Origin of the sequence: Arthrobacter livingstonensis (assembly GCF_003219815.1) — a bacterium.
GTDB classification, from domain to species: domain Bacteria; phylum Actinomycetota; class Actinomycetes; order Actinomycetales; family Micrococcaceae; genus Specibacter; species Specibacter livingstonensis.
This window is the reverse complement of sequence record NZ_QJVD01000027.1, coordinates 1-47,200: the sequence shown is the minus strand read 5'-3', so window position 1 is coordinate 47,200 and position 47,200 is coordinate 1. Positions and strand designations below refer to the sequence as shown.

Genomic DNA, 47,200 nt, shown 5'->3' with positions numbered 1-47,200 from the left:
AATGGCTCAAAAAACACCTCACCCAACAACTCGACCACCGCAACAACACGACAGCAGGCCTGGGGACCGGCGCGGCGGCGGGAACGGCGCCAGGCGCCCGGGCGGCGGGCATGGCAGCATCCCGGTTCGACCGAAGCCACAGCCCGCTCGAAAACCTCATCGAATACAACATCAAGCCCCACACCAACGAAGACCACTGACAACGTTCGCAGCACACCAGGTCCCAACGGGTCTCGACAGCAGGTTGCCAAGGCAAGGCGCGCGGTAGGGGCAGACAGGGATCGACCACCGGTCCTGACAGGCGTTACCACCTTCAAAGAAGACCACCGTCAATGAATGCGGCGCACAACGCAGGGCCTGCCACTCCACGCCACCGGTTGCCGGGCCCGGATCAGTTCGGATTGGTTCGGGGACGAAGCTTGACCGTAGGAAGTGTCGGCGCCGGGAGAGGTGGATCAGCTTGGTGATCGGGCAGGCCGAACCGCTGCACGTTACTGTGGGGCCCTGCGGCAGCAATCTCCGCCTGCCAGGCGTCGCGAAATCCAACAATTTCCTCATGAGAGCGGCCCACAAAGTTCCACCACATGACAATGGACTCACCCAGGGGAGTCCCACCAATCAGGAGCAACCGCACGGGTTCCGGTCCGGCCACTAGCGTCACGCCGGGACGTCCCGGCCCCACGTATCCCAACTCGCCAAATCGGAGCGGCTGCCCGGCCACGGCAACAGAACCGGAATCCACCAGGAATCCGTGTTCAAATGCCGGATCCAGTTCAAGCGTGAGCGAAGCACCGGCGTCGAGCATCAATTCAGCACCCAAAAGCGGCGTATGGGTCACCACGGGTGACTCCTCCCCGGCCAGCGCGCCCAGGAAGACGCTCAGCGTGGCTCCGGGAAGGGTGACCGGCGCCGGCCGGTAGTGTTCAAACGTCGGCGCCATGAAGCGCGCGCCGTCCGGCAGCGCCACCCAGAGCTGGGCACCATGCAGCACGGTAGTGGTGGGCGTCGAGTACTCGGAGTGGCTGATGCCGCGCCCGGCAGTCATCAAATTCAGTTCCCCGGGGCGCACCATGGCGTGATATCCAGCACTGTCCGCATGCTCAATTTCGCCGGTAAACAGCCAACTGACCGTTTGCAGGCCGGTATGTGGATGCGGCGGTACCGACATGCCGCCGGTGCCGGCGACGTCGTCGGGACCGTAGTGGTCAACGAAGCACCAGGCACCGACGAGCGAGCGCTGGCGCTGCGGCAGGGTCCTCCGCACGGTCATGGCCCGCGGTCCGCCCAGCGGCACCAGCCGCGGTTCCAGCACCTCCACGGTGCCCGGACTGCTGGGGCAAACCAGTTCCTGCGGTTCGGATTCCAAGTTGCTCACAACACACCAACCATCCTTCAGCCCGGACCGAACGCCTCCACGCCCCCGATATGGGGGCGGGAGAAACGTCCAGTGCCATGAAGCCTAGCCCGGGCAGCCCGTCCATGGGCAGCCCGGGCAAGTGGACGCGCATGCGGGCAACGCTGCAATATCAATGGAGAGAATCATCGTAGGATCGTAAAGGTTGGGTCGCTCCATGGCCCACGTGTGCCAAGTGCCCGCAATGCCGCTAAGGGCCTAGTCCGACTAGACTCTTTGCAGTTTCGCTTTTGCCCCCAACAGAAATGGATCGCGGGTGGATCTCACCTTCATGGTCGTGCTTGTCATAGCACTGGCCCTTTTTTTTGATTTTACAAATGGATTTCATGACACGGCCAACGCAATGGCAACCCCCATTGCCACCGGTGCCATCAAGCCCAAAACGGCTGTGGCACTCGCCGCCATCTTGAACCTGGTGGGTGCCTTCCTCTCGACGGAAGTCGCCAAGACCATCTCCGGGGGCATCATCAACGAGGGTCCGGGCGGTGTTGCGATCACCCCGGAGATGATCTTTGCCGGACTCATGGGCGCAGTGTTGTGGAATCTGTTCACGTGGCTCCTGGGGCTGCCCTCCAGCTCATCGCACGCACTTTTTGGCGGCCTGATCGGTGCCGCCATCGTCGGCACCTGGTCCTTCGGCGCCGTGAACTTCCTGGTGGTCCTGTCCAAGGTGATTTTCCCGGCGCTGCTGGCCCCCGCCGTTGCCGGCGGTGTGGCGTACCTGTGCACCAAGATGGCCTACGGCATCACCCGCCGCTCAGACCCGGACTCCGGTGACAAGCTGACCCAAAAACGCGGCGGCTTCCGCCGCGGGCAGGTCTTCAGCTCCTCCCTCGTTGCCCTGGCGCACGGCACCAACGACGCCCAGAAGACCATGGGTGTCATCACCTTGGTGTTGATCGCCTCCCAGCTGCAGGCTCCAGGCACCGGGCCCCACATCTGGGTCATCACGGCCTGTGCCCTGGCCATTGCCGGCGGAACATACGCCGGCGGCTGGCGCATCATCCGCACCCTGGGATCCGGACTGACCGACGTCAAGCCCGCCCAGGGCTTCGCGGCAGAAACCAGCACCGCGGCCGCCATCCTGGCCTCAAGCCACCTCGGCTTCGCGCTATCCACCACCCACGTCGCGTCCGGCTCCGTGATCGGTTCCGGCCTGGGCCGCAAGGGTTCCACTGTCCGCTGGGGCGCTATTGGCAAGATCAGCCTCGGCTGGCTTTTCACCCTGCCGGCCGCGGCGGTCGTCGGCGGACTCGCCGCACTACTGATCCGCACCGGCACCGTGGGAATCGTCATTGTCGCCGTCCTGGGGCTGGGTGCCATCCTGGTCATGTTCTACTTGTCCCAGCGTGAGACTGTGGACCACAACAACGCCATCAGCGACGTCGACGCTGTGGGCGAGGCCCTCCACATCCCGAGTAAGAAGGAGCGCGAGCGCCTGGCTGCCCAGGTCCGCGCCGCGGAGAAGCTCGCGGCAAAGGCTGCCAAGCGCGCCGCCGAGACCGCCGATGTCCGTGCCAGAGCCCAGGCAGCCCTCGACCAGGCTGACACCGCGGTTCTTAAGGCCATGACCAAGGCTGCCGAAGCGCCCAAGGGCGGCAAAAAGCAAAGCAGTAAGAAGGTTAAATAATGCAGTTTGCAACCATTGCCAACCTCGCCGCCAAGACTGCCAACACGGCGGTGATCGACTGGAGGGGATTCATCGTGGTGGCCGTCGTCACGCTCGTCGGCGCGGGCTTCGTCGTCGTGATGTACTCACTGGGCGTCCGTCTCACCGCCGTCAGCGGCGACGACACCGCCAGGATCAATACGGCCGCAAAGTGGGGCTCCTGGGTGTGCTTCGGTTTCTGCGGCCTGGCCGTCGCCAGCGGCATCATCTTAATTGTTCCGCTCTTCTACAAGACCGCCATGGGCTGGTTCGGCGTCAGCGTCTAAGCCGTTTAAGCACGACGCCGGGCACCTGCCTTCCGTTCACAGCGGGAGGCAGGTGCCCGGCGTCGTTGGCTGGCGGGTTGGGCCCACGCGCCCGAGGGACCCGCTGCGAGCTTGCGAGCAGTGGGAGGGCGTGGGGAGGGCGTGGGGAGGCGTGGGGATCAGGCGTCCAGGATCATGTTGGTGATCCGGGCGGTGGAGAGCAGGCGTCCTTCGGCGTCGGTCATGACCACCTCGTGCGTGGCCAGGGTGCGGCCCAGGTGGAGTGCCGTGGCGGTGCCGGTGACCAGCCCCGCCTTGATGCCGCGGTGGTGCGTGGCGCCTATCTCAATGCCCACCGGGCGCCGGGTGGGTCCGGCGTGCAGCGCGGAGGCAAAGGACCCCAGTGTGTCGGCCAGAACCAGGTGCGCCCCGCCGTGCAACAGGCCCACGAGCTGTGTGTTTCCTTCCACCGGCATGGTGGCCGTCATCCGCTCCGGGGCCATCTCCCCAAACACGATTCCCATCTTCACCACCAGGGCGCCGACGCCCAGGTGTCCCAGCCACTCGTGGAACTTCGCGGGCACCCCCGCTGCGGCAAGTTCGGCGGTAAAGGGCGGCGGCGTGAAATTAGCGTTCATGATGACTAGGCTGGCACCTGTGAGTGAATCTGCCAAGACGGCCCCCAAAACACCTGTTCCCGCTGCCGCCGTACCCGGCGAAACGCCCCGCCTGCTGGTGATCGACGGCCATTCCATGGCGTTCCGGGCCTTCTATGCGCTGCCGCCGGAAAACTTTTCCACGGAGGCCGGCCAGCACACCAATGCCGTCCACGGCTTCACCTCCATGCTGCTGACCATGATCCGCCAACAAAAGCCCACGCATGTGGTGGTCGCCTTTGACCTGGACACCCCCACCTTCCGCTCCCTGGAATACACCGAGTACAAGGGCGGGCGCAACAAGACGCCGGAGGAGTTTTACGGCCAGATCGACCTGATCATCAAGGTCATGGCCGCCATGAACATCCCCACCATTTCAGTGGACGGCTTCGAGGCCGACGACATCATTGCCACGCTGTCCGTCCAAGGCGAGAGCGCCGGCTGGGACGTCCTGGTGGTCTCCGGAGACCGCGACGCCTTCCAGCTCATTACCGACAAGGTGCTGGTGCTGTACCCGAAGAAGGGCATCTCCGACATCCCGCCCATGGACGCCGCCGCCGTGGAAGCCAAGTACCTGGTCCCGCCGAACCGCTATTCCGACCTGGCCGCCCTGGTGGGGGAGACCGCTGACAACCTTCCGGGCGTGCCCGGCGTCGGGCCCAAGACCGCGGCCAAGTGGATCAACCTCTACGGCGGCCTTGAAGGCGTCCTGGCGAACCTGGACGCCATCGGCGGCAAGGTCGGCGAATCGCTGCGCGCCCACGTGGACGACGTCAGGCGCAACCGCCGCCTGAACCACCTGCTGCGCGACATGGAGCTGCCCGTGGCGCTCGAGGACACGGTGCTGCGGTCCCCTGACCGCGAAGCCGTGGAGGAGCTCTTTGACGCCCTCCAGTTCAACACGCTGCGCAAGAGGCTCTTCGACCTCTTCGGCGAGGAGGAGTCGGCAGACGACGGCGAGGGCCACGAGGTGCCCGCGCACCGGATGGTCACGGACGCGGCAACGCTCAACGCATGGCTCGACGCCGGAACCAACGTTGCGGGGGCACCGGCACCGACCGCTGTGGACGTCCTTTCCGAACGGGTGGGCCTGCTGCCGGAGGCCACGGCGGTGGCCCTGGTGCGGGCGGACTCCGCCGCCGTCGTCGAACTTGGCACTGCCGACGAGGCACTGGACGGGGAACTGTCCCGCTGGCTGACCTCGGACGCACCCAAGGTGGTCCACGAATACAAGGAAGCACTCAAGGCCCTGGCCCCGCGCGGGCTGTCGCTGGCCGGCGTGGTGGACGACACGTCCATCTCCGGCTACCTGATTCAGCCGGACCGGCGCAGCTACGACCTTCCCGCCCTGAGCCAGGTCCACCTCAAGGTCACCTTCGCGGCCGCCGGGCAGGAGTCCGCCGGCCAGCTGGACCTGGGGCTTGAGGCGGGCGCCAAGTTTGCCGACGCCGTGCAGCACGGCTACGTGGCACTGCTGCTTAGCGAACACTTTGCCCCCATGCTCGCCGAACGCGGGGCCGCCACCCTGCTGGCCGAACTGGAGCTGCCGCTGGCCGCCGTCCTGGCCGGGATGGAACTGACGGGCATTGACATCTCCCGTGAGCGGCTGGAGACGCTGATGGCCGACTTGACGGCCACCATGGACGCCTCCCAGGCTGCGGCCTTTGCCGCCATTGGCCACGAAGTGAACCTGGGCTCGCCCAAGCAACTGCAGCAGGTGCTGTTTGAAGAGCTGGAACTGCCCAAGACCAAGAAGATCAAGACCGGCTACACCACGGACGCAGCCTCGCTGAAGGCACTCTTGGAGAAGACCGGCCACGAGTTCCTGGCCCAGCTCATGGCCCACCGGGAGGCGTCCAAGCTGCGGCAGATGGTGGAAACGCTGAAGAAGTCCGTGGCCGATGACGGACGCATCCACACGACCTATGCGCAGAACGTCGCGGCCACGGGCCGGCTTTCCTCCAACAACCCCAACCTGCAGAACATCCCCATCCGCAGCGAGGAAGGCCGGCGTGTCCGGGACATGTTTGTGGTCACCGAGGGCTATGAATGCCTGCTTGCCGCCGACTACTCGCAGATCGAGATGCGCATCATGGCGCACCTTTCCGGGGATGCCGGGCTCATCCAGGCGTATGCGGAGGGTGAGGACCTGCACCGCTATGTTGGCTCGCACGTCTTCGGCGTGCCGCCGGAGGAAGTCACCCCGGCCATGCGTTCCAAAGTCAAGGCGATGTCCTACGGGCTGGCCTATGGGCTCACCAGCTTTGGCCTGTCCAAGCAGCTGGAGATCTCCGTGGACGAGGCCCGCACGCTCGTCAAGGACTACTTTGACCGCTTTGGTGGGGTGCGCGACTACCTGCGCGGCGTCGTCGAACAGGCCCGCATCGACGGCTACACCTCCACCATCGAGGGACGCCGCCGGTACCTGCCGGACCTCTCCAGCACCGACCGCCAGCTCCGTGAGCTCGCCGAGCGCGTGGCCCTGAACTCGCCCATCCAAGGCTCGGCGGCGGACATCATCAAGCACGCCATGCTTGGTGTAGCGGCGGAACTTCAAAAGCAGGGCCTCAAGTCCCGCATGCTGCTTCAGGTCCACGATGAACTGGTCCTGGAAGTCTGGCCGGGGGAGCGGGACGCAGTGGAGGCGCTGGTGGTGGCCCAGATGGGCGCCGCCGCGGACTTGAAAGTTCCGCTGGAAGTCCAGGTGGGCGTCGGCTCCAGCTGGAACGACGCCGGACACTGACGGACACCCCCAGCCGGCCATTCCCCATCTCCCACAGCGAAGGAAGCACGATGAGCACGGAACGCGAAACGTCAACCCGCAACCCGCGGCCGTTCCCGTACGAGCTGCGCACCTTCCCGGTCCGCCTGGTACAGGGGAAGGTGCCCGACGAGGTGGCCAGGTGGTCCGAGGCCGTGGCGCTGGGCTTCTACGCGAATGCACCCACCGGGGCGGAACTGGCAAAGGTCGCCGCCCTGGAGCAGGTGGACGGGCGCATGGCAACGGGTGCCTACCTGATCGACGCAGCGACCCCAGCGGGGGCCTGGGGCCCGGAATATCCCGTGGCTACTTATGCCTACCATCGCAAGGACCTCAACGTGGGTGGCGGGACACTGCTGCCGGTACACCAAATCACGGCCGTGACGGTCCGTCCCAGCCACCGCCGGCGCGGAATCCTGCGCGCCATGATCAGCACTGACCTGGCCCAGGCGAAGGCCGCGGGCATCCCCATGGCTGCCCTGACGGCCTCGGAGGCCGTCATCTACGGCCGGTTCGGCTTTGGCGCGGCCACACATGTCTGCCAGGTCGAGGTCTCCAGCCGCGGCGGAATTGCGTTCCACAGCCCTTCCGCCGCTGCGCAGGGCACGGTTGAAGTGGCCGACGTCCAGGTGGTCCACGATCTCCACAACGAGATTTTTGCGCGGGTCCATGCCGCCACCTACGGCTCCATCGGCCGGCATGAGATGTACCGCCTGGTTGCTTCCGGCCAGGGAGACTACTCATCCATGGAACCGTCGAAAAACATCCGCGCGGCCCTGCACTACGACGCGGCGGGGGAGGTGGACGGATACGTCACCTACAAGCCGGACGAGGCCGCCACGCCTCCCACAGTCAAGATCGTTGACCTGCTGGCAGCTGGCGAGGGCGCCTACCTGGCGCTGTGGAACTACCTTGGCTCACTGGACCTGATTGGGCGGGTCACCTGGGACATGGCCCCCGAAGTGGACCCGCTGGAATGGGCCATGGCTGCCAAGCGGGACTACAAGCGGACTGAAACCGAAGACCACCTGTGGCTGCGCATTCTGGATGTCCCCGCTGCCCTGGCCGCCCGCCCCTACAGGGCGGACGGGCGGATCTCCATCCATGTTGCGGACCCGCTGGGGCACGCGTCCGGGATCTTCCGCATTGAGGTGGTCCGCGGCACGGCCACCGTCACGCGCTGCCCCGAGGACGGCTCGGTTGAGGCGGAGCTGGCCATGGGCGTCAGCGAGCTCTCCAGCATGTACCTCGGCGCCGTCACGGCACGGACGCTGCTGGCCGCAGGGCGGCTCCGCGAGGAGAAGCCTGGCACCGCGGACCGGTTCGACGCCCTGCTGGCCCTGCCCGTGTCGGCCCACAGCCTGACCAACTTCTAGCCGCCGTCCCTGCCACATCCGGCGGGCCGCGGGTAGGATTCACCCACAAGGGGGCATTGAAGTACCGTGGCAGCGCGGCCACACATGGATGAAAGGGTCAGCCAATGGAGAAATCATTCCAGGTCATCGTGGTCGGCGGGGGATTTGCCGGCGTGGCAGCCGTCAAGGCGCTGGGCCGCCAGGGCGTGAAAGTGCTCCTCGTGGACCAGAACAACTATCACCAGTTCCAGCCGCTGCTTTACCAGGTCGCGACGGCACAGATTGGCGTCTCCGACGTCACCCGGACGTTTCGCGGGATGTTCCAGCGCTACCGCAGCGCCAGCGTGGTCACCGCGAAAGTGGTGGCGGTGGATGTCCACGCCCATACCGTCACGACCGCCGACGGCGATACCTTCCACGCCCAAATCCTCGTCCTGGCGGCAGGGGCGGAGGCCAACTACTTCAACACTCCGGGCGCCGAGGAACACGCCTATCCCTTGTATTCCGTACCGGATGCGGTCCGCCTCGGCAATGACCTGGTCCGTGCCCTCGATGCAGCCCATCGCGGGGGCAGCGACGGCGGTGGCATCCACGTTGTCGTGGTCGGTGGCGGACCCACGGGGGTGGAGACCGCCGGCGCCATCGCGGAAAACTTCAAGTACGTCATCCCCAAATACTTTTCACAAGAGTTGGCGGCCCGCTCGAGCGTCCACCTGGTCGACATGGTGCCGAGCGTCCTGAACGCGTTTTCGGACAAGTCCAAGGCGTACGCAACCAGCCACCTGCAGGCGGCGGGCGTGCGGCTCAAGATGGGCCAGGGCGTGACGGAGGTGCGTCCGGACGGGGTTGCGTTTGCCGATGGCACCACGCTGCCGGCACAGCTGGTCATCTGGGCCGGGGGGCTGAAGGCGGGTGCCGTCGTTGCCCAGTCCGGCCTGCAACAGGGACGCGGAGGCCGGATTGATGTCAACCCGGACCTGACCGCGCCAAACACCACCGGCATCTATGTGCTCGGTGATGCGGCGAACATGACCGACGCGCGCGGTGCGAAACTGCCGCAGCTTGGCTCCTGCGCGCAGCAGGCGGGCAAATGGGCGGCGCGCAACATCCATGCCGACCTCACCGGCGGCACGCGGACACCATTTGCTTACGTGGACAAAGGCTACATGGCCATGATCGGCCGTGGCGCCGCGGTGGCCGAGATTGGACCCAAGCGCTTCCAGGTGCAGGGCCCCCTGGCCTTTCTGGCGTGGCTCGGCGTGCATGTGGTGCTGCTGTCGGGCAATCGGCAGCGCATCAGTGCAGTCATTTCCTGGGCCGACGACTACCTCAGCCACAGCCGGTCCCACGTGGTCTTGGGCAGCCCGACTAAGTAGCCCGCCTGAGTGGGGAGGCGCCAGCCCGCCGGCGGCAGTGTCAAGCGGGGCGGCGCGCCCACGCCCCCCGGCAGCTCAGCCACAGGGTGGTTGCGGCGGCCGTCGAGTTGACCAGCAGCAGCGAAATCAAGACCAGCAGCTGGATGAGCCCGGCATCCAGTGGTGCTGCGCCGCCAAGGATCATGCCCACAAAGGCGCCGGGCAGCGTCACCAGCCCGGCGGTGCGGGTCTGGTCCACGGACGGCAGCACCGCCTCCGCGGCCACGGGCCGCCCCACCATCATCCTGGCCGCATGCCAGAGGAAGCCGAGGGCCACGGCGGCCTCCACCTCGCCGTGCCGCAGGACCAGCTCGTCCTCGATGCGCCGGCCGGCCAGCGTCACGGTGGACATGGCCCCGCCAATCTGCTGCCCCAGCACGGCGATGATGGCCAGGGCGCTGAACGGGAGCACGCCTGCGGCAAACATCAGCACGGCCACGGGCACCACCCCGGCCGCCAGTGGGAGGGCGGCCAACCACCACCGGCCGCGGCGGGCCACCCTGCGCCCGCACGTCCACACCCCCACCACAAACATCAGTGCCACAAAGGCAAACGCCCACGCGCCCCTGTCGGCCAAATAGGCAATGACCAGCGCGACGGCGGCAAGCTGGATCAGTGCGCGGAGCCCCGCGACGAGCATCTGGGCCGGCGGCCTGCCCAGCGCCACGCGCCACATCGCCGCAGCCAGGACCAGCAGCACGGCCAGCAATACCCACGCGTTCGGGCCCAAAACGAGAAGGGTTGATTTGTCCACAAACGCAATTATCGCCGTCGTACTTGCATTTTGCGCTCCTTGGCGCAAGCAACTAGACTAAATGGGCATGTAATGCGTGGATTGGGCCCTCACTACCGGGCCACATCCGCTCGCTGCGTGCAGGAAGCAACCGCAGGAACCCCTGCAACCATAATAATTCCGGGCCCGGCCCGCACGCTCGCGAACAGTCGCGGCGTGACCCGGGACCGGCGAAACCACTATCCACATCGGAGCCCCTACTACATGACCATCACGACCCCCGAGAAGACTAGTACCACTCCTGTTGTTGCCATCAACGACATCGGTACTGCTGAAGAATTCCTCGCCGCAGTGGACGCAACCATCAAGTACTTCAATGACGGCGACCTCGTCGAAGGTGTAGTTGTCAAGGTTGACCGCGACGAAGTTCTGCTCGACATCGGTTACAAGACCGAAGGCGTCATCCCCTCCCGCGAGCTCTCCATCAAGCACGACGTTGACCCCGGTGACGTTGTCGCCGTTGGCGATCAGGTCGAAGCCCTGGTGCTCACGAAGGAAGACAAAGAAGGCCGTCTCATCCTCTCCAAGAAGCGCGCGCAGTACGAGCGCGCCTGGGGCGACATCGAGAAGGTCAAGGAAGAAGACGGCGTCGTCACCGGTACCGTCATCGAGGTGGTCAAGGGTGGTCTTATCCTCGACATCGGCCTGCGCGGCTTCCTGCCCGCATCGCTCGTCGAGATGCGCCGTGTGCGCGACCTGGCTCCGTACATCGGCCAGAAGATCGAAGCGAAGATCATCGAACTGGACAAGAACCGCAACAACGTGGTCCTTTCCCGCCGTGCCTGGCTCGAGCAGACCCAGTCCGAGGTGCGCTCGACGTTCCTCAACAAGCTGGAAAAGGGCCAGGTCCGTCCCGGCGTCGTCTCCTCCATCGTCAACTTCGGTGCCTTCGTGGACCTTGGCGGCGTAGACGGCCTCGTGCACGTTTCCGAGCTGTCCTGGAAGCACATCGACCACCCCTCCGAGGTTGTCGAAGTTGGCCAGGAAGTCACCGTCGAGGTCCTCGAAGTGGATCTGGACCGCGAGCGTGTTTCGCTCTCGCTCAAGGCCACGCAGGAAGATCCGTGGCAGACCTTCGCCCGCACCCACGCCCTGGGGCAGGTTGTGCCGGGTAAGGTCACCAAGCTGGTTCCGTTCGGTGCGTTCGTCCGCGTCGAAGACGGCATCGAAGGCCTTGTACACATCTCCGAGCTGGCCGTGCGCCACGTGGAGCTGGCCGAGCAGGTTGTCTCCGTGGGCGACGAACTGTTCGTCAAGGTCATCGACATCGACCTGGAACGCCGCCGCATCTCGCTGTCGCTCAAGCAGGCCAACGAGGGTGTCGACGTCGACTCCACCGAGTTCGATCCGGCACTCTACGGCATGGTTGCCGAGTACGACGAAGAGGGCAACTACAAGTACCCGGAGGGCTTCGATTCCGAGTCCAACGAGTGGCTTGAAGGCTACGAAGCCCAGCGCGCCGTTTGGGAGCAGCAGTACTCTGACGCCCAGACCCGCTGGGAAGCCCACAAGAAGCAGGTTGCCCAGCACGCTGCTGAGGATGCAGCTTCCGACGGCACCGAAGGCGGTGGCGAGTCCGCAGGGACTTCCTACTCCTCCGAGCCGGCCGTGGCTGATACCGGCGCCGGCACCCTGGCATCGGATGAGGCACTTGCCGCACTGCGCGAAAAGCTGACCGGAAACTAATTTCCGTAAGGCACTGCCTTCACGGCAGCGGAACGGGTCCTCCACCTTCGGGTGGGGGACCCGTTTCCGTTGGGATCCACCAGCCCCATGCAAATTGCACAGTGACATCCCCCGTTGTCCCTGGAAGGTTATGCCCCATGTCCCTTGACCCATGGCTGAAGGTCACCCGCCCGGACGACGGCGAAACCGTCGGCTACCTGGAGCCACTGTCCGCCGACTACTCCGAGGTCCAGCCACGGAACCTTCTGGGGCATCCCGTCGGGGCGCCGAGTGATTTCATGGACGGGGAGGACCGGCTCGTTGACCGGGGGATTGGCGAGTTGGCCGGCCGGTGGCACCTGCGGGACGCCGGGGCGGACCTTGCCAGCGGCGTCGTCATCCTCGAGGTGTCCCCGGACGGCATTGTGGTCTCGCATGCGGACCTGGCCAAGGCCGGGGCGTTTGGCAGGCGTGTCACGGTGCCCTGGCCGGACCTGGCAGGGACGCTGGGCGCGGCAGAGGGCGGTGGCGTCTAGCTGGCTGCGTCCACCCAGTCGACGCCCACCGGCACCAGGGTGCTGTGCCCGGCCGACAGGGATGCCAGCCGGTCCTGCACGGCGGCGATGACGGCGGCGTCGTCGGCGATGGCCAGGCCCACGTCCGTCCTCTCCGCCCCGTAGCTGTTGCCGGTCATGACGCAGCCGGCTGTGCGGAGCTCATTTTCGACCCGCCCGGCGTCGGCGTGGGGCACGGACACCGTGAACAGCTGCAGCCGGTTGCGCCGCACCAGCGGCGCGAGTTCCAACGCGGTGCCGACCGACTCGGAATAGGCCCGCACCAGGCCGCCGGCACCGAGGAGGATCCCGCCAAAATATCGTACGACGACGGCGCACACGTCGCTGAGATCTGCCGACGGCACGGTACCCGCACCGGACCCGTGCTTCAAAAGTGCGTCAAGCATTGGGGCGCCGGCGGTGCCGGACGGTTCGCCGTCGTCGTTGGAGCGCCGCACCGAACGGCCGGGCCCGAGGACAAAGGCCGAGCAGTGGTGCCGGGCGCCGTAAAACTCCCGGCGCAGTTCGGCCACGAGAGCGCGGGCGCCGGTTTCGTCCTCGACCCTTCGCAGCACCGTGATGAAGCGGGAGCGCCTGATCGCGATTTCATTGCGGAAGTCCTGCCCGGCCGCGAGCGTTGTGTAGCTGTTCGGGCCGGGCGGTGCCGTTGGCAGCTGGGGTGTCTGGTTCACCGATCCAGTCTAGTGTGGAGGCATGCTTTCGATTGGTCTCACAGGCGGCATCGCCTCCGGCAAGTCCCTGCTCTCCGCACGGTTCCGCGAGCTGGGCGCCGTGGTCATTGACGCGGACCGGCTGGCCCGGGACGTCGTGGCGCCCGGCACGCCGGGGCTGGCGGCCGTGGCGGCCGGCTTTGGCCCGGCAGTGCTGCTGCGCGACGGATCGCTGGACCGCCCGGCGCTGGGCGCCGTCGTGTTCGCGGACAAGGCTCGGCTGGCCGCCCTCAACGCAATCGTCCATCCGCTGGTGCGGGCTGCCGCCGCTCAATTGAAGGACGACGCCGGCCCGGACGCCATCGTCGTCCAGGACATTCCACTGCTGGCCGAGACCGGTCAGGGGCCCAACTTCCACCTGGTCGTGGTGGTCGATGCCCCAGAAGACCAACGCCTGGCCCGCATGGTGGGGAACCGGGGGATGACAGCCGTGGATGCCGCGGCGAGGATGGCCGCGCAGGCCGGCCCGGAACAGCGGCTGGCGGCGGCCGACGTCGTGATTGACAACTCCGGCGCGCCCGAACTGGCGCTGGCGGCCCTGGACGCGCTCTGGGAAGGGCGGCTGCTGCCGTTTGCCCGCAACCTGGCGGCAGGCCGCCCGGCGCCCCTGGCAGGGCCACCCTCCATCGCGGAGCCGGATCCGTCATGGCCGGCACAGGCGGCGCGGCTGGCTGCGCGGATCGAGCTGGCGGCGGGCGACGCGGCCGTGGCGGTGGACCACATCGGTTCCACATCCGTGCCGGGGCTGGCCGCCAAGGACGTCATTGACTTCCAGCTGCGCGTGCGGTCCTGGGCGGACGCGGACAGTGTGGCAGCCGCACTGGGCGCCGCCGGCTTCCCGCGCCGCGGCGGACAATGGTGGGACACGGGGCATGACCTTGCCGGAGGGGCCGGAGGGGAGCGCTGGCAGAAACGCTTCCACAGCGCGGCGGACCCTGGCCGGGCCGTGAACCTGCACGTCCGTGTCGATGGTTCGCCGGCAGCCCTGCTGGCGCTGGCGTTCCGGGACTGGCTGCGGTCCGACGACGGCGCACGCAGCGGCTATGAGGCCATGTTGCGGCGGCTGGACAGCCCAACGAAGTAGCAGTTCCGCACGGTGATACGACGAAAGCAGCTGCCGTTCCCTGGCGGGAGGGCAGCTGCTTTCGAGTGCCGCTGCCGGGAGCGGCGGAGCCTAGTAGCTGTTGACCATGTCGGGGTTGTTGAGGACCGCAATGATCACGACGATGTAGATGATGGCAATGATGAAGCCCACGATGGTGAAGATCCAGCCAAGGATCACGCCCACCTTGGCGGGTGTGTTTGTGAAGCCCGCAACCCTGGACTTTTTCTTGCCGATGATGGACACGATCAACCCGGCCAGGGGGACGACGAAACACAGCACCAGGCCAACAATTCCCAGGGTCTTGCCCGGGTCTTCCATCGGGGCTCCGTAGGGCGGCTGGCCGTAGGGGGCGGGCGGCCCGGGCTGGTTGTAGGGGGCGGGCGGCTGGCCGTAGGGGGCGGGCTGCCCGGGCTGGTTGTAGGGGTTTTCCGGTGTGTCAGACGGCATGGGTTCCTCTATTCGGTGAAAGTGTCGGTCCTGCAACCATTTTTACATGCGCTGGATTAATTGGCACTTGCCGTTCATGGGCAGTCCTGCCCATGGCGCAACGGGAGTAGCCTTAAGCCCATGAGTCTTGCGCAGGAAATTAATCGTGTCGTTGCCCCGTTTGAGGTCATTAGCGAGTTCCAGCCGGCCGGCGACCAGCCGGCCGCCATCAAGGAACTTACCGAGCGCATCAACAACGGTGAAAAGGACATTGTGCTGCTCGGTGCCACCGGGACCGGAAAGTCCGCCACCACCGCGTGGCTGATAGAGCAGGTGCAGAGGCCCACCCTGGTGATGGTGCAAAACAAGACACTGGCTGCCCAGCTGGCCAACGAGTTCAGGGAACTGCTGCCCAACAACGCCGTCGAGTACTTTGTCTCGTATTACGACTACTACCAGCCCGAGGCCTACGTGCCCCAGTCGGACACCTTTATTGAAAAGGACTCCTCGGTCAACGAGGAAGTTGAACGCCTGCGGCACTCGGCAACGAATGCGCTCTTGACCCGGCGCGACGTCATCGTGGTGGCCACGGTGTCCTGCATCTACGGTCTGGGAACACCGGAGGAATACGTCTCCGGCATGGTCACGCTCACCAAGGGTGCGACCATGAACCGCGACGACCTGCTGCGCAAGTTTGTCAGCATGCAGTACGCCCGCAACGACATCGACTTCCACCGCGGCACGTTCCGCGTGCGCGGGGACACCGTGGAAATCATCCCGATGTATGAGGAGCAGGCGCTCCGCATTGAATTCTTTGGCGACGAGATCGAGAACATCTACACGTTGCACCCGCTGACAGGCCAGGTGATCCGCGAGGAAACCGAAATGTACGTGTTTCCGGCGTCGCACTATGTGGCCGGACCGGAGCGCATGAACCGTGCTGTCAAGCAGATCGAGGACGAACTTGCCGTCCGCACCAAGGAACTGGAAAGCCAAAACAAGCTGTTGGAGGCCCAGCGGCTGCGCATGCGCACCACGTACGACCTGGAAATGATGGAGCAGATGGGATTCTGCAACGGCATCGAAAACTATTCCCGGCACATTGACGGCCGCGGCCCCGGGACCGCCCCGCATTGCCTCATCGACTATTTCCCGGACGACTTCCTGCTGGTCATCGACGAATCGCACGTCACCGTGCCGCAGATCGGGGCGATGTACGAAGGCGACATGTCCCGCAAGCGGACCCTGGTGGACCACGGTTTCCGGCTGCCCTCCGCCATGGACAACCGCCCGTTGAAATGGGATGAGTTCCTGGACCGTGTTGGCCAGACCGTCTACCTCTCCGCCACTCCCGGCAAGTACGAGCTGGGCAAGTCGGATGGCTACGTCCAGCAGATCATCCGTCCCACCGGGCTGATCGATCCGGAAATCATTGTCAAGCCGTCCAAGGACCAGATCAACGACCTCCTGGGTGAAATCCGCGAACGGACGGCCAAAAACGAACGCGTGCTGGTCACCACACTGACCAAGCGCATGTCCGAGGACCTCACCGACTACCTGCTGGGCAACGGCATCAAGGTCCAATACCTGCACTCGGACGTCGACACGCTGCGCCGGGTGGAACTGCTGCGTGAACTGCGCATGGGCGTCTTTGACGTATTGGTGGGCATCAACCTGCTCCGCGAGGGCCTGGACCTGCCTGAGGTATCCCTGGTCAGCATCCTCGATGCCGACAAGGAGGGCTTCCTGCGTTCCTCCACGTCGCTGATCCAGACCATCGGCCGTGCCGCCCGCAACGTGTCCGGGCAGGTCCACATGTACGCCGACCGGATCACCGCCTCCATGCAGTTTGCCATTGACGAGACGAACCGCCGCCGTGAAATCCAGGTGGCGTACAACACCGAGCGCGGCATTGACCCGCAGCCGCTGCGCAAAAAGATCGCCGACATCACCGACCAGCTGGCGCGTGAGGACGCGGACACCGCCGCACTGCTGCAGGAGGCCCGCACCAAGCGCGAAACCGCCAAGTCAAAGGTCCGCCAGGACGGGTTGGCCGCCCGCCCGGCCGGCCAACTGGTGGAGCTGATCGAGGAACTCACGGCACAGATGCACGGCGCCGCGGCAGACCTGCACTTTGAGCTCGCGGCCCGGCTGCGCGACGAGGTGGGGGACCTGAAAAAGGAACTGCGCCAAATGCGGGAGGCAGGGCACGCCTAATCCCCAAGCGCTCCCACTGCTCGCAAGCTCGCAGCGGGGCCCTCGCGCTCGTGGGCCCAGCAAGCGCTAGGCCCGCGGCTCCCTGACCATGGACAGAAGGCGGGCGAAGATGCCTTCGCCGTCGTCGGCAATGCCGTCGTGGTGGAAGTCGGCGGTTTCCCAGACCTGCAGGCCCCGCACGGCCGCGGCAGTGGCCAGGGAGATGTCCCGGTCCACGTAAATGTCCTCCGAGTACACGGCTGCAGCCACCGGAACCGTGTTGTGGCCCAGCTGACCCAGGTCGTAGAGCGGGCCCCAGCCCTCGGTGCGGACTGCCAGCAGCCCCGCCAACTCGCGCAGCGGCACCAGGGCAGGGTCCTGCTCGAAGTACCACGGGTACACGGCCTCGCCCGTCAGCAGCGGCTCGGCGGCGTCCGGGTGGAAGGCAGGCTGCCCGGCGAGAACCCGGGCCGCGGCCCAGTCGCTGGCCTCGCCCTGGACGTAGATGGACTCATGCATGAGTGCGTAGAGCGGATTGGCTGCCCGGCTGACCTGGGCTGAAACTTGGGTGAGGAACCCGTCCGAGAGACGGTCGCCGTCGGGCGTGGGGACAAAGGCATCCTCCAGCAGGTAGTGCAACGCGTCGATGCGGGTGTTCCCGCCAAAATAGTTGCCCAGCATCTGCACGCGTTCGGGAGTAAGGCGTTCGCCAGTGGGCAGAAATTCCAAAGCCGAGGCCGTGTGGCGGATGATGCGGGTGACGATTCCACGGTCCAGCGGGTAGCGGGCAAAGTATTCGGCATTGCGTGCCGCCAGGCGGCCGAACGTGGCCTGGTAGACCTGGTCGGCAGGGCCCGTGAGCGGTCCCAGTCCGCCGGTGATGAGTGCCTCCTTCAGGCCCTGCGGGGCAAAGGAAAGGTAAGTCAGTGCGCAGAAGCCGCCGTAGCTTTGGCCGAAGATGGACCACGGGCCGGAGCCAAGCGCGGCACGGATCAGCTCGGCATCGGCCACAATGTCGGTGGCGCGGAAATGCGCCAGGTAGTCGGCCTGCGCCGCGGCATCGCCCACCAGAGGCAGCGTCTGCCGGGACGCCGGCGTGGACAGCCCGGTGCCGCGCTGGTCCAGCATGAGCACACGGAAACTCTTGGAGGCCTCGCGCAGCCAGCCCGCCAGGCCCACGGGACGGTTTCCCCGGCCGCCCGGCCCGCCCTGCAGGAACAACAGCCACGGAAGGCCCTCGGCTTCCAGCGCAGGGTCATACATCTCCCGTGCGAACAGCCTGATGGTGGGCCCTGCCGGGTTGGCGTGGTCCAGCGGTGCGTCAAACCAGTGGTCACGCAGGGCGAGCCCGCGGGCCAGATAGGCCTCACCGGCACTCTGCGGGTGCGCACTGGGTGGGTGGGCGCCGCCTGTTCCGGCGCCGCCGTCCCGGGGGCTCATGCGCCGGCCTGCGCCGTGGTGGCCTGTGCCGTGGCGGCAGCACCAAAGGCGTCCAGCGCGCCCCCGTCGAGGCGGTACACGTGCCAGCCGTCCATGGGCGCGGCACCGAGGGAGTGGTAAAAGTTGATGGACGGCTCATTCCAGTCCAGGACGCTCCATTCAACCCGGGCGTAGCCGCGCTCCACGGCGATCCGCGCGAGGGTGCGCAAGAGCGCCTTGCCGTGGCCACCGCCCCGTGCCTCCGGGCGCACATACAGGTCCTCCAGGTGGATGCCCAGCGTTCCCTCCCACGTGGAGTAGTTCAGGAACCACAACGCAAAGCCGACAATGGGATCTCCGGGCACCGGGCTCTCCACCACGTGGGCGTAAATCTGCGGATTCCCGCCAAAGAGGTGGGAGTGGAGCATCTCCGCGGTGTTGACAACGGCGTCGGGCTCTTTTTCATAGACGGCAAGGTCGTGGATCATGCCAAGGATGGCGGGGACATCTGCGGGGGAGGCGGTGCGAATCAAACTCATGAAACGAGCATATCCGCTGCTTGGTTCCGGCAGCGAAGCGGCGCCGGTTGCGGGAATTGTCCAGCCAATGTGCAGGAAAAACCCTGATTGCCCTTGACATCCTTCACGCCGCTCGATAAACCGGAAACCAGGAAGCACGGTGTACGCGATCGACGCGGTCATGAAGAGCCGGTGCAGCCCGCCGCCCCACAGGGGCCCGCGGACCGCCTGGCCGCCTATGGTCGCCCCACCATGAAAGCGGGTCAACGGTGTCCACGATGGAACCAGCTGCACTTGGCAGCCAAGAGCAAAGAAGCCAGGTGCGCAAGGCGGCAGTCGCCAGCACCATCGGCACAACCATCGAGTGGTATGACTACTTCCTCTACGGCGCTGCGGCCGCCTTGGTGTTCCCGCACGTGTTCTTCCCCCACATGTCCCCCTATTTGGGGCTGATCTCCGCATTTGCCACGTACTTTGTCGGTTTTTTGGCGCGTCCCGTCGGGGCGGCCATCTTTGGGCACTGGGGAGACCGGATCGGCCGCAAGGCGATGCTGATCATCACGCTGCTGATGATGGGCATTTCGACGGCCCTGATCGGCGCGCTGCCCGGTGCGGAGGCCTGGGGTGAGGCCGCACCCATAATCCTGATCATCCTGCGCGTTTTTCAGGGCATCGCGGTTGGCGGCGAGTGGGGCGGTTCCATCCTGCTGTCCATGGAATGGGGCGACCAGAAACGACGGGGGCTGATGGCCAGCTGGCCACAGCTCGGAGTTGCCATCGGCATCATCCTCTCCACGGGGCTGATGGCGTTGTTCAACGGCATCATGGGCACGGACGCGTTCATCGCCTGGGGCTGGCGCATCCCGTTCCTCCTCAGCCTGGTACTGGTGGCCATCGGTCTTTACATCCGGCTCAAGATTATGGAAACCCCGATGTTTGCCGCGGTGGTCAAGACCAAAAAAACCGAGAAGGCACCGGTGCTGGAGGTCATCCGGCGGTATCCGAAGGAGATCATCCTGTCGGCGCTGTTGCGCATGTCGGAGCAGATGCCGTTCTACATTGTCACCGCGTTTGTCCTGTCCTACCTGACAGATAAAAACCACAACTATTCGTACAACTTCGTGTTAATTGGCACCATGGTCGCGGCCGCACTCGAGTTGTTCTTTGTTCCGTTCTTCGGACACTTGTCGGACAAGATGAGCCGTCTGAGGATCTATCAGCTCGGCGCGGCGATCACCGGCGTCTGGGGCTTTGTCTACTTCGCCCTGCTTGACAGCGGCATCGGCTGGCTGGTCTTCCTCGCGGTGTGTGTGGCGCTCATCCCGCACGCCATGCAGTACGGCCCACAGGCTTCGATCATCGCGGAGAACTTCCCGACCAATCTGCGCTACACCGGCGCCGGGCTGGGCTACCAGCTGGCCTCGATCATTGCCGGCGGTCCGGCGGCACTGGTCGCAACCATCCTCCTGCACAATTTTGGCACCGGGTACGCGGTCTCCGTCTATATCCTGGTGTCGGCGCTGATCACCATTGCCGCAACCCTGGGTCTGAAGGACTACTCCAGGTCCGACATCTCGGATCCAGACACCTACTCGCCCCGCGTCAAGGGCACGCGCAACGCCAGCTGAGCGCCCATGCACTGCGGCGGGGCGTGCGTCCGGGGTGGCGCTTACGCCTCGAACAGCCGGCGCACCACACGGCCCGCCGCCAGGTCATCCAGTCCTTCGTTGATTTCTGTGAGCGGCCTGGTGTCCGTGTGCAGCAGTTCCACGGGAAGCTTCCCCTCCCGCCAGTATTGGAGGTAGAGCGGAATGTCCTGCGCCGGCACGGCATCGCCCATGTAGGAACCGAGCAGACGCTTGCCGGCTCCGGCGAACTGGAGTGCGGGAACAAGCAGTTCGGCGTCAGGATGCGGCAACCCGACGGAGACGACGGCGCCGCCCCGGGTGACCAGCTCCAGGCAGGAAGCGATCACCGCCGCCGATCCCACGGCCTCGATGGCCACGTCAACGCCGTCCCCGGAGGCTTCGGCCACGAGCCGGGCCGCATCTGCCGGTGTCCCCGCCGCGCTCGCGCCGCAGTCCAGGGCAAGCCGGTGCTTGGCCGCAATCGGGTCGATCGCAATGACCGCCGACGCCCCCGCAAGCCTTGCCGCCATGACGGCGGAGAGGCCCACGGCCCCCAAACCGAAGACCACGACCGACTGGCCGGGCTGCACGGCGGCCGTGTGGCGAACGGCACCCGCGCCCGTCAGCACGGCGCAGCCGAACATCGCGGCCACGGCATCGGGCACGTCGTCGTCGATGACCACCGCGGATTCGCGGGCAACCACGGCGTAGTCGGCGAAGGCGGAGACCCCCAGGTGGTGGTTGACCCGCTGACCGTCGGCGGTTTTCAGCAGTGCTTCCCCATGCAAAAGGTCACCGGAACCGTTGGCCGCGGCGCCCCGGTGGCACAGTGCCGGCCGCCCCGCCGTACAGGCCCGGCAGCTGCCACAGCTCGGCACGAACACCAGCACGACGTGGTCTCCGACGGCCACGTCGCTCACGCCGGCGCCCAGGGTGGTGACGCGCCCGACCGCCTCGTGGCCCAACGCCATGGGCAGCGGCCGGACACGGGAACCGTCCACCACGGACAGGTCGGAATGGCAGAGGCTGGAGTAGACGATGCGCACCCCGAGTTCGCCCGCGCGCGGCTCCGGGACCTCCAGATCTTCAATCACCAGCGGCTTCGCGCTCGAGTAGCTGGTTCCGGCGGGAACTGTGAAACGGAGGACTGCGGCTCGCATGGGATGGCCTTTCGGTGGGAGTGCCAGGTGGATCTGTTACAGCCGGCTGAAGTCCTCCAGCCGGACGACGGCGGCTCCGCTTTCGTTGGATGCCTCCAGGTCCACCGTGGCCGTGATGGACCAGTCGTGGTTGCCTTCGGGATCGGCCAGGACCTGCCGGACCTTCCACGACGTGGGACCCTCCGTGATGTGAAGCAGCGCCGGTCCGCGGGCGGCGGGGCCGGCCTCGATGAACTCGTGTTCGTCCCAATACGCGTCCAGGGCGTCGGCCCACCGGTCGGCACCCCAGCCGTGGTCGCCGTCGAGCTCGCCGAGTGCCTCAAAGTCGTCGTCGGCCGCCAGCTCCACGCGGCGGAACAGCTCGTTGCGCACCATCACCCGGAAGGCGCGGTGGTTGTCGGTCAGCTTTGGCGGCACCGGAGGAAGGGCTGACTCGGCCAGCGGCTCCTCCACCTCGCCGTTCGTCATCTTTTCCCATTCGTCAAGCAGGCTGGAATCCACCTGCCGGACCAGCTCGCCGAGCCAGGAAATGATGTCCTCCAAGTCCTCGCGGAGCGCGTCCCGCGGGACAGTCTGGCGCAGCGCCTTGTAGGCGTCCGTCAGATAGCGCAGCACGATGCCTTCAGAACGGGCCAGCGAGTAGTACTGGACGTATTCGCCAAAGTTCATGGCCCGCTCGTACATGTCGCGAATGATGGACTTGGGGCTCAGTTCAAAGTCGCCCACCCAGGGGGCGGCCTTGCGGTACACCTCAAAGGCCCCGAACAGCATCTCGGACAGCGGCATCGGGTACGTGACCTCGTCCAGGATGGCCATGCGTTCGTCGTACTCAATACCCTCGCTCTTCATGGCCGCCACCTTCTCGGTGCGGGTGCGCTTGAGCTGGGCGCTGAGGATCTGCCGCGGCTTTTCCAGCGTGGACTCAATGACGGAAATGACGTCCAGGGCGTAGCTGGGGGATTCGGGGTCAAGCAGTTCCAGGGCTGCCAGGGCGAAGGGGGAGAGCGGCTGGTTCAGCGCAAAATTCATTTGCAGGTGGGTGGTGAGCCGGACTGTGCGGCCGTCGGACTCCAGCTCGTCCTCCGGGATGCGCTCGACAATGCCGGCACCGAGCAGCTCGCGGTAGATGCCCAAGGCCTTGCGGATCAGCTTGCGCTGCGCCGACGGGGACTCATGGTTTTCCGTCAGCAGCTTCCGTGCCGCGTGGAAAGGGTCGCCCGGGCGTTCCAGCAGGTTCAGCAGCATGGCGTGGGTGACGGTGAAGCTGGAGGTCAGGGGCTCCGGCACTGATTCACTCAGCCGGGTGAACGTGGGTTCGCCCCAGCTGACAAAGCCCTGCTGCGGCTTCTTTTTCACCACCTGGCGCAGCTTCTTGGCATCGTCGCCGAACTTGGCCACGGCCTTGGCCATGGACTTCGTGTTCTCGATGACGTGCTCGGGCGCCTGAACCATGACGGTTCCGGCCGTGTCGTAGCCGGCCCGGCCGGCGCGGCCGGCGATCTGCTGGAATTCGCGCACCTGAAGCACGCGGGTGCGCACGCCGTCGTACTTGCTCAGGGCCGTCATCAAAACGGTGCGGATGGGCACATTGATGCCCACGCCCAGGGTGTCGGTGCCGCAGATGACCTTCAGCAGCCCGGCTTGGGCCAGCTGCTCCACCAGGCGGCGGTACTTGGGCAGCATGCCGGCATGGTGCACGCCGATGCCGTGCCGGACCAGCCGGTTGAGTGTCTTGCCGAAGCCGGCGGAGAAGCGGAAGCCGGCAACCAGCTCGCCGATCCTGTCCTTTTCCTCCCGGGTGCAAACGTTGATGCTCATCAGGTTTTGGGCCCGGTCAATGGCTTCGGCCTGGCTGAAGTGCACCACGTAGACGGGCACCTGCTTGGTGGCGAGCAGCTCCTCCAGCGATTCGTGGACGCCGGTGGTCACGTAGTAGTAGTGCAGCGGGATGGGGCGCACGGCCGAGGACACGGTGGTGGTGTTGCGGTTCGTGAGTTCCGTGAGCTCCTTTTCAAAGCGGCTGACGTCGCCCAGGGTGGCGCTCATGAGCAGGAACTGCGACTGCGGCAGCTCCAGCAGCGGCAGCTGCCACGCCCAGCCGCGCTGCGGGTCGGAGTAGTAGTGGAACTCATCCATGATGACCACGCCCGCGTCGGCGTTATCGCCTTCGCGCAGGGCAATGTTGGCCAGGATTTCCGCCGTGCAGCAAATGATCGGTGCGTCCTGGTTGACGGAGGAGTCCCCGGTGACCATGCCCACGTTCTCCGCCCCGAAGATCTCGCACAGGGCAAAGAACTTCTCCGAGACGAGCGCCTTGATCGGGGCCGTGTAATAGCTCGCGGCACCGCGCGCCATGGCGTTGAAATGCGCGGCAATGGCCACCAGCGACTTGCCCGAACCCGTGGGGGTGGAAAGGATCACATTGTTCCCGCTCACCAGCTCCATCGCGGCATCTTCCTGCGCCGGATAGAGTTCCAGCCCCCGGTCCATGGTCCATTCCAAAAACGCCTCCAGGACGTCATCATCGCTGGAGGATTTGGGGTCAAGGCCGGAGAGTTGTTCAAGAAGGTTCATGGTTCCCCCAGTCTACGGGCGGTGGCTGTGGCAGGTTAACGCCATGGGAACAACACAACTCGGCTGGGACCCGTCGAAATACGTGGAATTCGGCGACTTCCGCAACCGCCCCTTCTTCGACCTCACCGCCCGCATCACGGCGTCCGAGCCGCGGCGCGTGGTGGACCTTGGCTGCGGTCCCGGCAACCTGACGGCCACGCTGGCCCGGCGCTGGCCTGCTGCCCGGGTGCGGGGCCTGGACAGCTCCCCGGACATGGTGGCGGCGGCCCAAACACTTGATAACAACGCGCACGACGCCGGCACGCCCGTCCCTGCGAACCTCACCTTTGGGCTGGCGGACATCCAGGGCTGGACCCCCGGGCCGGACACGGACGTGGTGGTCTCCAACGCCGCCCTGCAATGGGTGCCCGGACACCCGGACCTCATGGCCGGCTGGCTGGGCGCCATGGCGCCCGGTGCGTGGCTGGCCGTGCAGGTGCCGGGCAATTTCTCCTCACCGTCACACACGCTGATGCGCCAGGTGGCACAGTCGCCGCGGTGGCGGAAGCGGCTCGACGGCGTACTGCGCCACGACGACGCCGTGTGGGGGCCGGGCCGGTATCATGAACTCCTCCTGCGCGGCGGCGCCAGGGCGGACGTGTGGGAAACCACCTACAACCAGCTGCTGCCGGGGGAGGCGCCGGTGTTGAACTGGGTCCGGGGCACCGGGCTGCGCCCCGTGCTTCAGGCGCTCGGTGTTGCCGAGGGGCGGGAATTTGAGGCGGAGTATTCAGCGCTGCTTGAGGAGGCCTACCCCGCAGACGAATTTGGCACCATCTATCCGTTCCGGCGGATCTTCATGATAGGCCAAAAACTATGAAAGGGAGCAGTCATGGCTGACTTGGCGGCATTTCCACTGGACTGGCAGACCGCGCTGGTGATCGTGGCCCATCCCGACGACCCGGAATACGGCATGGCCGCCGCCGTCGCGGAATGGACCGAAAGCGGCAAGAGTGTCCATTACCTGCTGGCCACCCGCGGGGAGGCAGGCATTGCCGGGGTGGCGCCTGAACAGTCGGGACCCCTGCGCGTGCGGGAACAGCAAAACGCCTGCCTCCGGGTGGGCGTTGCCGGGCTGGCCTTCCTCGACCACCCCGACGGGCGGATCCAGGAGGGCCTGGCGCTGCGCCGCGACCTGGCCCGGCACATCCGCAGCGTCAAGCCGGAGCTGGTGCTCACACTTAACCACCGCGACGAGTGGGGCCCGGGCCGCTGGAACAGCGCCGACCACCGCGCCGTGGGCCGCGGCGTCCTGGACGCCGTGTCCGACGCCGACAACGATTGGATTTTCCCCGAACTGCTGGACGAGGGGCTGTCCCGTCACAAAGTGGGCAAGGTGGCCATCAGCTCGCCCACCCCCACCCACGCCCAGCCCGTCAGTGCCCGCAGCATTGAACGGGCCGTGGCCTCGCTGGCCGAACACAGCGAATACCTCAAGGCGCTGGGCGCGGAACCGGCGGGCGAGCAGGCCCGCCGGCAGGTGGAAATGGTGACGGCCGGCGGCATGGTGCGGTTCGAACTTTACGGCTAGTCCCCACGACCTCCCCGGCTAACGCTGGCGCGTCAGCCCGGGCCCCTCGGGCGCGTGGGCCCACCGGCGTCGTGCCGGCAGGGGAACTGCCAGCCACGGGCCAAAATATGCCCAGAGAAAACTGCGCTGACAAGGCAGGCTTGTGGGAGTAGTTTGTTAGCTGAACGAAGCTACGCGCTGTGGGCCGGCGCCACCAGGAGGAATCGTGCTGTACCGCTTGATAGCGCACAATTTGGCGCCGCACAAGGTTCCACTCATTTCAATAGTGGTGCTGCAGTTCCTCTCCACCCTGGGCACGCTGTACCTGCCCACCCTCAACGCGGACATCATCGACGACGGCGTGGTCAAGGGCAACACCGCGCTCATCTTCAACCTGGGCGGCTGGATGCTGCTAATCACGGCCGGGCAGGTCATCTGCGCCATAGCGGCCACGTTCCTCAGCGCGCGGCTGGCCATGGGCGTGGGCCGGCAGGTGCGTCGGGATCTGTTCAACAAGGTGGAGACGTTTTCCGCCCAGGAGGTCGGCATCATTGGCGCGCCGTCGCTGATCACCCGCACCACCAATGACGTCCAGCAGGTGCAGATGCTGACGCTGATGTCCTTCACCCTCATGGTCACCGCACCCATCATGTGCATTGGTGGAATCATCATGGCCATGAAGCAGGACGTGCCCCTGTCCGGACTGCTGCTGGTGATTCTGCCCGTGCTCATCATCGCCATCGCCATGATTGTGCGCGTCCTGGTCCCCACCTTCCGCAAGGTCCAGCACCAGTTGGACGACATCAACGGCGTGCTGCGCGAGCAGATCACCGGCATCAGCGTCATCCGCGCCTTTGTGCGCCGCGATTATGAGGCCGAACGCTTCGCCACCGCCAACGGCGCCCTGACCGCCTCACAGCTGCGGGCCGGCCGGTTGCTGTCGCTGATGTTCCCCACCATCTTTTTCGTCGTCAACGTCACCAGCGTCGGCGTGCTGTGGTTTGGCGGCCAGCGCATCGATGCCGGCAGCATGCAGATTGGCGCCCTGACGGCCTTCCTGAGCTACATCATGCAGATCCTCATGTCCGTCATGATGGCCATGTTCATGTTCATGATGATCCCGCGGGCGGCCGTGAGCGCCGAACGCATCCAAGAGGTCCTGGACACGGAATCCTCCGTCGTGGACACCCCTGATTCGCTTGCCGTGGCGCGGCTGGACGGGAGCCTCTCGATCCGCGACGCCACCTTCTCGTACCCCGGCGCCCAGGACCCCGTGCTGTCCGGCGTCAGCTTTGATGCGGCCCCCGGAACCACGACGGCGGTGATCGGCTCCACCGGCAGCGGCAAGTCGACCCTGGTGAATCTCCTGCCGCGGCTGCTCGATGCCACGGCAGGCCGCCTTGAGCTGGGCGGGCACGACATCCGCGCCGTCACGCTCCAGTCGCTGCGCGGCTCCATCGGCCTGGTCCCGCAGAAGGCCTACCTGTTCAGCGGCACCGTGGCCTCCAATGTGCGCATGGGCAGTCCGGACGCCACCGACGACGAGCTTTGGGCAGCCCTTGAGGTGGCGCAGGCCGCCGACTTCGTCCGGGGGATGCCGGGCGGACTGGACGCGCCGATCGAGCAAAGCGGCTCCAATGTCTCCGGCGGCCAGCGGCAGCGGCTGTGCATTGCTCGGGCGGTGGTGGGCAACCCCTCGCTGTACCTTTTTGACGACAGCTTTTCCGCCCTCGACTATGCCACCGACGCGAAGCTGCGCGCCGCGCTCAAGCCCGTCACCACCGATGCCGCCGTGCTGGTGGTGGCCCAGCGCGTGGGCACCATCCGGCACGCCGACAACATACTGGTACTGGACGAAGGCAGGCTGGTGGGCCAGGGCACGCATGAGGAACTCATGGACAACTGCCCCACGTACCAGGAAATTGTCACCTCGCAGCTCACCGAAGAGGACAGGGAGAACGTAGCATGAGCATGATGAGGGGCGGGGGAGCGCCCCCGCAAAAGGCCATGGCCTTCGGCCCCAGCCTCAAGCGCATCCTTGGCCTGCTGGCGCTGGACAGGCTGCGGATGATCTGGGTCGTGGTGCTGGCCGCCGTGTCAGTGGGCCTGTCGGTCGTGGCGCCGAAGGTGCTCGGCCATGCCACGGACATCATCTTCAACGGCGTCGTGGGCCAGATGCTCAACCGGTTCCCGGCGGGCACCACCAAGGACCAGGCGGTGGCCGCCCTGCGGGCCGGCGGGCAGGGCCAGCTGGCGGACATGCTCTCCGGCATGAATGTGGTCCCGGGCCAGGGCCTGGACCTGAACGCGCTGGGCGCGGTCCTGATGATCGTCCTGGGGCTGTACATCACGGCGTTCTTCTTCAACTGGTCCCAGGGCTACATCACCACCGGCATTGTCCAGCGCGCCATGTACCGGCTGCGCCAGCAGATCGAGGACAAGCTTGACCGCCTGCCGATGTCCCACTTCCAGCAGGAATCGCGCGGGGACGTGCTCTCTCGCGTCACCAACGACATCGACAATTTTTCCCAAACCCTGAACCAGACGCTGACCCAGCTGCTCATTGCGGCCCTGACGGTCGTGGGCGTGTTGGGCATGATGTTCTCCATCTCCCCGCTGTTGGCCGTCATCTCCCTGGTGACCATCCCCATCATCGCCGGCATCACCGTGGTCATCGCCAAGCGTTCCCGGGTGCAGTTCATGGCGCAGTGGAAATCCACCGGCGACCTCAACGGGCACGTGGAGGAAATGTTCACCGGCCATGAGATCGTCAAGGCCTTCGGACAGCAGGACGCGGCCATCGCCAAGTTCAAGGTCTCCAACGACGAACTGTACGAATCCAGTGCCAAGGCCCAGTTCATCTCCGGCATCATCATGCCCAGCATGAACTTTGTCTCCAACCTCAACTACGTGGTGGTGGCCGTGCTCGGCGGCATCCAGGTGGCCTCCGGTATCCTGACGATCGGCAGTGTCCAGGCGTTCATTCAGTACTCGCGCCAGTTCAGCCAGCCCATGGCGCAGATTGGCAGCATGATCAACCTGCTCCAGTCGGGCGTGGCCTCGGCCGAACGGGTCTTTGAGCTGGTCGACGCCAAGGAACAACGCCCCGACCACGTGCCCGCAGCCACCCTGCGCACCGTCTTGGGCCGCGTGGTCTTTGAGCACGTGAACTTCAGCTATGACGAGGGTGTTCCGCTCATCAAGGATCTTTCCCTGGTGGCGGAGCCGGGGGAGACGGTCGCCATTGTCGGCCCCACGGGCGCCGGCAAGACGACGCTGGTGAACCTGCTCATGCGCTTCTACGAGATCGACTCGGGGCGGATCAGCATCGACGGGGTCAACACGGCCGAACTCACCCGTGACGGGCTGCGCCGGAAGTTTGGCATGGTCCTCCAGGACGCCTGGCTCTTTGGCGGCACCATCCGGGAAAACCTGGCCTACGGCAAGCTCGATGCCACGGAGGCGGAGATCATCCAGGCCGCCGAGGCCACCCACGTGGACCACTTTGTCCGTTCACTCCCCGACGGCTACGACACGGTCCTGACGGACGACGGCGGCGGGCTGAGCCAGGGGCAGCGGCAGCTGATGACCATTGCGCGGGCCTGGATCGCCAACCCCGGCATCTTGATCCTGGACGAGGCGACCAGCTCCGTGGACACCCGCACCGAAGTCATGATCCGCCAGGCCATGAACCGCCTCCGCAAGGACAGGACCAGCTTTGTCATTGCCCACCGGCTCTCCACCATCCGGGACGCCGACCTGATCCTGGTGATGAACGACGGGCAGATCATCGAGCAGGGAACACATGGGGAACTGCTGGAGCAACGCACCTTCTACTACGATCTTTACATGAGCCAGTTTGGCGACCCGTTGGTGGAAGAGGTGGGCACGGCGTGAACGCCATGGATGTGATTGTGCGCAAGTGGAGGCCTGACACGGAATCGTCCGTGCCGCCGTACGAGCAAATCAGGCTGCGGATCCTGGACCTGGCCGCGTCCGGTGCCCTGGCCGTCGGTGCGAGGCTGCCGTCCGTGCGCTCCCTGGCCCTGGACCTTGGATTGGCCGCCAACACCGTGGCGCGGGCCTACCGCGAGCTGGAACAGGCCGGGATCGTCGTCACGGCGGGGCGCAGCGGCACGGCCGTTGCGTCCGGAGGCGACGTGATGGGCGCACAGGTGGCGGCGGCCGCGGAGTCCTTTGCCGCCGTCGTGCGGGACCTCGGTGTCCCCGGTCCCAAGGCGCTCTCGATCGTCACTGCGGCCCTGGAGCGCGGCGCAGCCCGCTAGCGGGTGTCGACCGGTTGCATCCGTGTTCGAAAACGCTGTTCGAGAGGTACTGTTCGAACGAAGATTCGACTATACTGTTGGGTGGCGCCACCGCAGCGCCGAGTCCGCGCCCCGCTTTAAATGCCCTGCTTTAAAATGCCGTTTACAAGTGCCGGCCGGAATAACTGCCGGACGGAAAGCCCCGGACCGAATAGTGAAGGAAACAATGCCCCAGCCTGCCACCGGGAACCCGGAAATCAAGCGCCCCGACCTCTCCCGACTGGTCGTTAAGGGCGCGCGCGAGCACAACCTGCGCAACGTGGACCTGGACCTGCCGCGCGACTCCATGATCGTCTTCACTGGGCTGTCCGGCTCGGGTAAGTCGTCCCTGGCGTTTGACACCATCTTTGCCGAGGGCCAGCGCCGCTACGTGGAATCCCTCTCCGCCTATGCCCGCCAGTTTCTGGGGCAGGTGGACAAGCCGGATGTCGACTTCATCGAGGGCCTCTCACCGGCGGTGTCGATCGACCAGAAGTCGACGTCGAAAAACCCGCGTTCCACGGTGGGCACCATCACCGAAATTTATGACTACATGCGCCTGCTGTGGGCGCGTGTGGGCACTCCGCACTGCCCGGTGTGCGGGGAGCCCATCGCCAAGCAAACGCCGCAGCAGATCGTGGACCAGCTCCTTGAAATGCCCGAAGGCACCCGCTTCCAGGTGCTGGCCCCCGTGGTGCGGGACCGCAAGGGCGAATTTGTTGACTTGTTCCGCGAACTCACGGCCAAGGGCTACTCCCGTGCCAAGGTGGACGGCGAGGCGGTCCAGCTGTCCGAGCCGCCCAAGCTGAAGAAGACGTTCAAGCACACCATTGAGGTGGTGGTGGACCGCTTGGTGGTCAAGGACGGCATGCAGCAGCGCCTCACCGATTCCGTGGAGACCGCGCTGGGACTCGCCGAGGGCCGCATCCTGGCCGAGCTGGTGGACCTGGCGGAGTCCGACGCCGGACGTGTGCGTTCCTTCTCCGAGAACCTGGCCTGCCCCAACGAGCACCCGTTGGCCATTGACGAGATCGAGCCGCGCTCCTTCTCCTTCAACAACCCCTTCGGCGCCTGCACAGCGTGCAGCGGCATCGGCACCAAGCTGGAAGTGGACGAGGAACTGGTGGTCCCGAACCCGTTCCTGTCCCTGCGCGAGGGCGCCATCGCCCCCTGGTCGCTGGGCACGGCAACCACCGAATACTGGAACCGGCTGCTGGAGGGCCTGGCGGCCGACCTCGGCTTCTCACTGGACGACTCCTGGAACAAGCTGGGCACTGATTCCCGCCAAGCCATCCTGTACGGTAAGGACCACAAGGTGGTGGTGCAGTACAAGAACCGCTTTGGCCGGGAACGCAAGTACAGCACGGGCTTTGAGGGCGCCGTGCAGTACATCCAGCGCAAGCATGTCGAGACCGAATCAGACTCCGCCCGCGACCGCTACGAAGAGTACATGCGCCAAATCCCGTGCCCCGCCTGTGGCGGCGCCCGGCTGAACCCGGCGTCCCTGTCCGTGCTGATCAACGACAAGTCCATTGCCGAAGTTTGCGCCATGTCCATGCGCGACTGCTTTGCCTTCCTCTCCAACCTGGTCCTGACGGGCCGGGAGGAACAGATTGCCAGCCAGGTACTCAAGGAAATCCAGGGCCGCCTGAAGTTCCTGCTGGACGTCGGCCTGGAGTACCTGAACCTGGAACGCGCGTCCGGAACCCTGTCCGGCGGCGAGGCCCAGCGCATCCGCCTGGCCACCCAGATCGGTTCGGGCCTGGTGGGCGTGCTGTACGTCCTCGACGAACCGTCCATCGGCCTGCACCAGCGCGACAACCGCCGCCTCATTGAGACCCTGACCAGGCTGCGTGACCTCGGAAACACGCTGATCGTCGTCGAACACGATGAAGACACCATCAACGAGGCCGACTGGATTGTGGACATCGGCCCGGGCGCCGGCGAGCACGGCGGCCGCGTGGTCCACTCCGGCTCCGTGGCGGACCTGCTTAAGAACACCGAATCGCTCACGGGCGACTACCTCTCGGGCCGCAAGAGCATCGCCGTGCCGGCCAAGCGCCGCAAATATGACAAAAAGCGCGAACTCAAGGTCATTGGGGCCAAGGAAAACAACTTGCTGAACCTGGACGTCGCGTTCCCGCTGGGCGTCATGACGGCGGTCACCGGCGTCAGCGGCTCCGGCAAGTCGACCCTGGTCAACGAGATCCTGTACAAGGTGCTGGCGAACAAGCTCAACGGCGCCAAGCAGGTGGCGGGCCGGCACCTGCGGGTGGACGGCCTGGAACACCTGGACAAGGTGGTCCACGTCGACCAGAGTCCCATCGGGCGCACGCCCCGTTCCAATCCGGCCACGTACACGGGTGTCTTTGACAACATCCGCAAGCTGTTTGCCGAGACCAACGAATCCAAGGTCCGCGGCTACCAGCCGGGCCGGTTCTCCTTCAACGTCAAGGGCGGGCGCTGCGAGGCCTGCACGGGCGACGGCACGCTGAAGATTGAAATGAACTTCCTGCCGGACGTGTACGTCCCCTGCGAGGTCTGCCACGGCGCGCGCTATAACCGGGAAACCCTGGAAGTCCATTACAAGGGCAAGTCAATTGCGGACGTGCTGAACATGCCGATCGAGGAGGGCGCGGAGTTCTTCGCCGCGTTCACCCCGATTGCCCGGCACCTGCGCACGCTGGTCGACGTCGGACTCGGCTATGTCCGGCTGGGACAGGCCTCCACCACCCTCTCCGGCGGCGAAGCCCAGCGCGTGAAGCTGGCGGCAGAACTCCAAAAGCGTTCCAACGGCCGCAGCGTCTACGTACTGGACGAGCCCACCACCGGGCTCCACTTCGAGGACATCCGCAAGCTGCTGCTGGTCCTGCAGGGCCTGGTGGACAAGGGCAACACCGTCATCGTGATCGAACACAACCTTGACGTGATCAAGAGTGCCGACTGGGTCGTGGACCTCGGCCCCGACGGGGGCACCGGGGGCGGACAGCTGGTGGCAACCGGCACCCCTGAAAAGGTGGCAAAAAGCACGGACAGCTACACCGGCACCTTCCTGCGCGAGGCGCTGCAGGGCCCCCGCTGAGTTGGCTGGGCCCATAAGCATGAGGGAGCCGCTGCGGGGGTGCATGACCGCGGGGGAGCCGCTGCGAGCTGAAACCCCAACGGGTGGCGGGGAGATATGCCGGGCACGGCATGGATGTGCGGTGGGCGCGGCGGGCCGTGAGAAACTAGGGACGTGATTATTGACGAGCCCGCCGTTGTGGATGACGGCCCCGTTCCCGCAGTCCTCTTCGACCTGGACGGCACGCTCGTCGACCCGGCAGGCGGCATCACCGGCGGCATTGCACATGCCTTGCGCGTTATGGATTTGCCGGTCCCCGGCCCCGAGGTGCTCAACCGGATGGTTGGCCCCAAGCTTGCGGACGGCCTGGTCGGCATAGTGGGCGTGCCGGAGCCGCTGGTACCGGACGTGATCGCCGCGTACCGCAGCTGGTACTCGCTGCGTGGCATGGCCATGTCCAGGGTCTACCCGGGGATCCCGGAATTGCTGGGCCAGCTCCGCGCCGGCGGCGTGCGGCTTGCCGTGGCCACCCAAAAGCCCGAGGCGCTGGCGCGCACCCTGCTGGCCCACCACGGCCTGGCCGATTCCTTTGACGTCATCCGCGGCTCGCACACGGACGAATCGCTCATGCCGGGCGAACCCGGATACCGCGCCGGCAAGGCGGAGATCATCGGCTCAGCCCTGGAATGGCTCGGCGGGCAGGGGAGGTCCATCATGGTGGGCGACCGACACCAGGACGTCAACGGGGCACGGGCCAACGGGCTGGACTGCATCGGGGTTGCGTGGGGTTTCGCCCCCGAGGGCGAGCTGGAAGCGGCAGGAGTTGCCGGCGTCGTGCAGACGGCGGAGGAACTCCTGCAGGCAGTGGCAAGGGAACTGGGCACCGGCATGTCCGCCGCGACGGAAGCCGCCCATGGCCCTGTATGACCTCACCCGGGTGCTCACCCGCGGCACCATCACGGGCCTCTGCCGTCCCGCCGTGGAAGGCCTGGAAAACGTCCCCGTGGAGGGTCCTTTTATCGTGGCGCCCAACCACCTGTCCTTCCTTGACTCGGTCATTGTCCAGGCACTCACGCCCCGGCCGGTTTCCTTCTTTGCGAAGGCCGAGTACTTCACCGGCAAGGGGGTCAGGGGCAGGCTCATGAAACAGTTTTTCGAGTCCGTGCACTCCATTCCCGTGGAGCGCGGCGAGCAGGCGGCCAGCGTGCACGCGCTCAAGACCCTGCTGGAGATCCTGGGCCGCGGCGAAGCGGTCGGAATCTACCCGGAGGGCACCCGCTCCCGCGACGGCAAGCTGTACCGCGGGCGCACGGGCGTGGGCTGGCTGGCGCTGACCACGGGCGCGCCGGTGGTGCCCGTGGGCATCATCGGCACGGAAAAGCTGCAGCCCGCAGGCAAAAAGACGTTCAAGCCGGCGAGGTTCACGCTGAAGTTCGGTGCGCCGCTGTCCTTTGAGAAAACGGGTCCGGACCATTCGCTGCCGGCCCGCCGCACCGTCACCGATGCCATCATGGACGCCGTTGCCGAGCTGACCGGCCAGGACCGCTGCGCCAAGTACAACCAAAGCCCCAGCGTGGAGTAATCCCCAACCGCTCCCACCGCTCGCAGGCTCGCAGCAGGTCCCTCGCGGTCGTGGGCCCACCCAACCGCTCCCATTGCTCACACTCCCTAACCGCTCCCATTGCTCACACTCCCTAACCGCTCCCACTGCTCGCAAGCCCGCAGCGGGTCCCTCGCGGCAGTGGGCCCATTGGCTGCGGGCCCGGATTAGACTGGTTGTGTGTCAGACCCAGCATCGTATAGGCCCAAGCCCGGCGAGATTCCCACCGACCCGGGGGTTTACAGATTCCGGGACGAACACGGGCGCATCATCTACGTGGGCAAGGCGAAGAATCTCCGCTCGCGCCTGAACTCGTATTTTGCCAACCCTGCCGGGCTGCTGCCCAAAACCCACGCCATGGTCCACCACGCGGCGAGCGTCCAATGGACCACCGTGGGCAGTGAACTGGAAGCCCTGCAACTTGAATACACCTGGATCAAGGAATTCGCGCCGCGGTACAACCTGGCCTTCCGCGACGACAAAACGTACCCCTACCTGGCCGTGTCCATGGGGGAGAAGTACCCGCGCGTGCAGGTCATGCGCGGCGAGCGGCGCAAAGGAACCAAATACTTTGGCCCCTACACCGCCGGCGCCATCCGCGAAACCATGGACACCCTGCTGCGCGTCTTCCCCGTCCGCAGCTGCAGCACCGGCGTGCTGCGCCGTGCCGAACGCAGCGGACGGCCCTGCCTGCTGGGCTACATCGACAAATGCGCCGCCCCGTGCGTGGGACGCATCAGCGAGGAGGACCACAAGGCACTCGCGCAGGACTTCTGTGACTTCATGGGCGGCGAGGCCAAGCGCTTCATCTCCAAGCTGGAAAGGCAGATGTCCGCCGCCGTGGTGGAACTCGACTACGAGCAGGCCGCGCGGCTGCGCGACGACGTCATTGCCCTGAAAAAGGTGTTTGAACGCAACGCCGTGGTGCTGGCCGAAGACACCAACGCGGACATCTTCGCCGTCGAACAGGACGAGCTCGAAGCGGCGGTCCAGGTATTTCACGTGCGTGGCGGGCGGATCCGCGGACAGCGCGGCTGGGTGGTGGAGAAGGTGGAGGATGCCACCGACGCTGATCTTTGGGAGCACCTCATGCAGCAGGTGTACGGCGCCGAGGACCAGCAGCAGGACTCCATCCCGCGCCAGATCCTGGTGCCGGAACTGCCCGCCAACCACCACGACCTCTCCGAGTGGCTGGGCGGGATCCGCGGCGGCCGGGTCGACATCAGGGTGCCCCAGCGCGGGGACAAGGCCGCGCTCATGGACACTGTCCGGCAAAACGCCCGGCAGGCCATGGTCCTGCACAAGTCCCGCCGCGCAGGCGACCTCACCACCCGGTCCCTGGCCCTGGCGGAGCTCCAGGAGGCGCTGGAACTGCCCATGCCGCTGCTGCGGATCGAATGCTTTGACATCTCCCACGTGCAGGGCACCAACGTCGTGGCCTCCATGGTGGTGGTCGAGGACGGTATCGCCAAGAAGGGCGAGTACCGCAAGTTCGCCATCACCGGTGAGGCGGCCATCGACGACACCGCCTCCATGCATGACGTCATCACCCGACGCTTCCGCAACTACCTGGCCGAAAAGGCGGAGCGGGCGCAGTCGGTGCAGGCCTCCGGCGACATTTCCGCGCTCACGGCCACCACTGCCGAAACTGCCGAGCCGGCCAGGAGCAGGTTTGCGTACCCGCCCAACCTGGTGGTGGTCGACGGAGGCGTGCCCCAAGTCAACGCCGCGGCCCGGGCCCTCGCCGGGCTCGGCATCACCGACGTCGCGGTGGTCGGGCTGGCCAAGCGGCTGGAGGAAGTGTGGCTGCCGGACAGTGACTTCCCCGTGATCCTGCCGCGGTCCTCGGAAGGCCTGTACCTGTTGCAGCGCATCCGCGACGAGGCCCACCGCTTCGCCATCACCTTTCACCGGGCCAAGCGCGGCAAGGCCATGACCGCCTCGGCCCTGGACACCGTGCCGGGCATGGGCGCGGCCAAACAAAAGGCGCTGCTGGGCCACTTTGGTTCGCTGAAGAAGGTGCGGGCGGCCACGGTGGAGGAACTGGTACAGGCCAAGGGGATCGGGCCCGTCCTGGCCCAGGCCGTTTACGACACGCTCGCCGCCGGCGGCCAGGCGGACGCCGCTCCGGCCGTCAACATGGCAACGGGTGAAATTCTTCAATAGCGCCGCTGCCCGGATTCCTGACGGGCCGCAAACTCAACTAGGCTGGCAGGTAACGAAACTTCCCGCACTGCATTGCAGGACGGCGACCCACAGCACAGCTTCCAAGGGAGTGCAATGACAGGCCACAACGACGCAGCATCCGACGCCGGACCCCTGACACCTGTGAAGCCGGTCGAGCCGCAACTGCTGGTCGTCACCGGGATGTCCGGTGCCGGTCGCAGCACGGCGGCCAACGCGCTGGAGGACCTGGGCTGGTACGTCATTGAAAATCTGCCGCCCCAAATGTTGGCGGCCCTGTCCGAGCTGGTCTCGCGGATGCCGGCGGCGCTGCCAAAGCTCGCCGTCGTTGTCGACGTGCGGGGCAAGGCACTTTTTGCCGACATCCGGGAGTCGCTCAATGCCCTTTCCGCTGCCGGAGTGGCTTACCGCGTGATGTTTCTGGATGCCAGCGACGAAACCCTGGTGCGCCGCTTTGAGCTGGCCCGCCGCCCGCACCCGCTGCAAAAGGACGGGCGCATCCTGGACGGCATTGGCTCCGAAAGGCAGCTGCTGGCCGAGATGAAGTCGCAGGCGGAAATGGTGCTGGACACCACCGTCATGAACGTGCACGAGCTCGGCTCCGCGGTCACCGAACTGTTCTCCGAATCCGGCCCCGTGGTGCTGGCGCTGACAGTGATGAGCTTTGGCTTCAAGTACGGCCTGCCAGTGGACGCCAACTACGTGGCGGACGTCCGCTTCATCCCCAACCCGCACTGGATCCCGCAGCTGCGCCCGCTGACGGGGGAGGACGCTGCCGTCAGCGACTTTGTCCTCAAGGACCACGGCGCCGCCGACTTCGTGGAGCGCTACGTCCACGCCCTTGAACCGGTCCTGGAGGGGTACCGCCGGGAGAACAAGCACTATGCCACCATTGCCATCGGCTGCACGGGCGGCAAGCACCGGTCCGTGGCCGTGGCCATTGAACTGGCCAAGCGGCTGAGCCAGTATCCCCGGGTCACGGCCAGCATCCGGCACCGCGACCTGGGCCGGGAGTAGCGGCGTGTATACGGGCATACTGCCAATCATTCCGGCGGGCGGGAGGCTGCCGGCGTTCGAATCCGCGGTGAAGGTCGCGGCGCTGGGCGGCGGGCACGGTCTGGCCGCTTCCCTGTCGGCGCTGCGCCTGCTCACCAGCAACCTCACCGCCGTGGTCACCGTCGCCGACGACGGCGGCTCCTCCGGCCGCCTGCGGGAAGAGCTGGGCGTCCTCCCGCCGGGCGATCTGCGGATGGCCCTGGCCGCCCTCTGTGACGACACCGACTGGGGCCGGACGTGGCGGGACGTCATGCAGCACCGCTTCACGTCCCGCAACGGGGATGCCGGCTCGCTGGACAACCACGCGCTGGGCAACCTGCTCATCGTCACGCTGTGGGAGCTGCTCGGCGACACCGTGGCAGGGTTGCGCTGGGCCGGGGCGCTGCTCGGGGCCCGGGGCGAAGTGCTGCCCATGGCCAGCGTGCCGCTGACCATTGAGGGGCGGGTGGTGGCGGCAGTGGACGCTGCCCACCCGGAAGGGCGGATCATCAGCGGCCAGGCACGCCTGGCCAAGGCCGGCGGGCTGGACAATGTCCGGCTGCTGCCCGAGGACGCACCGGCCTGTGTCGAAGCCGTGGCTGCCATCCACGATGCCGACTGGGTGGTGCTGGGCCCCGGCTCCTGGTACACCTCCGTGCTGCCGCACCTCCTGCTGCCCGAAATGCGGGACGCGCTGTGCACCACCAAGGCCCGAAGGCTGCTGACCATGAACCTTGACGTCAACGACCTTGAAGCGACCGGATTGGACGCAGCCGGCCACCTGCACGTGATTTCACGCTACGCACCGGATTTTGGCGTGGACGTCGTGTTGGCGGATCCTTCCTCCATCGCGGACGTGGCTGGGTTCACCGAGGCAGCCGCGATGCTTGGCGCCGAGGTGGTCTTCGGTAAGGTGGGGAGTCACGCGGGAACCCCCGTCCACGATCCCTTGCGGCTGGCGGCGGCGTATCGGGACATTTTCGGGGACAACTAGTATTTTTAAGGCGAAGGGCTGAACCATGGCGCTGACAACGGCGGTCAAAGAGGAATTGTCCAGACTGGACATCAAGAAGTCCTCGGTACGGAAAGCGGAAGTATCGGCGCTGCTGCGTTTTGCCGGGGGACTGCACATCATTTCCGGGCGGATCGTGATTGAGGCGGAAGTTGATTCCGCCGCCACGGCCAGGCGCCTGCGCGTGGCCATCGCCGAAATCTACGGCCACCAAAGCGAAATCATCGTGGTCTCCGGCGGTGGCGGGCTGCGGCGCGGCAACCGCTACGTGATCCGCGTAGTCCGCGACGGCGAGGCACTGGCCCGCCAGACGGGCCTGCTGGACGGCAGGGGACGCCCCGTGCGCGGGCTGCCCTCCGTCGTCGTGAACGGTTCCGCCGCGGACGCCGAGGCCGTCTGGCGAGGCGCGTTTCTGGCCCACGGCTCGCTGACGGAACCGGGCCGATCCTCGGCCCTGGAGGTGACCTGCCCCGGCCCCGAGGCCGCCCTGGCCCTGGTGGGCGCCGCGCGCCGCATCGACATTGCCGCCAAGGCCCGCGAAGTCCGTGGCATCGACCGGGTGGTGATCCGCGACGGCGACACGATTGCGGAGCTGCTGGTGCGCATGGGCGCCCATGAGACCCTGCTGGTCTGGGAGGAACGGCGCATGCGCAAGGAAGTGCGTGCCACCGCCAACCGCCTGGCCAACTTTGACGACGCCAACCTGCGCCGATCGGCGCAGGCCGCCGTGGCCGCCGGCGCCCGGGTGGACCGGGCCCTGGAAATCCTTGGCGACGACGTCCCCGACCACCTCAAGTACGCCGGCGAGCTGCGCGTGGGCCACAAACAGGCCAGCCTGGATGAACTGGGCCGGCTCGCGGATCCGCCACTGACCAAGGACGCCATCGCCGGGCGGATCCGCCGCCTGCTGGCCATGGCGGACAAGAAGGCGCAGGAGACGGGCATCCCGGGAACGGAATTCAATGTCACGTTCGACATGTTGGAATCGTAAATGTGCCTAATATGACAGAGTAGAAATATAGCCGGCTAAAAATCGGTTATGCAGTTTGGGCAGGGAGAAACATCCCGGCGCAAACCCACCAGAAAAAATCGCAACGGAGGAACCGTGACTAAGTACACACTTCCAGACCTCAGCTATGACTATGCTGCCCTGGAGCCCAACATTTCGGCCCGCATCATGGAGTTGCACCACAGCAAGCACCACGCGGCGTACGTTGCCGGCGCCAACACGGCGCTGGAACAGCTCGCAGAAGCACGCAGCACCAACAACTTCGCCAACGTGGCCAAGTACTCCAAGGACCTGGCGTTCAACCTTGGTGGACACACCAACCACTCCATTTTCTGGAACAACCTCTCTCCCGAGGGCGGCGACAAGCCCGAAGGCGAACTCGCAGCCGCCATCGACGACGCCTTTGGCTCCTTCGATGCCTTCCGTGCCCACTTCACCGCTGCGGCCATGGGCATCCAGGGCTCCGGCTGGGCGCTGTTGTCCTACGAAGGCCTCGGCGGCAACATCCTGATCGAGCAGCTTTTTGACCAGCAGGGCAACGTTCCCGTGGCCACCACACCGCTGCTTATGCTGGACATGTGGGAGCACGCTTTCTACCTTGACTACGTCAATGTCAAGGCAGACTATGTCAAGGCTTTCTGGAACATCGTGAACTGGGCCGACGTCGCCAAGCGTTTTGACGCCGCCCGTAAGAACGCCACCGGCCTGATCCTGCTCTAAGCTGCAGGGCCGCCCGGTCACGCCGGTGGCCACTTGGTGGACGCCCGCCCCGTCACATTGGCGGGGTGGGCCCCCGGAACGTAATATGGATCACGGTGCGCGCATCGCAACGCGCGCCAGGAACAATCTCTGCCCAACGTCGTGCGGGAACCAACGGTTGAGTGCAACCATTCAACCTGACAATGGGTGCCACAGGCACCAAGGAGAGAGAATCAGTGACTACTCGTATTGGCATCAACGGATTCGGCCGCATTGGCCGCAATTACTTCCGCGCAGCGCTGGCACAGGGTGCCGACATTGAAATTGTTGCGGTCAACGACCTCACGAGCCCCGAGGCACTTGCCCACCTGCTCAAGTATGATTCCGTCAACGGCCGCCTGCCCGTTTCCGTCGACGTTGTCGACGGCCACCTCGTAGTGGACGGCAAGACCATCACCGTTCTCGCCGAGCGCGACCCCGCCAAGCTGGCCTGGGGCGAGCTCGGTGTGGACATTGTCGTCGAGTCCACCGGCTTCTTCACCAAGGCTTCCGATGCGCAGAAGCACATCGACGCCGGTGCCAAGAAGGTCCTCATCTCCGCCCCGGCTTCCGATGAAGACATCACGATCGTCCTGGGCGTCAACGACGAACTGTACGATCCCGCCGCCCACCACATCATCTCCAACGCCTCCTGCACCACCAACTGCCTCGGCCCGCTGGCCAAGGTCCTGAACGACAGCTTCGGCCTGGAGCGTGGCCTGATGACCACCATCCACGCCTACACCGCCGACCAGAACCTGCAGGACGGCCCGCACAGGGACCTGCGCCGCGCACGCGCCGCCGCCATCAACATGATCCCGACGTCCACCGGTGCCGCCAAAGCCATCGGCCTGGTCCTGCCGGAGCTCAAGGGCAAGCTGGACGGCTTCGCCATCCGTGTGCCCGTCCCCACCGGTTCCGCCACGGACCTGACCGCCACGGTCAGCCGCGAGGTCACCGTTGCCGAAGTCAACGCCGCCTACAAGGCTGCTGCCGCTGAGGGCAAGCTGGCCGGCTACCTGACGTACACCGAAGACCCGATCGTCTCCTCGGACATTGTCGGGGACCCGGCGTCGTCCATCTTCGACTCGGGCCTGACCAAGGTCATCGGCAACCAGGTCAAGGTTGTTGCCTGGTACGACAACGAGTGGGGCTACTCCAACCGCCTGGTCGACCTGACCGAACTCGTTGCATCCAAGCTCTAAGACACCGGCTACAAGGTAAGGGCAGGCAAAAAAGCATGACACTTCACACCCTCAGCGAACTCATCGATGAAGGTGTCCGCGGGCGGTACGTTCTTATCCGTAGTGATTTGAACGTGCCGCTCGACGGCTCTTCGGTGAGTGACGACGGCCGCATCAGGGCCTCCCTGCCCGGGATCAAGGCCTTGGCCGACGCCGGTGCCAAGGTTCTGCTCAGCGCCCACCTGGGCCGTCCGAAGGGTACCCCGGAGGCCAAGTATTCCTTGGCTCCCGCCGTCGCCCGACTGGCCGAGCTGGCTCCCGGGCTGAACGCGACTTTGGCTGCCGACACCACCGGTCCAGCCGCCAAGGCTGCTGCTGCAGCCTTGGCCGACGGTTCCGTATTGGTGCTGGAAAACGTGCGCTTTGACGCCCGCGAAACCTCCAAGAACGACGCCGAACGGGCGTCTTTTGCTGCCGAGCTGGCAGCGTTGACCGGAGACAACGGCGCCTACGTGGATGACGCCTTTGGCGCAGTGCACCGCAAGCATGCCAGCGTCTATGACATCGCCAAGCTGCTGCCCTCCTACCAGGGCGACCTGGTCCGCACGGAACTTGAGGTGCTGACCAGGCTCACCACGGATACGGAGCGGCCCTACGTCGTGGTTCTGGGCGGCTCGAAGGTCTCGGACAAGCTCGCCGTCATTGACAACCTGATCGGCAAGGCGGACACCATCCTGGTGGGCGGCGGCATGCTGTTCACCTTCCTGGCGGCCCAGGGCCACAAGGTGGGTGCGTCGCTGCTGGAAACCGAGCAGATTCCGGTGGTCAAGGACTACCTCAAACGGGCGGAGGCAGCCGGAACCACGTTCGTGCTCCCCACCGACATCGTGGTGGCCGGGCGCTTCGCGGCCGACGCAGACCACGAAGTTGTGGCAGCGGACTTGATCGAGGCAAGCAGCTTCGGTGCCTCCGGCCTGGGTCTGGACATCGGGCCGGTTTCCGGTGCCGCGTTTGCCGCGGCGATCGCTCCTGCCAAGACCGCGTTTTGGAATGGGCCCATGGGCGTATTTGAATTCCCTGCCTTTGCCGAGGGCACGCGCGTCGTGGCAGCCGCCCTGGCCGCCACCACCGCCAAGGGCGGCTTCACCGTGGTGGGCGGCGGGGACTCCGCCTCGGCCGTGCGCACGCTCGGTTTCACCGACGACGCGTTTGGCCACATCTCCACCGGCGGCGGGGCAAGCCTGGAATTCCTTGAAGGCAAGGAACTGCCGGGCTTGAGCGCCCTGGAACGCTAGCCGCACAAGGTGGCGGCAGGATTGACTGCCGCCACCTTTGCTGCGCCCACCGGCGCACGATTCACAAGTTTTTCCTACGAGCCCCAAGCCCTGCAAGCCACGGGCACTGCCAGAAACGAGAGAGCGATGACGACTTCGACCAACGGAACCTTCGACCGCACACCGCTGATTGCCGGCAACTGGAAGATGAACATGGACCACGTCCAGGGCATCACCTTGCTGCAGAAGCTGGCATGGACGCTTTCCGACGCCCGCCACGACTTTGCCCGGGTTGAAGTCTCCGTCTTCCCACCCTTCACCGACATCCGCGGCGTGCAGACCTTGGTGCAGGGCGACAAGCTCAAGCTCAGCTACGGCGCCCAGGACCTCTCCGAGCAGGACGCGGGGGCTTACACCGGCGACATCTCCGGCGCCTTCCTGAACAAACTCGGCTGCAGCTACGTCCTGGTGGGCCACAGCGAACGCCGTGAAATCCACGGTGAAAGCGATGAGCTGCTCAACGCCAAGGTCAAGGCCGCCTTCCGCCACGAGCTCACCCCCGTGCTGTGCGCCGGCGAGGGCCTGCAGGTCCGCCAGGCGGGCACCCACGTTGAGCACACGCTTGCCCAGATTCGTGCCGGCGTCGCCGGCCTCACGGCCGAACAGGCCGCCGAACTTGTCATCGCCTACGAACCCATCTGGGCCATCGGCACCGGCGAAGTGGCCGGCCCCTCCGACGCCCAGGAACTCTGCGCCGCCATCCGCGCGGAACTGGCCGAACTGTTTGACGCCGCGACGGCCGCCAAGACCCGCCTGTTGTACGGTGGCTCCGTCAAGGCCGCCAACGTCGCGGCCATCATGGCCGAAAGGGACGTTGACGGCGTACTGGTGGGCGGCGCCAGCCTGGACGCCGGGGAATTCGCCACCATTGCGCGCTTCGAAAGCCACCTGGTCACGGGCTAGTCCCCACACCCTCCCCGCTGCCGGCACGGCCGGGGCCCCTCGGGCGCGTGGGCCCACCATACCCTCCCCGCTGCCGGCACGGCCGGGGCCCCTCGGGCGCGTGGGCCCACCACACCCTCCCACAAGAATCGTGTCTGGGCCGGCGGCCGCGAGGGACCCGCTGTGAGCATGCGAGCAGTGGGAACGGCTGGGGATTCGCAAAGTGCGGGCCGGGCCGGATAGACTTGGTGGCGGCTTGGGCATTGACTGCGCCACCACATGAAGCACCCCTGAGACGAACCACGCTGAAAGGCCACAAGTGGAAGCACTAAAAATTGCCCTGCAGATCCTGCTGGGCATCACAAGCTTGCTGCTGACCCTGCTGATCCTGCTCCATAAGGGCCGGGGCGGCGGGCTCTCGGACATGTTTGGCGGCGGCATGAGCTCCAACCTTGGCTCCTCCGGCGTGGCCGAGCGCAACCTGAACCGCTTTACCGTGGTCCTGGGCATCACCTGGGGCGTCGTGATCGTCGGCCTGGGCCTGCTCATGTCCTATTCCAGCTAGACAGCGCATCGTAGGCAAGTCAGCCTAATAATGACAGAACCAACGACGTGCCCGGTTGGTGATGACCGCGTCAGCTGGCCGGGTCGTACTGGAACTGTCGAACCTCTTGCGAGCAGCGGCTGGCGACGGCGATCTTTGCGGCCCACTTGACGGCCGCCTCCCGGGAGGGCAGTTCGAGAACGGTGTAGCCGCCGTTGGGTACCTTGTGGCCTCGGTGTGTGCCCCCTGTCACGGTTCCGTCGCCGGCCACGAGCACCGGGTCCACGTCCTCGTCGATCCCACCGCTAAAGACGTACACGCCCGCTGCCTTGGCCTCGCCGATGACGGCGTGAGCACTTTCAGCGACAGCCTCGAAGTCCTCCTTGGGGAACACCATGGCCTCACCGGGGAACGAGATCAGGAACTTTGTCATGTGAAGACTCCTCTGCCCCGTCGGCGCCGCACACCGGTTCGTTTCTGAGGCACCGCCCTGGCGCCCCGCCCCATTATGGCTCCGACGCTTCGCGTCGGTCAAGGTCCTGTGTGGCGGCTGGTTCTGGACGCCGGAGAGGGCACACGAAAAACCGGCCCGGCCACCATGGGGTGACTGGGCCGGCGTCGTGCCCGCACTAGCTGTCGCGGCGCATGAGCTGCTCGGGGACCTTGGCGGCGGCCTCCTGGTCGAGAAGCCACATGGTCTTGTTGACCCCGTGCGCACCTGAGGCCGGCACCTGCACGGGATTGGCGCCCGCCAGGCCCAGGCCCACTGCGGCCGCCTTGTCGGCGCCGGCAACCACAATCCAAATTTCCAGCGCCGTGTTTATGGCATCCAGGGTCAGCGATACGCGCCACGGCGGCGGCTTGGGGGAGTTGGCAACACCCACCACGGGCACGCCCTGCGAGCGGATGCCGGACATCTCCGGAAAGAGGGAGGCAATGTGCGCGTCCGGGCCCAGACCCAGCAGCAGGACGTCAAAGCGGGGCACCGCGGGCGCGGACTCGGGCGAGTCGTCGTCGCTCTCCCATTCCCGCCGGGCAGCCGCGGCCAGCTGTGCGGTGTAGTCCGCTGCGGCTGCTTCCAGGTCCGCCACGACGTCGGAGGCCGCCATTTCGTGGACCCGGGCACGGTCAACGCCGATGTGGTCCAGCAGGGCGGCTGCAGCCTGGCCGGCGTTGCGGTCGGGCGAGGCCGCGGGCACAAAACGCTCGTCGCCAAACCAAAAATTCACCTTGGCCCAGTCCACGGCGAGCCTGGCCGGCGATTGCGCCACCGCCTTCAGCGTGGCAATCCCGACGCTGCCGCCGGTCAGCACCACCGTGGCCTCCCCGCGCTCACCCTGGACATCCAGCAGGCGCGTGATCAGCCGGGCCGCCGTGGTGGCGGCCAGGACGTCAAAGCTTGGGTGGAGCGTAATGCGAACATTGCGGGTCATGCCTGAACCACCTTTTCATCGGAGAACAATGTGTTCAGGCCCTCGGTGATGACTTCACCGAAGACCTCGTCGGGGTCGAGCCGGCGCAGTTCCTCGGCTAGGCAGTCCTGTGCCGTGCGGCGGGGGAGTGAAATGCGCTGATCCGGCTGGCCGGGCTGGGTCAGGATGGCCTCCGTGTTCCCGGGGCGGAACAATTCAATGTTGCCGCCGGCCCGTTCCATGATGACGCGGCGGATCCCGGTGCCGGAACGGTCCTCCACCACGGTGATGGGCACCTGCAGCGCCCGGTGCAGCCAGGCGGCCAGCAGGAGGGTGCTGGGTGAATCGGTGGCGCCCTCAACAGTCAGCGCCGTGATGGGCGCCTCCGTGGTGAGCTGGTCGAGGACGGCGGCGAGCTGGATGCGCCAGTTCGTCAAACGGGTCCAGGCCAGGTCCGTGTCCCCGGCCGTGTACGTCTCACCGATCCGGCGCAGGGCAGCGCGAGGATCGGCTTCGTTAGCTGAGTCGGTGATGCGGCGGTGCGCTATCCTGCCGATCGAGCTGCCGCTGGCGTCCGGCGGGGCGGCGTGCGGCCACCAGGCCACGATCGGGGCATCCGGGAGCAGCAGGGCCGAGACAAGTGACTCGGAGGCACCGGCCAGTTCGCCGTAGCCGCGCAGCACAATCACCTCGGAGGCGCCGGCGTCGCCGCCAACCCGGATTTGGCCATCCAGGCGGGTAGGCTCGTCCGCCTCCCCTTCGGCGAGGACAATGATGCGGCACGGGTGTTCCCGGCTGGCCAGGTTGGCCGCCTCAATGGCGTCCTCCTCCAGTCCGGCCTTCATGATGATGACCAGGGTCAGCACGCGGCCCAGCGTCACGACGCCGCCCTGTTCACGCAGTTTGACGATTCGCTTGGTCACCTTGGAGGTGGTGGTCTTGGGCAGGTCAACTATCACGGTCGACGCCACGTCCTTCCGTCTTGCTTCAACAGTTCATCAGCGGAGGTGGGGCCCCAGCTGCCGGGTTCGTAGGACTCCGGCTGGATGTTTTCCGCGGCCCAGAACT

40 protein-coding genes are annotated in these 47,200 nt (G+C 66.0%); 28 read left to right on the top strand and 12 right to left on the bottom strand.

Translation table 11 applies throughout. The annotated features are described in order from the left end of the window. Positions 1–200: hypothetical protein (locus tag CVV68_RS23625; protein ID WP_170133249.1), on the top strand; the 200-nt coding region annotated here is incomplete at its 5' end. A gap of 191 nt (positions 201–391) precedes the next feature. On the opposite strand, the gene CVV68_RS18985 is transcribed toward CVV68_RS23625, so the two are convergent. Then, positions 392–1,375 (bottom strand): pirin family protein, encoded by a 984-nt coding sequence (locus CVV68_RS18985; protein ID WP_110502565.1) that lies wholly within the window; start codon positions 1,373–1,375, stop codon positions 392–394. Between the two features lie 295 nt (positions 1,376–1,670). Between CVV68_RS18985 and CVV68_RS18980 the strand changes: the two genes are divergently transcribed. Together CVV68_RS18980 and CVV68_RS18975 are read left to right on the top strand one after the other, a co-directional pair. Beyond that, positions 1,671–3,044: an inorganic phosphate transporter gene (locus tag CVV68_RS18980; RefSeq protein ID WP_110502564.1), complete on the top strand. Its 1,374-nt coding sequence runs from the start codon at positions 1,671–1,673 to the stop codon at positions 3,042–3,044. Then, positions 3,044–3,349, top strand: a complete 306-nt coding sequence (locus CVV68_RS18975; protein WP_245933655.1) for a hypothetical protein — start codon at positions 3,044–3,046, stop codon at positions 3,347–3,349. Before CVV68_RS18980 ends, CVV68_RS18975 begins: the two co-directional genes overlap by 1 nt. A gap of 158 nt (positions 3,350–3,507) precedes the next feature. Here the strand turns inward: CVV68_RS18975 and CVV68_RS18970 are convergent, their stop codons facing one another. After that, positions 3,508–3,966, bottom strand: a complete 459-nt coding sequence (locus CVV68_RS18970; RefSeq protein ID WP_110502563.1) for a hotdog fold thioesterase — start codon at positions 3,964–3,966, stop codon at positions 3,508–3,510. Between the two features lie 115 nt (positions 3,967–4,081). On the opposite strand from CVV68_RS18970, the gene polA reads away from it, so the two are divergent. The 3 genes from polA (at position 4,082) to CVV68_RS18955 (ending at position 9,476) form a co-directional block, all read left to right on the top strand. After that, positions 4,082–6,727 (top strand): DNA polymerase I, encoded by a 2,646-nt coding sequence (gene polA / locus CVV68_RS18965; protein ID WP_245933657.1) that lies wholly within the window; start codon positions 4,082–4,084, stop codon positions 6,725–6,727. A gap of 50 nt (positions 6,728–6,777) precedes the next feature. Then, positions 6,778–8,121, top strand: a complete 1,344-nt coding sequence (locus tag CVV68_RS18960; RefSeq protein WP_110502561.1) for a GNAT family N-acetyltransferase — start codon at positions 6,778–6,780, stop codon at positions 8,119–8,121. Between the two features lie 104 nt (positions 8,122–8,225). Continuing rightward, a complete protein-coding gene (locus CVV68_RS18955) occupies positions 8,226–9,476 on the top strand; it encodes an NAD(P)/FAD-dependent oxidoreductase (RefSeq protein ID WP_110502560.1) in 1,251 nt (416 codons plus the stop codon). A gap of 40 nt (positions 9,477–9,516) precedes the next feature. Here CVV68_RS18955 and CVV68_RS18950 read toward each other — a convergent pair whose 3' ends face one another. Continuing rightward, positions 9,517–10,269, bottom strand: coding sequence for an ABC transporter permease (locus CVV68_RS18950; RefSeq protein ID WP_211320914.1), 753 nt, complete (start codon positions 10,267–10,269; stop codon positions 9,517–9,519). A 243-nt stretch (positions 10,270–10,512) separates the two neighbouring features. On the opposite strand from CVV68_RS18950, the gene rpsA reads away from it, so the two are divergent. Both rpsA and CVV68_RS18940 read left to right on the top strand, forming a co-directional pair. Further along, entirely contained in the window at positions 10,513–11,994 is a 1,482-nt protein-coding gene (gene rpsA / locus CVV68_RS18945; protein ID WP_110502559.1) for a 30S ribosomal protein S1, read from the top strand. A gap of 137 nt (positions 11,995–12,131) precedes the next feature. Continuing rightward, on the top strand, positions 12,132–12,509 hold the full coding sequence (locus tag CVV68_RS18940) for a hypothetical protein (RefSeq protein WP_110502558.1): 378 nt from the start codon (positions 12,132–12,134) through the stop codon (positions 12,507–12,509). Here CVV68_RS18940 and CVV68_RS18935 read toward each other — a convergent pair. Continuing rightward, positions 12,506–13,219 (bottom strand): IMPACT family protein, encoded by a 714-nt coding sequence (locus CVV68_RS18935; protein ID WP_245933654.1) that lies wholly within the window; start codon positions 13,217–13,219, stop codon positions 12,506–12,508. The two genes, CVV68_RS18940 and CVV68_RS18935, sit on opposite strands and share 4 nt — an antisense overlap. Before the next feature lie 22 nt (positions 13,220–13,241). On the opposite strand from CVV68_RS18935, the gene coaE reads away from it, so the two are divergent. Beyond that, the gene (gene coaE, locus CVV68_RS18930; RefSeq protein ID WP_110502557.1) at positions 13,242–14,342 is read left to right on the top strand and encodes a dephospho-CoA kinase; all 1,101 of its coding nucleotides are present in this window, start codon (positions 13,242–13,244) and stop codon (positions 14,340–14,342) included. 90 nt (positions 14,343–14,432) lie between these two features. On the opposite strand, the gene CVV68_RS18925 is transcribed toward coaE, so the two are convergent. Further along, positions 14,433–14,810, bottom strand: a complete 378-nt coding sequence (locus CVV68_RS18925; protein WP_110502556.1) for a DUF4190 domain-containing protein — start codon at positions 14,808–14,810, stop codon at positions 14,433–14,435. Between the two features lie 120 nt (positions 14,811–14,930). Between CVV68_RS18925 and uvrB the strand changes: the two genes are divergently transcribed. Then, a complete protein-coding gene (gene uvrB / locus CVV68_RS18920; protein ID WP_110502555.1) occupies positions 14,931–17,006 on the top strand; it encodes an excinuclease ABC subunit UvrB in 2,076 nt (691 codons plus the stop codon). Positions 17,007–17,072: 66 nt separating this feature from the next. Here the strand turns inward: uvrB and CVV68_RS18915 are convergent, their stop codons facing one another. After that, positions 17,073–18,425 (bottom strand): alpha/beta fold hydrolase, encoded by a 1,353-nt coding sequence (locus CVV68_RS18915; protein ID WP_110502554.1) that lies wholly within the window; start codon positions 18,423–18,425, stop codon positions 17,073–17,075. Then, positions 18,422–18,943 carry a GNAT family N-acetyltransferase gene (locus CVV68_RS18910; RefSeq protein ID WP_110502570.1) on the bottom strand — a complete coding sequence of 174 codons (522 nt, stop codon included), beginning with the start codon at positions 18,941–18,943 and terminating at the stop codon, positions 18,422–18,424. Before CVV68_RS18910 ends, CVV68_RS18915 begins: the two co-directional genes overlap by 4 nt. A gap of 257 nt (positions 18,944–19,200) precedes the next feature. Here CVV68_RS18910 and CVV68_RS18905 point away from each other — a divergent pair, with 257 nt between their 5' ends. Next, on the top strand, positions 19,201–20,550 hold the full coding sequence (locus CVV68_RS18905; RefSeq protein WP_110502569.1) for an MFS transporter: 1,350 nt from the start codon (positions 19,201–19,203) through the stop codon (positions 20,548–20,550). Between the two features lie 41 nt (positions 20,551–20,591). Here CVV68_RS18905 and CVV68_RS18900 read toward each other — a convergent pair whose 3' ends face one another. Beyond that, on the bottom strand, positions 20,592–21,710 hold the full coding sequence (locus CVV68_RS18900; RefSeq protein ID WP_110502553.1) for a zinc-binding dehydrogenase: 1,119 nt from the start codon (positions 21,708–21,710) through the stop codon (positions 20,592–20,594). 36 nt (positions 21,711–21,746) lie between these two features. Then, positions 21,747–24,284, bottom strand: a complete 2,538-nt coding sequence (locus CVV68_RS18895) for a DEAD/DEAH box helicase (protein ID WP_110502552.1) — start codon at positions 24,282–24,284, stop codon at positions 21,747–21,749. Between the two features lie 43 nt (positions 24,285–24,327). Between CVV68_RS18895 and CVV68_RS18890 the strand changes: the two genes are divergently transcribed. From CVV68_RS18890 to secG, 17 genes are all read left to right on the top strand, one after another. Next, positions 24,328–25,143 (top strand): trans-aconitate 2-methyltransferase, encoded by an 816-nt coding sequence (locus tag CVV68_RS18890; RefSeq protein ID WP_438502658.1) that lies wholly within the window; start codon positions 24,328–24,330, stop codon positions 25,141–25,143. 12 nt (positions 25,144–25,155) lie between these two features. Then, a complete protein-coding gene (locus CVV68_RS18885) occupies positions 25,156–25,854 on the top strand; it encodes a PIG-L deacetylase family protein (RefSeq protein WP_110502550.1) in 699 nt (232 codons plus the stop codon). Positions 25,855–26,059: 205 nt separating this feature from the next. Continuing rightward, on the top strand, positions 26,060–27,802 hold the full coding sequence (locus CVV68_RS18880; protein ID WP_110502549.1) for an ABC transporter ATP-binding protein: 1,743 nt from the start codon (positions 26,060–26,062) through the stop codon (positions 27,800–27,802). Then, the gene (locus CVV68_RS18875; RefSeq protein ID WP_110502548.1) at positions 27,799–29,730 is read left to right on the top strand and encodes an ABC transporter ATP-binding protein; all 1,932 of its coding nucleotides are present in this window, start codon (positions 27,799–27,801) and stop codon (positions 29,728–29,730) included. Before CVV68_RS18880 ends, CVV68_RS18875 begins: the two co-directional genes overlap by 4 nt. A 5-nt stretch (positions 29,731–29,735) precedes the next feature. Beyond that, positions 29,736–30,119 (top strand): GntR family transcriptional regulator, encoded by a 384-nt coding sequence (locus tag CVV68_RS18870; RefSeq protein WP_110502568.1) that lies wholly within the window; start codon positions 29,736–29,738, stop codon positions 30,117–30,119. A gap of 205 nt (positions 30,120–30,324) precedes the next feature. Further along, positions 30,325–33,219 (top strand): excinuclease ABC subunit UvrA, encoded by a 2,895-nt coding sequence (uvrA, locus tag CVV68_RS18865; RefSeq protein WP_110502547.1) that lies wholly within the window; start codon positions 30,325–30,327, stop codon positions 33,217–33,219. A gap of 153 nt (positions 33,220–33,372) precedes the next feature. After that, on the top strand, positions 33,373–34,125 hold the full coding sequence (locus tag CVV68_RS18860) for an HAD hydrolase-like protein (RefSeq protein ID WP_245933653.1): 753 nt from the start codon (positions 33,373–33,375) through the stop codon (positions 34,123–34,125). Next, positions 34,112–34,780: a lysophospholipid acyltransferase family protein gene (locus tag CVV68_RS18855; RefSeq protein ID WP_110502546.1), complete on the top strand. Its 669-nt coding sequence runs from the start codon at positions 34,112–34,114 to the stop codon at positions 34,778–34,780. The genes CVV68_RS18860 and CVV68_RS18855 overlap by 14 nt, the downstream gene beginning before the upstream one ends. A 198-nt stretch (positions 34,781–34,978) precedes the next feature. Continuing rightward, entirely contained in the window at positions 34,979–36,964 is a 1,986-nt protein-coding gene (uvrC, locus tag CVV68_RS18850; protein WP_110502545.1) for an excinuclease ABC subunit UvrC, read from the top strand. Between the two features lie 114 nt (positions 36,965–37,078). Beyond that, complete coding sequence (rapZ, locus tag CVV68_RS18845) at positions 37,079–37,999, top strand: RNase adapter RapZ (RefSeq protein ID WP_110502544.1); 921 nt, start codon at positions 37,079–37,081, stop codon at positions 37,997–37,999. Positions 38,000–38,003: 4 nt separating this feature from the next. Next, a complete protein-coding gene (locus tag CVV68_RS18840; protein ID WP_110502543.1) occupies positions 38,004–39,011 on the top strand; it encodes a gluconeogenesis factor YvcK family protein in 1,008 nt (335 codons plus the stop codon). A 25-nt stretch (positions 39,012–39,036) separates the two neighbouring features. Next, the gene (gene whiA, locus CVV68_RS18835; RefSeq protein ID WP_110502542.1) at positions 39,037–40,020 is read left to right on the top strand and encodes a DNA-binding protein WhiA; all 984 of its coding nucleotides are present in this window, start codon (positions 39,037–39,039) and stop codon (positions 40,018–40,020) included. 114 nt (positions 40,021–40,134) lie between these two features. Beyond that, a complete protein-coding gene (locus CVV68_RS18830; protein ID WP_110502541.1) occupies positions 40,135–40,758 on the top strand; it encodes a superoxide dismutase in 624 nt (207 codons plus the stop codon). Between the two features lie 215 nt (positions 40,759–40,973). Beyond that, entirely contained in the window at positions 40,974–41,981 is a 1,008-nt protein-coding gene (gene gap, locus CVV68_RS18825) for a type I glyceraldehyde-3-phosphate dehydrogenase (protein WP_110502540.1), read from the top strand. 35 nt (positions 41,982–42,016) lie between these two features. Beyond that, positions 42,017–43,255, top strand: coding sequence for a phosphoglycerate kinase (locus CVV68_RS18820; RefSeq protein ID WP_110502539.1), 1,239 nt, complete (start codon positions 42,017–42,019; stop codon positions 43,253–43,255). Between the two features lie 126 nt (positions 43,256–43,381). Beyond that, complete coding sequence (gene tpiA / locus CVV68_RS18815; RefSeq protein ID WP_110502566.1) at positions 43,382–44,197, top strand: triose-phosphate isomerase; 816 nt, start codon at positions 43,382–43,384, stop codon at positions 44,195–44,197. Between the two features lie 298 nt (positions 44,198–44,495). Then, on the top strand, positions 44,496–44,741 hold the full coding sequence (gene secG / locus CVV68_RS18810) for a preprotein translocase subunit SecG (protein ID WP_110502538.1): 246 nt from the start codon (positions 44,496–44,498) through the stop codon (positions 44,739–44,741). A 70-nt stretch (positions 44,742–44,811) separates the two neighbouring features. On the opposite strand, the gene CVV68_RS18805 is transcribed toward secG, so the two are convergent. The 3 genes from CVV68_RS18805 to CVV68_RS18795 form a co-directional block, all read right to left on the bottom strand. After that, positions 44,812–45,153, bottom strand: coding sequence for a YciI family protein (locus CVV68_RS18805; RefSeq protein WP_110502537.1), 342 nt, complete (start codon positions 45,151–45,153; stop codon positions 44,812–44,814). Between the two features lie 196 nt (positions 45,154–45,349). Beyond that, the gene (gene pgl / locus CVV68_RS18800) at positions 45,350–46,153 is read right to left on the bottom strand and encodes a 6-phosphogluconolactonase (protein WP_110502536.1); all 804 of its coding nucleotides are present in this window, start codon (positions 46,151–46,153) and stop codon (positions 45,350–45,352) included. Further along, a complete protein-coding gene (locus tag CVV68_RS18795) occupies positions 46,150–47,091 on the bottom strand; it encodes a glucose-6-phosphate dehydrogenase assembly protein OpcA (protein ID WP_110502535.1) in 942 nt (313 codons plus the stop codon). Before CVV68_RS18795 ends, pgl begins: the two co-directional genes overlap by 4 nt. Positions 47,092–47,200: the final 109 nt, after the last annotated feature.

Coding starts and splice junctions, on each gene's coding strand:
- CVV68_RS18890 (WP_438502658.1), top strand. CDS start 24,328: ATGGGAACAACACAACTCGGCTGGGACCCGTCGAAATACGTGGAATTC.
- CVV68_RS18885 (WP_110502550.1), top strand. CDS start 25,156: ATGGCTGACTTGGCGGCATTTCCACTGGACTGGCAGACCGCGCTGGTG.
- CVV68_RS18875 (WP_110502548.1), top strand. CDS start 27,799: ATGAGCATGATGAGGGGCGGGGGAGCGCCCCCGCAAAAGGCCATGGCC.
- CVV68_RS18820 (WP_110502539.1), top strand. CDS start 42,017: ATGACACTTCACACCCTCAGCGAACTCATCGATGAAGGTGTCCGCGGG.
- CVV68_RS18975 (WP_245933655.1), top strand. CDS start 3,044: ATGCAGTTTGCAACCATTGCCAACCTCGCCGCCAAGACTGCCAACACG.
- CVV68_RS18905 (WP_110502569.1), top strand. CDS start 19,201: ATGGAACCAGCTGCACTTGGCAGCCAAGAGCAAAGAAGCCAGGTGCGC.
- CVV68_RS18805 (WP_110502537.1), bottom strand. CDS start 45,153: ATGACAAAGTTCCTGATCTCGTTCCCCGGTGAGGCCATGGTGTTCCCC.
- polA (WP_245933657.1), top strand. CDS start 4,082: ATGGCGTTCCGGGCCTTCTATGCGCTGCCGCCGGAAAACTTTTCCACG.
- rapZ (WP_110502544.1), top strand. CDS start 37,079: ATGACAGGCCACAACGACGCAGCATCCGACGCCGGACCCCTGACACCT.
- coaE (WP_110502557.1), top strand. CDS start 13,242: ATGCTTTCGATTGGTCTCACAGGCGGCATCGCCTCCGGCAAGTCCCTG.
- CVV68_RS18925 (WP_110502556.1), bottom strand. CDS start 14,810: ATGCCGTCTGACACACCGGAAAACCCCTACAACCAGCCCGGGCAGCCC.
- CVV68_RS18970 (WP_110502563.1), bottom strand. CDS start 3,966: ATGAACGCTAATTTCACGCCGCCGCCCTTTACCGCCGAACTTGCCGCA.
- uvrA (WP_110502547.1), top strand. CDS start 30,325: ATGCCCCAGCCTGCCACCGGGAACCCGGAAATCAAGCGCCCCGACCTC.
- tpiA (WP_110502566.1), top strand. CDS start 43,382: ATGACGACTTCGACCAACGGAACCTTCGACCGCACACCGCTGATTGCC.
- CVV68_RS18855 (WP_110502546.1), top strand. CDS start 34,112: ATGGCCCTGTATGACCTCACCCGGGTGCTCACCCGCGGCACCATCACG.
- whiA (WP_110502542.1), top strand. CDS start 39,037: ATGGCGCTGACAACGGCGGTCAAAGAGGAATTGTCCAGACTGGACATC.
- uvrB (WP_110502555.1), top strand. CDS start 14,931: ATGAGTCTTGCGCAGGAAATTAATCGTGTCGTTGCCCCGTTTGAGGTC.
- CVV68_RS18960 (WP_110502561.1), top strand. CDS start 6,778: ATGAGCACGGAACGCGAAACGTCAACCCGCAACCCGCGGCCGTTCCCG.
- CVV68_RS18940 (WP_110502558.1), top strand. CDS start 12,132: ATGTCCCTTGACCCATGGCTGAAGGTCACCCGCCCGGACGACGGCGAA.
- rpsA (WP_110502559.1), top strand. CDS start 10,513: ATGACCATCACGACCCCCGAGAAGACTAGTACCACTCCTGTTGTTGCC.
- CVV68_RS18955 (WP_110502560.1), top strand. CDS start 8,226: ATGGAGAAATCATTCCAGGTCATCGTGGTCGGCGGGGGATTTGCCGGC.
- CVV68_RS18910 (WP_110502570.1), bottom strand. CDS start 18,943: ATGAGTTTGATTCGCACCGCCTCCCCCGCAGATGTCCCCGCCATCCTT.
- CVV68_RS18900 (WP_110502553.1), bottom strand. CDS start 21,710: ATGCGAGCCGCAGTCCTCCGTTTCACAGTTCCCGCCGGAACCAGCTAC.
- CVV68_RS18895 (WP_110502552.1), bottom strand. CDS start 24,284: ATGAACCTTCTTGAACAACTCTCCGGCCTTGACCCCAAATCCTCCAGC.
- CVV68_RS18915 (WP_110502554.1), bottom strand. CDS start 18,425: ATGAGCCCCCGGGACGGCGGCGCCGGAACAGGCGGCGCCCACCCACCC.
- CVV68_RS18870 (WP_110502568.1), top strand. CDS start 29,736: ATGGATGTGATTGTGCGCAAGTGGAGGCCTGACACGGAATCGTCCGTG.
- pgl (WP_110502536.1), bottom strand. CDS start 46,153: ATGACCCGCAATGTTCGCATTACGCTCCACCCAAGCTTTGACGTCCTG.